Source organism: Micromonospora sp. DSM 43699 (assembly GCF_055517075.1).
On sequence record NZ_JBTMMT010000047.1, the window covers coordinates 1 to 54,944 of the forward strand.

Sequence of the window (54,944 nt, forward strand, 5' to 3'; positions counted from 1 at the left end):
GGGGGAGGGGCCAGTACGGTCGGTCGGCGTCTCGGAGGGCGGCTGTGCGGAGGGCGGCGAGCTGCCTCTCCACCTCGGCGAAGTGGTCCGGGGTGAGCGGGCCGAGGCGCAGCGCGGCGGCGTTCTCCTCGACCTGGGCGACGGTGCGGCAGCCGGGAATCGGCACCGTCCGGTCGCTGCGCGCCCAGATCCAGCCGAGCGCGCCCTGTGCCAGGGTCCGCCCGTCGGCGGTGAGCGCGCCCCGCACCGCGGTGACCCGACGCAGCCACTCCGGTGCCGGCCGACCGCTGCGGAACCACTCCAGCCAGCCCGGGGCCATCCCCCGTACGTCGTCGCGGGGCAGCGTCGAGCCGGTGGTGTACTTGCCGGTGAGCAGCCCCATCCCGAGCGGGCCCCGGTTGACGCTGGCCAGGTCGTGCTTGTCGCAGGTGGCCAGCATCACCGGGGCGTCCCGCAGCACCGACAGGCTGTGCTGGATCGCGGTGGCGTGCGGGGCCACCTGGGCGAACCCGGCGGCCCGGTCGGCCCGGTCGGTGCTCCAGCCGTACGACCGGACCAGGCCGTCGGCGACCAGTTCCTCACAGGTGCCGACCAGGGCCTCCACCCGGGGCAGCGGCAGGTCGCCGAGGTGCAGTTGGTAGAGGTCGATCCGGTCGGTGTCCAGGCGGCGCAGCGAGTCGACCACCGCCCGCCGCAGATGGTCCGGGGAGGCATCCTCGCCGGTGGCCTGCCGGGACCGCTCGTCGAACGTGTATCCCCACTTGGTGGCGATCACCGCCTCGTCCCGACGGCCCGCCAACGCCCGCCCGAGGATCCGCTCACCGTGCCCCGCGCCGTACGTGTCGGCGGTGTCGAAGAGGGTGATCCCGAGGTCGAGCGCCCGCCGTACGGCGCGCACCGATTCCTCGTCGTCGACCGCGCCCCAGCCCAGCGGTTGGTGTCCCTCGGCCCAGGGGCCACCGATCGCCCAGCATCCCATGCCGAGGGCGCTGACCTCGATGCCGCTGCGACCCAACATCCGTGTCGTCACTGCCATCGCCGCATCGTGTCACCTTCGGGGCGCGCGGGGGGACGAAGCTGACGCATCGTGCCCGATCGACCACAAGCGACACCGGCGCGGCCGTTCCCGGACACCGCCGGCGCCCTCGTCACCAACAGCGCCCGCACCGGATCGACCCCACGCGGCACCGGCGGCCGACAGGCCCGGCCGCCGAGGTCAGCGCGGCAGCAGACGCGCCAGCGGCAGCGGTGTCGGCTGCCCCGGCCAGGCCCCGGTCAAGGTGGCGGCGGTCGACCCGTCACCGGGCAGCCCGTCGGGAGTCCCGTCGCCGCCCTGGTCACCGCCGGGCAGCCGGCGCGCGACGACCAGGTCGACGGTGTCGGTGACGATGCGGACCGGATCGCCGTCGACCACCTGGCGTACGCCGCCCACCACCGGGACGGCGACGCTACCGTGGACGGCCACCGCCATGGACGGCTCGCGGACCTCCCGTACGCCGTCGGTCTCGAAGTGTTCCTCGGCCTGCCCGGTGCCGGTCACGATCGCGGCGGCCAGCGCGGCGGCGTACACCGGGTCGCCGCAGGCGTCGTAGACCCAGCGGGGGCCGAGCACCGAGTGCCGGGTGGTGCCGATCAGCAACTCGTCGGCACCGGCCAGCGGCGCGCCCCGGTAGGTCAGCGGGACCTGGTACACCGGCCCGGCACCGACCCGGACCAGCATCGTCTCGATGCCCACCGCGCCGGCGGGGTCGTCGAACCGGTAGGCCGCCACCCGTGCCGGCTCGCTGTCGACCGGTCCCGCGTACCACCGCCGGCCGGGCAGCCAGGCGGTCAGGAGTTCGAGTTTGGTGGGGCGGATCTCCGCCCGGTGCAGCAGCGCCATGATCACATCCTAGGAACCGGCCGGTCCGGACGGCCAGGCGCGGGCGAGCAGCGCACGGGTGTCGGAGAGCAGTTGCGGCAGCACCTTCGTCCGGCCGATCACCGGCATGAAGTTGACGTCCCCACCCCACCGGGGCACCACGTGCTGGTGCAGGTGGGCGGCGATGCCGGCACCGGCCACCCCGCCCTGGTTCATCCCCAGGTTGAACCCGTGCGCGCTGCTGACCTGTCGGACCACCCGCATCGCGGTCTGGGTGAACACCGCCAACTCCGCCGTCTCGGCCGGGTCGAGGTCGGTGTAGTCGGCCACGTGCCGGTAGGGGCAGACCAGCAGGTGCCCGGGATTGTACGGGTAGAGGTTGAGCACCACGAATACGTGCGCGCCCCGGGCGACCACCAGGCTCCGGTCAGCCGGCAGCCCGGGGGCCAGGCAGAACGGACAGCCGGCGGGCTTCTCGTAGCCGCCCTCGGGCCGGTCCTCCCCGGAGATGTAGGTCATCCGGTGTGGGGTCCAGAGCCGGTCCAGCCCGTCCGCCAGACCCTCGTCCGCCGGGCCTTCGTCCGCCGGGCTGTGGTCCGTGTCGCCGTCGAGGTGCCGCTCCGCCCCAGTCACACCGTCGATCCTACGATCCCCCGCGCGAACCGCCACCGGCCCGCCGGTGCGGGCCGGTGGCGACCGGGGTCAACTCCCGGCGGACGGCCCCGAGTTGGTACGCGAGGAGACCACCTCGAGCACGTGGCCGACCGCCTCGGCGACCGGCACCCCGTTGCGCTGGGAACCGTCGCGGTAGCGGAACGACACGGTGCCGGCGGCCACGTCGTCGTCACCGGCGATCACCATGAACGGGATCTTCTGCTGCTGCGCGGTGCGGATCTTCTTCTGCATCCGGTCGTCACCGGCGTCGACCTGGGCCCGGATGCCCTCGGCGCGCAGCGCCGCGACGAACCCGTGCAGGTAGTCGGTGTGGTCCTCGCGGATCGGGATGCCGACCACCTGCACCGGTGCCAGCCAGGCCGGGAAGGCCCCGGCGTAGTGCTCGGTGAGCACCCCGAAGAACCGCTCGATCGAGCCGAAGAGCGCCCGGTGGATCATCACCGGCCGCTGCCGGCTGCCGTCGGCCGCCTGGTATTCCAGGCCGAACCGCTCGGGCAGGTTGAAGTCGACCTGGATGGTGGACATCTGCCAGGTCCGGCCGATGGCGTCCTTGGCCTGTACGGAGATCTTCGGCCCGTAGAACGCCGCGCCACCCGGGTCGGGCACCAGGGTCAGGCCCGACTCCTGCGCGGCCGAGCGCAGCGCCTCGGTGGCCCGCTCCCAGTTCTCGTCGGTGCCGACCGACTTGTCCGGGTTTCGGGTGGACAACTCCAGATAGAAGTCGTCCAGGCCGTAGTCGCGCAGCAGTTCCAGGACGAAGGCGAGCAGCGACTTCAGCTCGCCGGCCATCTGCTCCTCGGTGCAGAAGATGTGCGCGTCGTCCTGGGTCATGCCGCGAACCCTGGTCAGGCCGTGCACCACACCGGACTTCTCGTACCGGTAGACCGTGCCGAACTCGAACATCCGCAGCGGCAGCTCCCGGTAGGAGCGGCCCCGGGACCGGAAGATCAGGTCGTGCATCGGGCAGTTCATCGGCTTGAGGTAGTAGTTCGCCCCCTCCACCTCCATGGGGGGGAACATCCCGTCGGCGTACCAGTCGAGATGCCCGGAGACCTCGTACAGGTGGCCCTTGGTGATGTGCGGGGTGTTGACGAACGCGTAGCCGGCCTGCTCGTGCTTGATCCGGGAGTAGTTCTCCATCTCCCGGCGGATGATGCCGCCCTTGGGGTGGAAGACCGCCAGGCCGGAACCCAGTTCGTCGGGGAAGCTGAACAGGTCGAGGTCGACGCCGAGCTTGCGGTGGTCGCGCCGGGCGGCCTCCTCCAGCAGCTTCAGGTACGCCTTCAGCTCGTCCCGGGTCGGCCAGGCGGTGCCGTAGACCCGCTGGAGCTGGGGGTTCTTCTCCGAGCCCCGCCAGTACGCGGCGGCCGAGCGCATCAGCTTGAACGCGCCGATCAACCTGGTGTTCGGCAGGTGCGGGCCCCGGCACAGGTCCGACCAGCAGACCTTGTCCTCGCCGGCGGCGAGGTTGTCGTAGATGGTCAGCTCGCCGCCGCCGACCTCCATCACCTCGCTGGTGTCCAGCCCCTCGCCCTTGACGTCGATGAGCTCCAGCTTGAACGGCTCGGCGGCCAGCTCGGCCTTCGCCTCGTCCAGGCTGGCGAAGCGGCGGCGGCGGAACCGCTGCCCGGACTTGACGATCTCCTGCATCCGCTTCTCGAGCTTGGCCAGGTCGTCCGGCTGGAACGGCTTGTCGACGGCGAAGTCGTAGTAGAAGCCGTTCTCGATCGGCGGGCCGATGCCCAGCTTGGCCTCGGGGAAGACGTCCTGCACGGCCTGGGCTAGCACGTGGGCGGTGGAGTGCCGCAGCACGTCGAGCCCGTCCGGCGAGTCGAGGCTGACCGGCTCGACGGTGGTCTCCTCGGCCGGGGCCCAGTCCAGGTCACGCAGCTGGCCCTGCGGGTCGCGGACCACCACGACCGCCTTCGGGCCGGCGGCGGGCAGCCCGGCCGCGGCCACCGCGTCGGCCGCCGTCGTCCCGGCGGCGACGACGACGGGGTCGGCCACGACGGGGGTACGGGGTGCGGACACGGTGACTCCTCAACGGCAGACGGCACGGATGGGCCGGGTGTTCCGGCTCCTTCGATGCTATCGGGCGCCCGGTTCCGCCCGGTCGCCGGGAAAGGAAGCCCTCGTCGTGTCGTCGGCGGCCCGCGGGTTGAACCTTTTCGGCCCGCCGTCCGAACTACCAGGTGTGGCCGGAGCCGGTGTCGGCCACGGCGAGACGGATGGGGGCGGAAATGGCGACGACCCGCGATGGTGCCCGGCGGGGCCGGACCGTACTGGTGCTGGCGGCTGCGGTGGCCGCGGTGTTCGGTGCGCCGGTCGCGGCGTCGGCCGACGGGGTGACGTCCAGCCCGGGCCAGGCGGTGCAGGGCGACGCGGTGGAGCTGACGTTCGTGGTGCCCGAGGAGCGGCCCGGCACCCGCACCGAGAAGATCGAGTTCAGGCTCCCGCCGGACGCCCCGATCGGCGAGGTCTACCCGCTGTCGGTGGACGGCTGGGCGCCCCTGATCACCTCCCGCGACCTGGAAGCGCCGGTGGCCGGGATCCACGCCCCCTCGGTCAGCACGGTGACCTCCGCGGTGGTCTGGACCCGGGGGGCCGGGCCGGCGGTGCCGGGGCCGGCCCGGCTCTCGGTGGCCATGGGTCCGCTGCCGCAGCTCGACCGGATGACCTTCGAGGTGGTGCAGACCTACTCGGACGGCACTGTGGTGCGCTGGGCCGACCCGGCCGGGGGCGGGCACCCCGCCCCGACGCTGGCGCTGGTGCCGCCGGCTCCCGGGGCGGCCACCGGGCACGGCCACGGCGGTGCCGCCGACGGGACGGATGCCGGGGCCGACCCGGCCGTCGGGGCCGAACCCACGGAGGACGGCGGGGACGGCGGGCCCAGCGCGGACCTGCTGCTCGGCGGCGGTCTGCTGGTCGGTCTGGGTGGCGGCGCGGCGATCGGCTGGGTGGCGAACCGCTCCCGCCGCCGGTCCGCGGCCGGCGACGCGGACGCGGCCGACGAGAACACCGGCAGGGACGACGACCCGACGCCCGCCACCGATTCCACCCCGGACGACCGGGCCTGGCGCTTCGACGGGCACTCCCCGACCGACCGGAACCCCGCCGCCCCGGGCACCACCGGGCAGACCGGAACCCCGACCGCCGCCGAGGCGGACGTCGACACGGCCCGTACCACCACCGCCGGCACCGAGGCGCGGGCCGACGCGCGCTGAGCCAGGCAGACGTCCGCGCGCTGAGCCAGGCAGGCGTCCGCGCGCTGAGCCAGGCAGACGTCCGGTCAGCCGAGCCAGGCTGGCAGCGCCTCCCGGGCGGCGAGCCAGTCGGTCGGCACCCCGCCGGGCGTGCCGACCCCGGTGTGACAGCCGACGATCCCGCCGACGATCGCGGCGGTGGTGTCGACGTCCCCGCCCGCCTCGACGCAGGCGCGGATGGCGGCCGGGTAGTCGGCCAGGTGGGTGGCGGCCACCCAGAGGGTGAAGGCGACGGTGTCCTGGGCGGTCACCCGGGAGCCGTTGCCCAGCACCGCGACGACCTCGGCGAGGGGGCGGCCGAGCAGGCCGATCGCCCGGCGTGTCCCCCGGTGCACCTGGCCGGCCGGGTCGATCGCGCCGGCGACGGTGGCGAGCAGCCGGGCCGCGTCGGGGCGGTCCCCGTCCAGCCGGGCCCGCGCGGCGAGCGAGGCGGCGACGGCCACCGCGCCCGCGCCCGCGATCCCCTCCGGGTGGGCGTGGGTGATCTCGGCGCTGGCGCGGGCCCGGGTCGCCGCGCGGGTGGTCGAGTCGGCGTACCAGGCCCCGAGCGGGGCGACCCGCATCGCCGCGCCGTTTCCGCAGGAGCCCTGCCCGTCGAAGGCCGAGGCGGCGGCCACCGGCCACGGGGTGCCGGTGCGGATCAACCGCAGGATCGTCACCGCACCCGGCCCGTAGCCCCGGTAGGGCTCGGCCCGGGTGGCGAACGCCAACGCCAGCCGGTCGGGGTCGACGTCGCCGTGGGCGGCCAGCTCGGCCAGCACCGAGCAGGCCATCTCGGTGTCGTCGGTCCACTGCCAGGGCGGCGTGGGTAGCCGCCCGGCCGCGAGGTCCTCGGGCCGCCGGCCCGGGACGAAGAACTGGGAACCGAGGGCGTCGCCGACGGACAGCCCGGCGAGGCTGTCCCGGGCCAATGCCAGCCGGGCGTCGGGGAAGAGGGTGAACGACATCGTCGTACCATTTTGCCCGGTTCGCGGATACGGCGCAACGGACCCGACTTGCCACGGGCAGTACGGTGCTGACGTGGCCACCGTGCTCCTGGTCGAAGACGACCACGTCGTCCGGGGCGCGATGCTGCGCTCGCTCAGTGAACGGGGGCACGCGGTGCACGCGGTCGGCACGGCGCTGGACGCGCTGCGCCGGGTCGCCGCCGAGACCCCCGATCTGGTCGTACTCGACCTGGGCCTGCCCGACCTGGACGGCTCGGACGCGCTGCGGATGCTCCGCGGCATCACCGACGTGCCCATCATCATCGCCACCGCCCGCGACGACGAGCAGTCGGTGGTCCGGCTGCTGCGCGCCGGTGCGGACGACTACATGGTCAAACCGTTCACCGGCGCCCACCTCGACGCCCGGATCACCACCGTGCTGCGCCGGGTCGGCCGGGCCAGCCGTACCGTGTCCCCGGCCGTGCACACGGTCAGCGGGCTGCGGGTGGACGTGGGCGAGCGCAGCGCGGTGCTCGACGGGGAGCCGCTGGCGCTCACCCGCAAGGAATTCGACCTGCTGGCCTACCTGGCCGCGCGACCTGGCCGGGTGGTGTCCCGGCGGGAACTCTTGGAGGAGGTATGGCGCCAGCCGTCGGTCGGCGAGGACCAGACCATCGACGTTCACCTGTACTGGCTGCGTCGAAAGATGGGCGAGTCCGCGGCGAAGCCGCGCTACCTGCGCACCGTGCGGGGGGTGGGGTTCCGGCTGGTGGCCCCCGACTGAGGCCGGCGCTGGCCGCCCTGACGGCCGGGATGTGCGCGCTGGTCGCGCTGGCGTTCCTGGTCCCGCTCGGGCTGAGCCTGCAGGGCGAGGTACGGGACGAGGCGCTGGCCGACGCGGCGCGCCGCGGGGCGATGGTCACCGGCGCGCTCGCGGTCAGCACCGAGCCGACGGCGGTCCGCCGGGCGGTCGAGGCCACCGGGGACGACCCGGCGACCCGACCGGTGGTGCATGGCCTGGCCGGCGAGCAGCCCGCCGGCCGGGCCTCGACCGCCGACCTGGAGCAGGCCCGGGGCGAGGCGCAGTCGCGGGTGGTCGACGTCGACGGCGGGTTGGTGCGGCTCGACCCGGTGGTGCTCGACGGCAGGGTCGCCGTGGTCGAGGTCTTCGTGCCCACCGCCGTCCTCGACGAGGGCGCGGGCGGCACCTGGTTGCTACTCGCCGGGGTGGCGGTGGCACTCGTCGGCGCGGCGGTGATCGTGGTGGACCGGGTCGCCGCACGGGCGGTCGACTCCACCCGGGGCCTGGTCCGGGCCGCGCTCGCCGTCGGCGACGGCGACCTGGGGGTACGCGTCGACCCGACCGGTCCACGCGAGCTGGCCGAGGCCGGGTACGCGTTCAACCGGATGGCCGACCGGCTGGTGGCCGCCCGTACCGACGAGCGGGAACTGGTGGCGGACCTGTCGCACCGGCTGCGTACCCCGCTGACGGTGCTGCGGCTGGACGCCGAGGGGCTGGACTCCGACGACACCAGCGTCGGCTCGTTCAGCCCGGCGGAGTTGGACCGGCGGCGGACGATCCGGCGCATCCGGCAGGCGATCGTCACCCTGGAGGGGGAGATCGACGTCCTCATCAAGACGACCCGCAAGGCGATCGCGCACGAGGCCGGGCCGGCCGAGTGTGACGTCAGCGAGGTGGTCCGGGACCGGATGGTGTTCTGGGCGGCGCTGGCCGGCGACCAGAACCGACCGCACCGGGTCAGCGGCGCCCAGTTGCGGATTCCGGTGCCGGTGCCCAGGGCCGAGCTGGCCGCCGCCCTGGACGCGGTGATCGGCAACGTCTTCCGCTACACCCCGCAGGGCACCGCGTTCGAGGTGGCCGTCTCCCGCCGGGACGGGTACGTGGCGATCCGGATCGACGACGCCGGGCCGGGCATCGCGAACCCGGACCGGGCGTTGCGGCGCGGGAGCAGCGACCAGGGCTCGACCGGGCTGGGGCTGGACATCGCCAGGCGGGTGGCGTTGCAGGCCAACGGTTCGGTGAGCCTGGACCGGGCCCGGCTGGGTGGGGCCAGCGTGGTGATGCTGCTGGCCGACCCGCAGGCGACCCCCCGTCAGGTCAACCGGTTCGGCCTGGTGGGCCGGATGGCGCGGGAGGCGCGGGAGCAGAAGAGCGGGGGCCGCCGCTGGCCCCGGCAACGCCCCACGGACGACTGACCGGTCGCCTCCGACAGTGCCGTGGCGGCGCTGACTGTGCTGCGGTGCAAGGTTTCCTTAGATCCGGATTAACGACGGCGACGCGGGGCGCGCGGGCTGACAGGATCGTGTCCGAACCCATCAGTTCCACCGGCCTGTCGCCCCTGACACCCACCGGCCGGTGGATCGGTACGCGCGGCGGGGGCACGGTCCCCCACACCAGTCCCCGCCGCGCGTACACCACTTCTTCCCGCTGTCACAGCCCGTTCCTGCTGTCACAGCCCCTTCCCGCTGTCACCGGCCGCCGACCCGGCCGACCCGGTCGCGGGTCAGCGGGTGGCCACGAGGGCGTCGATCTCGGCGGTGATCCGGGCCTTACCGGCCGGGTCGAGGAACGAGGCGGAGACCGCCTCCCGGGCCAGCGCGGCGAGCCCGTCGGGGCCGGCGTCGAGCAGCCGGGCGGCGACCGCGTACTCGTCGTTGAGGGTGGTGTTGAACATCGGCGGGTCGTCGGAGTTGATGGTGACCCGGACGCCCGCGTCGACCAGTTGCCGCAGCGGGTGCTCCTCGATCCGGGCGACCGCCCGGGTCCGCACGTTGGAGGTCGGGCAGACCTCCAACGGGATACGGTGCTCGGCCAGGTATCCGAGCAACGCCGGGTCCTGCGCGGCGGAGATGCCGTGGCCGATCCGTTCGGCGCCCAGCTCGCGCAGGGCGTCCCAGACGGTCTGCGGGCCGGTGGTCTCCCCGGCGTGCGGCACGGACCGCAGCCCGGCCGCCCGGGCCCGGTCGAAGTACGGCTTGAACTGCGGTCGGGGCACCCCGATCTCGGGCCCGCCGAGGCCGAAGCCGACCAGCCCGTCGGGGCGCTCGTCGAGGCTGATCCGCAGGGTCTCCTCGGCCGCCGGCAGCCCGGCCTCGCCGGGGATGTCGAAGCACCAGCGCAGCGCGATGCCGAAGTCGGCCTCGGCCCGTCGGCGGGCGTCCTCGATGGCCTCGCAGAACGCCGGCGCGGGGATGCCCCGGCGCACGTGCGAGTACGGGGTTACGGTCAGCTCGGCGTACCGGACCTGCTGCCGGGCCAGTTCCCGGGCCACCTCGTGGGTGAGCAGCCAGACGTCGTCGACGTCCCGGATCAGGTCGACGACGCTGAGGTAGACCTCGATGAAGTGGGCGAAGTCGCGGAACGCGAAGTAGTCCGCGAGCGCGTCCGGGTCCGCCGGCACGGGGCTGCGTCCCTCGTGCCGGGCGGCCAGTTCGGCGACGATCCGGGGGGACGCGGAGCCCACGTGGTGCACGTGCAGCTCCACCTTGGGCAGTTCGGCGATGAAGGTGGACAGGTCGGTCACTGCTTCTCCTCTGCACGGGCGCCGGTGCGGGCGACCACGAAGATCCGACGGAACGGGAAGTACACCTGACCCTGCCGTACCGGGTACACGTCGGCCAGCAGAATTCCCAGCGCGGCGCGGAAGTCGGCCAGGGCGGTGTCGTCCAGCACCGCCCGGACGGGGCGCAGGGCGGTGCCGTCCAGCCAGCTCAGCACGGGGTGCTCGGCGTCGGCGGGGGCGGGCAGCCGGTGCAGGTAGGTGGTTTCCCAGGCGTCGACGGCGCAACCGGCGGCGGTCAGCGCGGCGGCGTACCCGATCGGGTCGTCGACCGGGGTCTCGCGCAGCAGCGGCCGGACGGTGGCCGACCAGCGGCGGTCGGTGGCGACCTCGCGCAGCGCCCGGTGCGAGGGGCCGGTGAAGTTGCCGGGCACCTGGAACGCCAGCCACCCACCGGGCGGCAGTTCGCCGGCCCAGCGGCGCAGCAGGGCCGGGTGGTCGGGCACCCACTGGAGCACCGCGTTGGCGACCAGGACGTCCACGTCGGGGGTGGGGTGCCAGTCTGCGACGTCACCGACCGTGAAGTCGACAGGGGCGTCGAGCATTCGGGCCCGGTCGATCATCTCCGGGGAGGAGTCGAGGCCGGCGATCCGGGCGGCCGGCCAGCGGCGGGCGAGGGTCGCGGTCAGGGTGCCCGGTCCGCAGCCGAGGTCGACCACCGCCCGCGGTCGGTCGGCGTCGACCCGGGCGAGCAGGTCGTGGAAGGGTCGGGACCGTTCGTCGCCGTAGCGCAGGTAGCTGGTCGGATCCCACATCACGGCCTCCAAACCGTACGTACGTTTTGTGGTGACCCTACGACCCGCGCTGCGGCTCGGCAACCTGGTCACTAGGCTCGACCGCATGGAACAGCGCAGCTTCGACCGGCTCGGCCGGCAGGTGGGTGTGGTCGGTCTCGGTGCCTGGCAGCTCGGCGCGGACTGGGGACAGGTCAGCGAGGACGACGCCCTGGCCGTCCTCGCCGCCGCCGTGGACTCCGGGGTCACCTTCCTCGACACCGCCGACGTCTACGGCGACGGCCGCAGCGAGCAGTTGATCGGGCGGTTCCTGCGGGACAATCCCGGGCACGGGCTCACCGTCGCCACCAAGATGGGTCGCCGGGTCGAGCAGACGCCGCAGGCGTACACCCTGGACAACTTCCGGGCCTGGACCGACCGGTCCCGGGCCAACCTCGGCGTGGACACCCTCGACCTGGTGCAGCTGCACTGCCCGCCGAGCGAGGTCTTCGCCGACGACCGGGTCTTCGACGGCCTCGACACCCTGGTCGCCGAGAAGCGGACCGCCGGTTACGGGGTCAGCGTCGAGACCTGCGACCAGGCGCTCACCGCGATCGCCCGGCCGGGCGTGGCAAGCGTGCAGATCATCCTGAACGCGGTCCGGCTCAAGCCCCTCGACGAGGTGCTGCCGGCCGCCGCCGCGGCCGGGGTCGGGATCATCGCCCGGGTGCCGCTGGCCAGCGGCCTGCTCTCCGGCCGGTACGACGAGCACACCACCTTCGCCGCCGACGACCACCGCACCTACAACCGGCACGGGGAGAGCTTCGACGTCGGCGAGACCTTCTCCGGCGTCGACTTCGACCTCGGCCTGACCGTGGTCCGGCGGCTCGCCCCGCTGGTCGGCGACGGGCGCACGATGGCCCAGTTCGCCCTGCGGTGGATCGTCGACCAGCCCGGGGTGACCGTGGTCATCCCCGGTGCCCGCAGCCCGGAGCAGGCCCGGGGCAACGCCGCCGCAGCCGGCTCCCCGGCGCTGACGGCAGCCGAACTAGACACCGTCCGCTCGGTCTACGAAGAGCTGGTCCGGCCCCGGGTGCACGACCGGTGGTGAGCCACGCCGGCCGGGTCGTCGCCTCGGCGCGATCCGGCCCGCATCCTGGTGACCGGGCCGGATCGACCGGTCCACGGAAGGGGGACCGGTGAGAGGTTGGCTCACCCTCACCCTGGGCCTGCTGGCCGTGGTGGTCGGCGCCGTCTGGACGGTCCAGGGCCTCGGGTACGTCGGTGGCAGCGTGATGACCGACGAGCGGTTCTGGGCGTTCGTCGGGCCGCTGCTGGTGCTGGCCGGGCTGGTGCTGCTCTGGCGCGGCCTGCGCTCCCGCCGGCTGCCCTGATACCGCGCCGCGCCACCGGCCGAGGCGGCACAGCCGCGCTCCGGCAGCACAGCGCGCGGGAGACCGATCGCTCCGGCGGCACAGCGCGCGGGAGACCGATGCGGAAAGCCCCGCGTCCCTCGGGGACACGGGGCTTCTCGTCGATCCGGCTGGCCGGATCACCCGGGCCGGCAGCGCCGACCGGCTTGGCTCAGAGGGGGCGGACCTGCTCGGCCTGCGGACCCTTCTGACCCTGGGCGATCTCGAACTCCACCCGCTGGTTCTCCTCCAGCGAGCGGTAGCCGCTGGACTGGATGGCCGAGAAGTGGACGAACACGTCAGCACCCCCGCCGTCGACGGTGATGAAGCCGAAGCCCTTGTCAGCGTTGAACCACTTCACGGTTCCCTGCGCCATGTGTATCTCCTTCTAAAACTGGCGGCCGAGCATGCCGTGCGGCCGATTGGCCGTTTTCGAGCAGCGGAGCCTGAGGCGGCCTCCACAGTGGCAGGCTTCTCTCGACCCACGCCATCTCGCAACAGCGGGGATTAGCAAACCACGTACCCAAAAACTCTGCACAGCCTAATCGACGAAATTCTCCGACATGTGACCTGACGGATGCCCGACGCCCGCTTGCAGGGTCGCCGAAAACATGCGAAAGGCCCCCCGACCGTCGATACGTTCGGGGGGCCGACAGGCCGTCTGAGCCCAGTGTCGCGGCTGGTCGGCGGGCAGGTCGTGGTGACCGACCGGTCAGTCCGGCCAGCGCCCGGTCAACCGCCGCACGCCTACCGCACCGCCCCGGTCCACCGCCGCGCGGACGACCGAGAAGATCGCCCCCTGCAATGCCGCCGCCGCGAGAATCTCGCCCCAGCGACGATCCTCGTCGGTCGGGTCGGGCGCCTCACCGTCGCCGGCGGTCGCCTTCCAGACCTGCCGGAAGATCGCCCCCGCGAGCGTGCCCGCGGCCAGCCCCAGCAGCACCCCGACCGGCTTGTACGCGGTCCTGCCGATCCCCTTGCTCACCTACGCCTCCCCCGAACGATCAACAACACCACCACCACGGCGACCGCACCGGCCGCCACCGTCGCCCACGGCACCGGATTACGCCGGACCGCGACCCCCGTGTCGTACGCCTGCGCCCGCGCGATGTCGGCGCCCTGCGCCGCCTGGCCCCGTACCCGCGCCACGGTCAGCGCGGCCTGCTCACGCACCCGGTCCTTCGCCTGCTCCGCCGAGTCCTTCAACCGTGCCTTCACGTCGGCCTTGGCGGCCAGCATCTCCACGGTCTCGCCCAACTCCACCCGGGTCCGCCGGATCTCCTCGCGGAGCGCCTCGGTGTCACCGGTGCCGTTGCCCGCCCCGTTACTGCCTGTCGTGCCGGTCATGCCCGTCCCCTGTCCTTCACCGCGGCGGCGACGGTGTCCACGTCCGCGCGGACGCTGCGGACCGTCGCCTCCGGCATCGGGGGGACCGCCTGGCTGACCTGCTTCTTCCCGACCAGGGCGAGCACCCCGGCGATGAGGAAGAGCACCACCGCCACGATCAGCGCCGCCGCCCAGGCGGGCAGCACCAGGGCCAGCAGCAGGATCGCGGCGGCGACCAGCGCGCCGAGCCCGTACAGGGCCAGTGCCCCGCCCCCGCCGAAGAGGCCGATCCCGATCCCGGCGTGCTTGCCCTTCTGGGTCAGCTCCGCCCGGGCCAGGGCCAGCTCGTCCCGGACCAGTCGGGAAACCTGCTCCGTGGCCCGCTGCACCAGCTCGGCGGTGGACGGTTCGCTCCCGGTCCGGGACGTGTGGTGGTTCGCGACGTCAGCCATGCTGTCCTCCTTTCGTCATCACCGCGCTGTATGCCCGGAGCCGCCGTCCGTCAATCCTGCGCACGGTTACCAACCACATCTGACCCCAGGTCGGGCCGGAACGTCCGGCAAAACGCGGAAGCGGATCCGACGAAGCCCCACGACCCGGGGTCGCGAGGGCTTCGAGGTGGCTCACGCCGGGCAGCCGGCACCCGATACTCAACGCCGGGCGACAGCCGCCGGTGGCGCAGCGCCGGGCGACAGCTGCCGGTGGATCAGCGCCGGGCGTCCGCGTTCTGGTCGGCACCGACCAGGGCGTCGCCCCGGGCATCGGTGTCGGGGCCGACGAAGGCCTCGCTGCGGGCGTCGCCGTCGTCGCTGCCACCGAAGACCCGGGCGTCGTCGGGCACCTCGCCGTCCTGCCTGCGACGGGCCGGCCGGCGCGGCTGCACCCACTGCCAGGGCAGGCTGCCGGAGGAGTCACCCAACTCGGTACGGGTCCGGGGCAGCGCGGTGGGCCGGTGGTCGCGCACCCAGCCGACCAGGTGTTCGCGTACCAGGCAGCGCAGGTCCCACAGGCTGCCGGCGTCTGCGGCGCTGACCAGGGCCCGGACCTTGACCGCGCCACCGGTGGCGTCGGTGACCTGGAGCACGCAGACCCGGCCGTCCCACAGCTCGGTGCCCTCGACCAGCCGGCGCAGCTCCTCGCGCATCGACTGCACCGGGATCGACCAGTCGAGGTCGAACTCGGCCGTGCCGAGCACCGCCGCCTCGGTCCGGGTCCAGTTCTGGAACGGGGTGCTGGTGAAGTACGAGGTGGGCAGGATCAGCCGCCGGTCGTCCCAGATCTGGACCACCACGTAACTCAGCGTCAACTCCTCGATCCGGCCCCACTCCCCCTCGACCACGACCACGTCGTCGAGGCGGACCGCGTCGCTGAAGGCGAGCTGAAGACCGGCGATGACGTTGCCGAGCAGGCTCTGCGCGGCAAGCGCGGCGACCACACCGACCACCCCGGCACTGGTGAGCACGCCCGCGCCGATGCCGCGTACCGCCGGGAAGGTCATCAGCATCACGCCGACGGCGAGCACCACGATCACCACGATGGTCAGCCGGCGCAGCAGCACCACCTGGGTGCGTACCCGGCGGGCGTGCCGGTTGTCCGGCACGTCCACCCGCAGGAACCGGGCCAGCGCGGTGTCCTCCGCCACCACGAGCAGCGCGGCGACCAGCCAGGCCACCGCAGCGACCACGCCCAGTACCAGGATGTGCAGCATCGCCTGCCGCCACCCGGTGCCGATCGCGTAGCCGGTGGTCCAGCGGACCGCGAACTGCACGGCCACCACCGTGCCGGCGACCTGGAACGGCCGGTGCACGTGCGCGGTCAGCTCGGTCATCAGGTGGGACCGGCGGCCGAGCCGCCGGATCACCCGGTGCACCACCTCGACGAGCAGCAACGCGATCGCCGCCGCAGTGGCCGCGGCGGCGATCGTCTCCAGGTAGTTCCGCACGTGGTTGTCTCCTTCCGGCCGGGCGAGCCCGTTCGGGCAAAAGCCCAATGGTGCCCGGCGTTTCCGGTGTCGGCCAGGCTCAGATCTTCCGGAACCGGGACTGGAAGTAGCAGTAGACCCCGAACGCGGCGATACCGAGGGCCATCAGCGCCAGGATGAACGGGCCGTACGGCTGGTCCTGCAGGGTCCGCAGCGCGGCGTCCAGACCGCGTGCCTTCTCCGGGTCGTAGTTGATCGCGGCGACCACGACCAGCAGACCGGCGACGGCGAAGACCGCACCCCGGGCGATGTAGCCGGCCATGCCGAGCCGGCGGGTCAACTGCCGGGTCTTGGGGCTCATCTCGCCGGTCTTCAGGTTCCGCTCGAACTTCTTCTTGTAGCCGTAGATCATCATGCCGATGCCGACGGCGGCGAGCACCAGCCCGGCGAGCCCGACCAGCCAGCGACCGCCGCTGGAGGCCATCAGCTTCTCGCTGAACTGCTCCTGCTGGTCGGCGCTGTTGGAGCTGGCGTCCTGGACCACCTTGATCGCGGTCCAGGCGAGCCAGAGGAAGATGACGGTACGGACCACCGAGGCGATCCGCTCGAAGAGGCGTTCCCTGCCCTGCCTGGCGCGGTGGCCGACGGCCGCCTCCAGGGCCTGCCAGATGGCCATCGCGATCAGCCCGACGGCGATCGCGATCAGCAGGAACTTGCCCATCGGCTGGGCGCCCAGGGCGCGCAGCGCGCCGTTCTGGTTGCCCTCCTCGCCGGAGTTGGAGAAGGCGATCTGAAGGATGACCCAGGCGAAGAGCAGGTGCACGATCCCGTAGCCGATGAAACCGGCCCGGGCGAGGAGTTCCAGCCAGCGGCTGTCCGCGGTGCGGGCGGCGGTGGCTTCGGCGTTCCGGGTGAGTGGCATGGCGCCACAATCTCCGCTCGCGAAGCTTCTCAAACGTGGTCCGCCGCTGCTCCCGGGGGTTGGTCAGCTGCCGGCGTTGCGCGCCACCCGGATCTGCACCTGCTGGTCGGTGACGCTGTCCAGGGTGACCGCGAACCCCCCCACCTCGGCGGCCTGCTGGCCGATGGTGAGGGAGAGCTGCTCCCCGGCGACCTCGACGGTCACCTGGTCACCCTGCGCACCGATCAGCTTCGCCTCGACGCCGAGGATGGAGGCGCTGGCGTCGACGCCCCGGTCGAAGGTGACCGTGCAGGCGTCCAGCCCGCAGTCGGTGTCCGCGCCGTCCGAGCTGCATCCGGCAAGCACGGCCACGCCGAGCGCCAGGCCGGCCAGCAGGCCGGCGGTCCGACGGAGAGGGGTGGGGGCGGTGGCGCTTCGCTTCGTCACCCCACCAAGGGTACGAGACGCGGCCCACCGCGCCACCCGGGTGGATCTTCGACGGCCGGTGGCGGCGGGCTAGGGTCCGGGGCATGCCGTTCGACATCACCCGGGTCCGGGCCGCGTACCCCGCGCTCGCCGAGGGTTTCGCCCACTTCGACGGTGCCGGCGGCACCCAGACCCCGCAGTCGGTGATCGACGCGGTGGCCGACGCGATGCGGATCGCGGTGGGCAACCGCAGCACCGCCTCCGTGCCCGGCCGGCGCTCGCTGGAGCTGGTGGCGCAGGCCCGGAGCGCGGTGGCCGACCTGCTGGGCACCGCGCCGGACGGGGTGGTGCTGGGGCCGAGCGCGACCGCGCTGACGTACACCCTGGCCCGCACGCTCGGTGCCACCTGGCGTCCGGGCGACGAGGTGGTGGTCTCCCGGCTCGACCACGACGCCAACGTACGGCCCTGGGTGCAGGCGGCCGAGGCGGCGGGGGCCACCGTGCGCTGGGCCGAGTTCGACCCGACCACCGGGGAGTTACCCGCCGACCAGTACGCCGACCTGGTCGGTGACCGGACCCGGCTGGTGGCGGTGACGGCCGGCAGCAACGCGACAGGCACGATGCCGGACGTGGCGACGATCGCCGCGACCGCGCACACGGTCGACGCGTTGGTCTGCGTGGACGGGGTGCACTCGGTGCCGCACGGCCCGACCGACCTGGCCGCCTCGGGCGCGGACTTCCTGGTCACCAGCGCCTACAAGTGGTCCGGCCCGCACCTGGCGGCGATGGTGGCCGCCCCGGCCCGGTGGGCGGCGATGCACCCGGCCAAGCTGGTCCCCTCCTCCGACGCCGTACCCGACCGGTTCGAGGCCGGCACCCCGAGCTTCCCGCTGCTGGCCGGGGTGGCCGCCGCCGTCGACCACCTGGCCGGGCTGGACCCGAGCACCACCGGTGACCGCCGGTCCCGGGTCCGCGCCGGGCTGGCCGCCGCCCAGGCGTACGAGGAGACGGTCTTCGCCCGGCTGTGCGACGGGCTGGCCGCCAGGCCGGCGGTGACCGTCCTGCCGGCCGGCGCGCGTCGCTGCCCGACCGTGTCGTTCCGGCTGGCCGGGTGGACGCCGGCCGGGCTGGCCGCCGCACTCGGTGCCGCCGGGCTCTGCCTGTCCAGTGGTGACTACTACGCCTACGAGTACTTCCAGACGCTCGGGTGGCGCGGCAGTGGTGGTGCGGTCCGGGCGAGCGTCTACCACTACAACACCGTCGACGAGGTGGACCGGCTGCTGGCCGACCTGGACCGGCTGGCCGCCCGGCAGGAACAGCCGGTCGGCTGACCCACCGGTCCGGGCCGCCCCGGTGGGTCAGCGGGCTCCGGCGAGCAGTTCGGCGGCGGCGCGGGCGGCGGCCCGGGTCGCGCCGTGGGTGGCCAGGTGCAGCCGGCCGGTGACCAGCTCGGGCACGCCCAGCTCCACGACGACGGCGTCCGGCCGGGTGGCCAACGCCCGGTCGACGGCGGCCCGCATCCAGTCGTGCCGGTGCAGGTCCCGTACCACAAGCACCAGCGGCCGACCGGCGGCCCCGGTGGTCGGGTCGGCGGGCAGGTCGGCCTCGGTGAACCGCACGGTGCAGGTGCCGGGGAGCAGGTCGGCCAGGGGAGCGCCGAGGCCCCACGGGGTCTCCGCGCCGATGGCGATGTTGTGCGGTGGGGCGAACTCGACCACGTGCGCGGCACCGGTCAGCGGCAGCCGGCCGACCGGGTCGCCGCTGACCCGGACCGCCCGCCGGGCCGCGGTCAGGCCGACCGGTGAGCCGTCGACCGGGCGCAGGGCGCCGGCAGGGCGACCGACGCGGGCGGCGGTGCTCCACTCGGCGAGCTGACCGACCCGTTTCGCGGCCTCGGCGAGCCGCTCCTCGGGCAGCTCGCCAGCGAGCACCGCGGCCACGATGGCGTCGCGCAGGTAGCGGGCGGCGGCCTCGTCGGCGCGTTCCCCGCCGACGCAGATCGCGTCCGCCCCGGCGACGAGCGCCCGGACGGCGGCGCCGGCGAAGCCGTACCGGTCGGCGACGGCCCGCATCTCCACCGCGTCGGTGACCACCACACCGGAGAAGCCCAGCTCGTCGCGGAGCAGGTCGCCGAGGATGCGGCGGCTGAGGGTGGCCGGCAGGTCGGGGTCGAGGGCCGGGACCAGCAGGTGCCCGGTCATCACCGCCTGCACCCCGGCGGCGACGGCGGCCCGGAAGGGGACCAGCTCGCCGGCGTCGAGGCGGGCCCGGCTGGCCTCGATGCGGGGCAGGTCGTGGTGCGAGTCGACCCGGGTGTCGCCGTGGCCGGGGAAGTGCTTGGCGCAGGCGGCCACCCCGGCGGACTGGAGGCCGCGTACCCAGGCTGCGGTGTGCCGGGCGACCAGGTGCGGGTCGGCGCCGAACGAACGCACCCCGATCACCGGGTTGGCCGGGTTGATGTTGACGTCGGCGTCCGGCGCGTAGTTGAGGGTGACGCCGAGGGCGGCGAGTTCACGGCCGAGGTCGCGGGCGACCTCCTCGGTGAGCGCGGGGTCGTCGACCGCGCCGAGGGCGAGGTTGCCGGGGCGGGAGCTGCCCCGGCCGGATTCGATCCGGGTGACGTCGCCGGCCTCCTCGTCGATGGCCACCAGCACGTCGGGACGCTCGGCGCGCAGGGTCGCGGTGAGCGCGGCCACCTGCTCCGGGTCGACGACGTTACGGGCGAACAGCACCACCGCGCCGAGCCCGTCGGCCAGCCACCGGCAGACCCAGTCGGGCGGGGTGGTGCCGACGAAGCCGGGTTGCAGGACGGTGGCGGCCAGGCCCGCCAGGTTGCGCTCGTTCATCCGGCCCCGGTACCCCCGTCGCGTGCCGACGGCCCGGTGCCGTCGCGGTGCTGCCATGGTCACACCGGGCGAGGTAATAGTCAATAAACCTTACTGTTACTGCCTGGCGTCGGTCGGGGCCGCGTGCGACAGTGCGGGGATGGACCTGCCGCCACTCGCCGACGCCACCTCGCCGACCGACATTCCCGGCGTACGCCTGCTCGGCCTGGTGGTCGGCGGGTTGCTGCTGCTGGCCGCCATCCGGGCAATGTTCGGTCGCCGGTGACCCCCAGCTGATCATGACGGCACCCCGGGTGACCGCCGATCGACCTGCCCCGCACCGCCCACACCGGGCGACGCGCGGATCCCGTGGGAGCGGTTTCGGCCTCGATCCACTCGGGTATCTCCGGCCCTCGATGAAGCTGTCCATGCACTCGACGACGTTGCGCCGCGCGGCGCGCAGCCTTTTCGGCTGGACCGCGCTGCGGCCCAACCAGCTCGCCGCCATGCGCGCGGTGATGAAACGACGCGACGCCCTGGTGGTGCTCCCCACCGGAGCCGGCAAGTCGGCGATCTACCAGATCCCGGCGAGCCTGATCCCCGGGCCGACGGTGGTGATCTCACCCCTGCTCGCTCTTCAGCAGGACCAGATCGCCGCGCTCAACGAACGCCAACGCCCCGAGCTGCGCGCGGTACGGATCAGCTCGGACGAGAGCGCGGCCCAGCAGGCCGAGGCGATCACCGAGATCCGGCAGGGGCGGGCCGAGTTCCTCTTCATCACCCCGGAGGCGCTCAGCAACCCCGACCGGATGGCCGAGGTGAAATCGCTGGCACCGGCCCTGGTGGCGATCGACGAGGCGCACTGCATCTCGGCCTGGGGGCACGACTTCCGCCCCGACTACCTGGCGTTGGGCCACCTGATCGACGGTCTCGGCCGTCCGCCGGTGGTGGCGCTGACCGCCACCGCCTCCCCGCCGGTACGCGACGACATCATCGCGCGGCTGCGGCTGCGTGACCCCGAGGTGGTGGTCTCCGGGCTGGACCGGCCGAACCTCTTCATCGAGGTCGCCTACTGCCCGACCGACGACTACCGCTGGCGGCGGCTGACCGCGCTGCTGCGCGACGACGAGCGGCCCGGCATCATCTACGTGCCGACCCGACGGGCCGCCGAGGAGCTGGCCGACCGGCTGACCACCGCCGGTCTTCCCACCCAGTACTACCACGGGGGGATGCCCACCGCCGCCCGGCACGCACTACACGAGGCGTTCCTCGCCGACCAGGTGCCGATCATGGTGGCGACCTCGGCGTTCGGCATGGGTATCGACAAGCCGAACATCGCCTGGGTGGTGCACATGGCGCTGCCCGACTCGCCGGACAGCTACTTCCAGGAGATCGGCCGGGCCGGCCGCGACGGTGCACCGGCCCGGGTGCTGCTGCTGTGGCGGGCCGAGGACGTCGGGCTGCAACGCTACTTCTCCGGCGGGCTGCCGGACGAGACCGAGCTGCGGGACCTGGCCGCGTTGCTGCGTCGTCGGCCGACCACGAAGAAGGCCCTGCGCGAGGCGACCGGCCTCGGGCCCCGCAAGCTCGGCCAGTACCTGGCCCTGCTGGAGCAGATCGGCGCGGCCGAGCCCCGGGCCGGGCAGAAGATCGGCGCCCCGCGCTACTCCCCTACCCCGGCCGAGGCCGGCGCGGCGGCCCTGGCCGAGGCCGAACGGCAGCAGACGGTGACCCGCTCCCGTACCGACATGATGCGCGCGTTCGCCGAGACCACCGGGTGCCGGGGGCAGGTGCTGCTGGCGTACTTCGGTGAGCAGATGTCCCAGATCTGCGGGCACTGCGACAACTGCCACGCCGGCACCAGCGTCGCCGACAGCGGTGCGGTCGGCCCGTTCCCGGTGCACAGCCAGGTCCGGCACCCGGAGTGGGGTCCCGGACTGGTGCTCAACTACGAGGACGACCGGATGACGGTGCTCTTCGACGAGGTGGGCTACAAGACGCTCTCCGTGCGCGTGGTGTCCGAACAGGGTCTACTGACGCTGGACTAGCCTGACCCGGGCGACCGCCGGCGTGCGGTGCCTGCAGTGAAACAACCGAGAGGGGCTCAGTCGTGATCGAACAGCCGGCGTACACCGGGTTCGGGTTCTCCGACGAGGAGTGGGGGCTGTTGGTCGGCCTGCCGCAGTCGGTCCTGACCGCGGCGAGCGCCGCCGAGTCGGACGGTGCCCGGCGGACCCGCGCCGAGAACGCGGCCGGGCTGGAGACCATCGGCACCGGCCGGGAGTCGGCCAGTCCGCTGGTCGCCGCGGTCGCCGGGGAGATCGTGTCCCGGGTGGGCGACCCGGAGGCCGGCGAGGAGTTGCCGGTGATCTCACCGTCCGACCCGCAGGCGCTCATCGACGACGTGCTGGTCCGGGCCGGGCAGGCGTCCGCCCTGCTGACCGCCAAGGTCGACGAGGGTGAGGCCGGGGCGTACCGGCACTGGTTGGTGGAGATCGCCGAGCAGGTGGTCGGGGCGGCGTCCAGCGGAGGGCTGCTCGGCATCGGCGGCGACCAGGTCAGCGACTCGGAGCGGAAGTTCCGCGACCGCCTCTCCCACGTCCTCAACGACTGACGCCGAGCGTGGTGCGGGCCGGGTCGCCAGTGGGCGGCCCGGCCCGCCGCCGTGCCGCAGCGCCCACCCTCGGGTGGTCTCCACCACCTGACCCACCTGGCCGGCGTTTCCACCGGGTTCGAGGCGACGGCACCACCACCTGTGCGGGGTGCAACGGCGGCGGGCCTTGTCCGTCGACTGCAAGGTCATGCTCGAACGTGGTCGTAGTGGCCTCGCCATGCCCGAAGGCCCCTACAACCATGAAGTAGCACGAACCATGAAGAAGCACGATGTTGCGTGGCTGGCGACGGCACCGCAGAGGGGGCGGCCGCACCGTCGAGCCGGAACCGGCAGGCTGCCACAACAGACCGTCCACCTCCCACCTGACGGGTGACCCCCACCCATCCGGAGCCAGCACCGGGAAGCGATGAGCGGCGAGCCCGAATCCGCCGGTCAACTCAAGTTCGCCAATGTCGCCGTATCCCGTCGCGCCGAAGCAGCAGCGCGCCGTCCCGTTCCCGTTCCCGGTGCCGTTTCGATACCGCCATGTCGGTGAGAATTGTGAGTCACTGCCGGTTGGGAGCGGATCGGTGGCCCCTTCGTCCAGAATGGAGGGGTAGTGCCCGCCGACGGGGAGGCCGGACATGGTGCACCGCGCAATGATCGACACCGAACAACTGCCACCTGCGGAACGGTTCGGGATGTGGCTCGACCTGGTCGCCCGGACCGCCGCGCCGTTGCGGATCCGCTCCGCGCACCAGCACGACTTCCGGGCCCGGGCCGAGTTCGTCGAGCTGGGGCCGGTCCAGTTGGTGCGCTACCGCTACCCGTCGCTGGAGGCGGTCCGCACCGCGAAGCTGATCCGGCGTACCGAGGTGGACTTCCATATGCTCGCCCTCACCACCGAGGGCGCCGGCGTCGTCGGGCAGGACGGCCGGCAGAGCCGACTGGGTGCCGGGGAGTTCACCTTCTACGACGGCTCGCGCCCCCACGAGGTCAGCGGCTTCGGTGACGAGGGCGAGCAGCAGCACGCCGCCTCGGTGGTCGCCCTGATCCCTTACGGCGCGATGCCGCTGTCGCCGGAGCGGCTCACTCCGCTGCTGGCGGGCCGGATGTCGGCCACCGAGGGGCTGGGCGCGCTCGTCGCCCAGTACCTGACCCGGATCACCTCGTACCCGGAGCAGTACCGGCAGGCGGACGCCGAGCGACTCGGCGGGGTGGCGCTGGACCTGATCTCCACCATGCTCGGCCGGCATCTGGTCGCCGAGGACGACATGCCCCGCGAGGTACGCCGTCGGGCGCTCCTCGCCCAGGTGCAGAACCACATCCAGCGACACCTGGGTGACGCCGGCCTGACCCCCGGCTCGATCGCCGAGGCGCACCACATCTCGGTCCGGAGCCTGCACCGGCTCTTCGAACAGGAGCAGACCACTGTCGCCTCGTACGTCCGTGAGCTGCGGTTGGAGCGGTGCCGGCGGGACCTGGCCGATCCGGCGCTGGCACACCGGCCGGTCCAGGCCGTAGCCACCCGCTGGGGCTTCCGGGACAAGGCCCACTTCAGCCGGACCTTCCGGGCCGCCCACCGGCTGACACCGCAGGAATACCGGACGGTCCACCTTCAACAGGCACGGATCGTCAACAGCCCGGCGTCCGAAGTCAACTCAGGACGGACATAATGACAGTGGGCCGAGGGTCATCCGACCGTGCGGCCCAACGGTAACGGGGGACCGTGGCGTGGCGTCCGTGACCCAGCGTCATGGACGGCCCGCCCGGTGCCGCACCCACCGGGTCCGGGCCGACGCCACGCGACAAGCTCCCCGACCGGCCAGGCCCCGGCCCCGTCGCATTTCCCCCAGGATTCGCGGCGGGGCCGGTCAGGCCTCCTCCAGTAGCTCCAGCACCGACCGTTCGGCCTGTTCACGGGGGAAACCGGAGGTCACCGGCAGTACCACGCCGTCGTGGTACAGGTCGACCACCCGGGGGTCCACGTACGACGTCCGGGCCACCGTGGGCGTGTTGCCGAGCAGGTCGGCCACCGCCCGCATCACCCCGGCCACCGCCCGGCGACGGGCCGTCACGGAACGTTGCGCCCCGACGGTGGCCAGCTCGGTGGCCGCGCGTACGGTGGCATGCCAGGTACGGAAGTCCTTGGCGGTCATCTCACCGCCGCTGGCGTCCCGCAGGTAGCCGTTCACGTCGTCGCTGCGCACGTCCCGCCAGGCCCGGCCGTCCCAGTAGCCGAAGAGCCGTTCCTCGGCCCGCCGCCGTCGACGCAGGTTGGTCAGCACCCGGCACAGCTCCGGGTCCTCGATCCGGCGGACCTGTGCGATGCCGCCCTTGGCCGGGAACTCGAAGACCACGCAGCCGCCCCGGGACCGGGCGTGCTCCGGGCGCAGGGTGGAGACACCGAAGGTGGCGTCCTCGCCGACGGCGTACTGCTCGTTGCCGACCCGGAAGGTGCCCATGTCGAGCAGCCGGGCGACGGTGGCCAGCACCCGGTCCCGGTTCAGCCCCGGGCCGGCCAGGTCGTCGGTGATGCGCGCGCGCAGGGTCGGCAGCCGACGGGCCACCTCCAGCACGTGGTCGAACTTCGCCTCGTCCCGCCTGCGCCGCCACTCGGGGTGGTAGAGGTACTGCCTGCGGCCGGCCGCGTCGGTCCCGGTGGCCAGGATGTGCCCGTTGGGATACGGCGCGATCCAGACGTCGGACCAGGCGGGCGGGATCACCAGCTCACCCAGCCAGGCCAGCACGTCGGGATCCCGGACCGGCGCACCGTGCCGGTCCAGGAAGCTCCAGCCCTTGCCGCGCCGGCGACGCCCGTACCCCGCCCGACCCGGATCACTGCGCCGCAGTCGCACCTCAGACCCGTACCATTTCCTCGGCCTCGTCCACCGCGGCGAGCACCCGGTCGACCGGGAGCGCCGCCAACCTCGCCGCCGTTGCTACCCCGGAGGAACCGCCGCAATCCTCACCGAAGGCCCAGAGCACCCGGTGCCACGGCCGGTCCGGCGGCGGCCCCCAGCGGGCCGGCGGGACCGGGCCGAAGAGCAGCACCGACGGGGTGCGGTAGGCGGTGGCGAGGTGACCTACCCCGGTGTCCCCGCTGACCACCAGCCGGGCGGCAGCCACCAGCCCAGCCAACTCCCCCAGGTCGGTCCGCCCGGCCAGCACCGCCGACCCCGGCAGCCCCGCGCCCGCCGCCACCCGGGCGGCCAGCTCCCGCTCACCGGTCGAACCGGTCACCACCACCCGGTGCCCCCGGTCGGTCAGCCGTCGGGCCAGCGCGGCGAACCGGTCCGCCGGCCACCTCTTCGCCTCGACCTTGCTGCCCGGATGCACCACTGTCACCCCGGCCGGCAACCGCCCCGGTGATGGTCGACGCAACGCCAGGTCTGTGCGGTCGGCCCGGATGCCGTACCAGTCGAGCAGCCGGCACCAGCGGTCCACCTCGTGTTCGTCGTCGCACCAGTCGGGACCGTCCCGGTGCCCGGCCGACGGGCACCGGAAGGCAAGCAACCGGCCCGCGCCGGCCAGCATCCGATGCGACTCCGGCCCCCGTCCGTGCAGGTTCACCGCCAGCTCCGGCGGTGGGCCGGGCCACGACGCCGGGCCAGCCGACGACGGTGACCGACCGGCCGGTGGGCCGGGCCAGGGTGGCGGGCCGAGGTCGTCGGTGGGCAGCAGCCGGTCGATCCCGCCGACCAGTTCGACAAGCGGTCCCAGCCAGGCGGGCGCGGCCAGCACCAACTCCTCGTCCGGATACCCGGCCCGCACGGCACGCAGGGCGGGGACCGCGGTGGCCAGGTCCCCGACGCCGAGCGCCCGCAGCACCAGGATCACGGGTACGAGGTCTCCTGTTCGGCACAGACCACCAACTCCCGAACGGCACAGCCGGGCGGCTGGGACAGCGCGAACATGACCGCGGCGGCGGTGTCCTCCGGGGCGTTGAGTTTGGCATCCGGCCCGGGTCGGTACTGCGGGTCACGGTCGTCGAAGAAGGCGGTCCGCATCCCGCCCGGGATCAGCAGGGTCACCCCGACGCTGCCGGCCAGCTCGGCGGCGAGCGACCGGGTGAAGCCGACCACCCCGAACTTCGCCGCGCAGTACGCGGTGGCGTCCCCGACCGCCTTGACGCCCAGGGTGGAGGCGACCGTGACGACGTTGCCCCGGGACGCCTCCAGGTAGGGCAGCGCGGCCCGGACCACCGCCACCGTGGCGAGCAGGTCCACCACGACGATCCGTTCCCAGGTCTCGCGGGGGACGTCGGCCAGCCGGCCCGGCACGTCCATCCCGGCGGCGGTCACCACCGCGTCCAGCCCGCCGGCCCGCTCGGCCAGTTCCCGGGTGGCCTCCTCGGCGGCCCGGGTGTCGGCCAGGTCGCACCCGACCCACGGCACCCCGTCGTCGTCGGGGCGGCGCCGGTCCAGCACCAACGGTCGTCCGCCGGCCCGCGCGACGGCGGTGACCACCGCCGCGCCGAGCCCGCTCGATCCGCCGGTGACCAGGACGGTCCGACCGGCCCGGAATGGACTGCTGCTCATCGTGCTCCCTCCGCTGTCGAACCCGCCGGCCCCGCCGCCTCCACCGGGGAACGGGCCGGTTCCGGCTGCGGGGCGTCGGCCGACGCGGCGGTCCGGCGTTCGCCCCGGGCCGCCGCGATCATGTCGGTGGTGGAGCGCCCGTCCAGGTACGGCACCACCACGCTGTCCCCACCCCACCGGCGGAGCAGGTCGGCCTCCGGCAGGATCGGTTCGTCCCCGACGCCGGTGGCGTAGTCCCCGCCCTTGACCCAGATGTCGGGTCGCAACCAGCCCAGTGCCGCGTGCGGGGTCGCCTCGTCGAAGACCACCACCGCGTCGACACAGCTCAACGCGGCGAGCAGCCGGGCGCGGTCGCCCTGCGTGGTCACCGGCCGGTCCGGACCCTTCAGCCCGGTGACGCTGGCATCGGAATTCAGGCAGACCACCAGGCAGTCGCCGAGTTGCCGGGCGGCCTGGAGGGTCGCCACGTGCCCGGCGTGCAGCAGGTCGAAGCAGCCGCCGGTGGCCACCACGGTCCCGCCGGCCGCCCGTACCTCGGCCACCACCGCGCCGGCGGCGGCGGCCCCGATCCGCTCCCCGCCGCCGACGAGCACCGGCGGGCAGTCGCGCACGGGCGTGGGCAGCGCGGCGGCCACCCCTCCGTCCGCCACGTACGCCGATGCCGCACCGACCGCCGCCTGGACCGCTTCGGAGACCAGCGCCCCCCGGGCCAGCGCCAGCCCGGCCGCCGAGGCGAACCGGTCCCCCGCCCCGCAGGTGTCCCCCTCGGCGGAGACCGGCGCGGAGACCATCAGCGGAGTCTTCCCCGCGTGGGAGAGCAGCGCACCGTCACCGCCGAGGGTCACCACCACCGCGCCGGCCCGCCAGCGGTCCCGTAGCCTCTGCGCGGCCTGCGCGGCGGTCGTCAGCCGGGAGCCGCCCGGTGGCACCTTGGCCAGTTCCCGGGCCTCCGACTCGTTCGGGGTCACCAACTGCACCCCGGGTACGGCGACCGGGCCACGCGGATGCGGATCCCAGACCACCGGCGCCCGGGTCGCGGCCAGCGCCGCCCGCAGCGCCGGCTGCCGGGCCACCCCCCGCCCGTAGTCGCTTACCAGCACCGCGGACGCCCCGGCGATCAACCGGAGCACCGCATCGGTGGGGGGCCCCGGTTCACCCACGGCGCCGCCACGGTCGTGCCGCAGCAGCACCCGGCCCCTGGCCCGCAGCCGGATCTTCTCCGGCGTCGTCCCGGCCAGCGACAACCCGTACACCTGCACCCCGGCGGCGGTCAGCAGGGAGCTGAGCCGGGCGGCCCCGGCGTCGTCGGCGAGCGCGGTCACCAGCGCCACCTCGGCGCCCGCGGCGGCGGCGAAGACCGCGGCCAGGCCCGCCCCGCCGGGCCGGTCGGCGTACGCGGTCTCGTCCAGCACCGGCACCGGCGAGTCGGGACAGAGCCGGTTCACCGCGCCTTCGACGTCCCGGTCCAGCAGGGTGTCGCCGATGACCACCAGGGGACCCCTCACGCCGCGCCTCCCCGTTCCCCGTCGGCCGACGCCCCGTCGACGACCACCTCCACCCCGGTCCGCACCGGTCCACCGTCCGCCACCGGCGGGGCGGGCAGGTCGTCCACCGCCGGACCGTCCACCGCCGGACCGTCCACCGCCGGACCAGGCAGGTCGGCCGCCACGGTGGCCGCCTGCCCGGCCAGGGCGGCCAGTGCCGTGGGCAGCGCCCGGTCGACGTACTCGCAGAGCACGTGGGTGGAGACCAGGTGCAGCTCCTGCACCACCTGGCTGTCCGGGGAGGCGACGGCGAGGGCCTCGTGGCAGACCCCGGCGAGCGGGTTCGGCGCCGGTCCGGTGAACGCCCAACAGCGCACCCCCGTCTCCCGGGCGGCGGCGACCGCGGCGAGCAGGTTGCCGCTGGCCCCGCTGGTGGACATCACCAGCAGGACGTCACCCGGGCGGCCGTGGGCCCGGACCTGGCGGGCGAAGACCTCCTCGTAGCCGTAGTCGTTGCCGATCGCGGTCAACGCCGAGGTCTCGGCGTGCAGGGCGATCGCCGACAGCGGCTGCCGGTCGTCGCGCAGCTTGCCGACCAACTCGGCGGTCAGGTGCTGGGCCTCCGCGGCGCTGCCCCCGTTGCCGGCGACGAGCAACCGGCCGCCGCCGACGAGGATCCCGGCCAGCTCGGTACCCCACCGGGCCAGCAACGGCTCCGCCGCGCGGTACGGCAGCAGCGCCTCGGCCAGCAGGTTCAGGTGCGCGTCCAGCAGGCCGGCCCGCGCCGCCCCGGTCGACGTCGTCATCAGGCGCCCACCCGGCTCGGCCGGCGGACCGTGGCGACCTCGGCGTACACCTCGGCCAGCCGGTCGGCGGCGGTCGCCCAGGAGTAGCTGCGGCGGGCCCGCTGCAACGCGGCGGTGGCGTACCCGAAGCGGCGGATCCGGTCGTCGAGCAGGCTGGCCAGCGCGGCGCCCAGGGCCTGCGGGTCGCGGGCCGGGACCAGGTCACCGGTCACCCCGTCGACCACGGTGTCCCGGATGCCGCCGACCGAGGTGCCGACGACGGGTACCCCACAGGCCATCGCCTCCAGCGGGGTGAGCCCGAACGGCTCGTACCAGGGGGCGGCGACCAGCACGTCCGCCGACCGGTACCAGCGGCCCATCTCCTCCCGGGGCACCGCCCCGACCAGCCGGACCCGGTCGGCGACCCCGCAGGTGCCGGCGAGCGCCCGCAACCGCCTGGCGTACGGGTCGGTCTCCAGCAGCCCGCCGGGCGGGCCGCCGACCACCACGCACTCGGCCTCGGGGACCAGCGCCATCGCCCGGATCACCGTCTGGAAGCCCTTACGTTCCACCAGCCGGCCGACGGTGAGCACCCGGGGACGGCCGGGTTCCCGCGCGACGGCCGGACCGAGCGGGGCGAAGGTGTCCAGGTTGACCCCGGACGGCACGACTGTCATCCGGGACCGGGGGACGCCGAGCCGGACCAGCTCCCCCACCTCGTCGCGGCACTGGGCGATCACCCGGTCGACCGCGCGGCCCAGCTCCCGTTCGTAGCCGATCCGGCGGGCCGGGCTGGTGTCCTGCACCCCCTGGTGGCGCTTCTTGACCGCGCCCAGCGCGTGGTACGTCTGCACCACCGGCACCCCGGTCTGCCGGCCGGCGGCCAACGCGGCCAGCCCGCTCATCCAGAAGTGCGCGTGCACCACCTCGGGGGTCCAGTCCCCGCCCCGCCACCGCGCGGTGAGCCAGTGGCTGAACTCCTTCATGTGCGGCAGCAGGGCGTCCTTGGCGACCGGCTCGGCGGGGCCGGCGGGGACGTGCACCACCTCGTACCCGTCCGGGGCCCGGACGGCGACCGGCAGGTCGACGGCATCGCGCCGGGTGTAGACCCGGACATCGTGCCCGGCCGTCACCAGCGCGGCGGAGAGTTCCGCGACGTGGGTGTTCTGCCCGCCGGCGTCCTCACCGCCCAGCACGGCGAGCGGGCTGGCGTGCTCGGAGATCATCGCGATGCGCATACTTCCTCCTCCAGCAGGCGGTCCCAGTCGGCGAGGAAACGGTCCAGGCCGTAACGGCCCAGGGCGGCGGTACGCGCCTCGGCACCCGCCCGGCGGGCCTCGGCGGGGTCGGCGACGAACCGGGCGGCGGCGGCCAGCAGGGTGTCGACCCGGGTGGCGAGCGCCCCCGCGCCGGGTGGCACCGCCTGTACGGCCTCGGTGGTGGCCAGCGCGACCACAGGCATGCCGATCGTCATGGCCTCGATCAGGCTCAGCCCCAGCGAGGTCCACCGGCACAGGTGCAGGTACGCCCGCCGCCGGGCCAACTCGGCGTGCATCAGGTGCTGCGGGACGTCGTCGTGGCTGGTCAACCGGTCGGCCGGCAGGCCGAGATGGTCGGCGAGCCCGGTCACCCCCATGCCGAAGACGTCCAGCGGGGCGATCTCGGCGAACCGGGCCAGCAGGTCGGTGCCGGTGATCCGGCCACGGCGTACCGGCTCGTTGATCACCACGGCGAGCCGGTCGAGTTCGCCGGTCCAGGTCACGGCGGGTGGCACGACGCCGTGTTCGACGACGGCGGTGCGGGTGCTCCCGTTGTCCCAGAACAGCTCGTTGAAGTGGGTGACGTGGGTGAGCAGCAGGTCGTCCCGGTCGGCCACCGGGTGCCGGGTGTTCGGCACGTCGCCCTTCGGGGTGTTGTGCTCGACGTAGATCGCCGGCACCGCCCGACCCACCGGTCGGCCGAGCCACTCGCAGGCCAGGTCGAACTCCTCGGGGCGTTGCAGCAGCACCACGTCGACGTCCTCCCGGCGCAGTTGCTGCGGGGTCACCTCGACGGCGCTGTCCGGCCAGGGGTAGGTGCGGGCCCGGCCCAACCCGTACGGTCCGCGGTCGGGGGTGACCGGCACCAGGTAGCGGTGCCTGCCGTGCACGAAGGACGTGGTCCACGACCCGTGTACGTGCCAGAGCAGGATGTTCATCGGGCACTCCCCCGCCCGACGGTCACCGGCGTCACCCCGCCCGACGGCGGGCCGGACCGGACCGTCGGCGGCGAGCCGGCCGGTCGGGCCGGCGCGTCGGCGACGACGCCCAGCAGGCGTACCGCGTCGAGGACCCGGCCCGGTTCGACGGCCGACAGGCAGGGGTGACCCGCCACCGGGCAGATCGTCGCCCGGGTGTCCCGGCAGGGCGCGCTGGCGTCGCCCAGCCGCACCGCCGGCACCCGGTACGGCCCCCACTGTCCATAACCGACGGTGGGGGCGAACAGGCTGACCACCGGCACGCCCAGCGCGGCCGCCAGATGGGCGGGGCCGGTGTTGCCGACCACCAGCGCACCGGCCCCGGCGAGCACGGCGGCCAGCTCGGCCAGGCCGGTCCGGCCGCCGAGGTCGATGCCGGTGTCGCCGGCCACCCGGGCGGTCAACGCGGTCTCGTCGGGTCCACCGGTGACCGCCACCCGGTGACCGGCGGCGGTGAGCACCCGGACGATCCGGGCGGCCAACTCGGGCGGGACGGCCCGGCTCGGCACCGCCGAGCCGGGATGCAGCACCAGGTATCCGGGACCGCCGAGCCCGGCCGGGGCGGGCGGCACCCGGTCGGTGCGGATGCGCAGCCGCGGGTCGTCACCGTCGGGCAGGGTGAAACCGGCGGCGGCGGCCAGCGACAGGGCCCGTTCCGGCTCGGGCAGCCCGTCGGGGATCCGGTGCCGGACGTCGAGCAGGGAACCGGGGTAGTCGTCGCTGATCGCGCTGACCCTCGGCGTGCCGGCCATCCGCAGCAGCAGCGCCAGCGGCAGCGCCGACTGGTGGAAGGAGGTGAAGACGACGGCCTCGTCGGCCCGGACGGCGCGCAGCCGCTCGACGAGCCGACCGATGTCCCCCGGGTCGACTGGGGCGGGTACGCCGTCGATCCAGGGCAGCGGCCACTCGACGATCTCGTCGACGCCGGGCAGCAGAGCTGCGGCGTCCCGGCCCCGGGGACCGCAGAGCAGCACGACCCGCTCGGCGTGTGCGGCGACGGCGCGGACGGCGGGACCGGTGACCAGGACGTCCCCGGCGGAGTCGCTGCGGACCACCAGCACGGTGCCGGGCCGGCGACCGGGCAGGCCGGCGACCGGTGCGGGGACGGGCCGGTGCGGGGACAGGCCGGCGAGCAGTGCGGCCCGGTCCAGGATCAGCTGCACCGCGGCGGGCAGGTCGACGGCCACGTGCCCGGCGGCGGCCACCTCGGCGGCCCGGGTGGCCGCAGTGGGCACCAGCACCCCGGCAGCGCCGGCCGCGTCGGCGGCGGCCAGGTCGGCGCCGATGTCCCCGACCAGCACGCAGCGGTCCGGGGTGGTGCCGAGGGCCCGCGCGGCGGCGTGCACCATGCCGGGGGCCGGTTTGCGGCAGGCGCAGCCGGCCCGCTCGTCGTGCGGGCAGCACTGCCAGGTGTCGAACGGCCCGAGCAGTTGCTCGACCCGGGCGTTGACGGCCCGCAGTTGGGCGGTGGAGAACAGCCCACGGGCCAGGCCTGACTGGTTGGTCACCACGCCCAGCCGCAGGCCTGCGGCGCGCAGCCGGTCCAGCGCCGCCCGCGCCCCCGGCACCGGCCGGACCTTGTCCGGGTCGCCGTTGTAGGGCACGTCCTCGACCAGGGTGCCGTCACGGTCCAGCAGCACCGCGTCGTACAGCGCGGGGACGCCCTGGCCGGCGACCGGGTCGTCCCGGCCTGGCCTGCGCTGATACGGCTCCGCGTCCCGTCGCACGGGCGGCGGGTTCCCGAGGCCCCGAGGAGTAAACCTGGGCCTACCGGCCGGTACGGCGGGCGGGTCCGCGCGTGACCCGTCGCCGCCGGTCCGCCGCGACCCGTTCGTCGTCAGCCGCGTCCGTCGGTGCAGCGTTACCCGTCGGCCCGGAGAAGCTAACCCGGCGGGTTAGCGTACGCCGGCCCGGGTACTGGTCGACGGTGGCGATTGTGGAGAAAGTGATCGATGCACCCCCGCAGCAGGTCTTCGACGTGCTGGCCGACGGTTGGACGTACAGCGACTGGGTGGTCGGCACGGTGCACGTGCGTGACGTCGACGCGCAGTGGCCCCGGGTGGGCACCCGCCTGCACCACCGGGCCGGCCCGTGGCCGTTCTCGCTGGAGGACGCCTCGACGGTGCTGGTCTGCGACCCGCCGCACCGGCTGGTGCTGCGGGCCGGGTTGTGGCCGGTCGGCGAGGCGGTAGTGGTGTTCACCCTGACCCCGGAGGGCGACGGCGCGACCCGGGTACGGATCGGTGAGGACTTCGCCGCCGGCCCGTTGCACTGGTTCCGCAACAGGCTCAACGACCTGGTGCTGCACCAGCGCAACAGGGAGACCCTGCGCCGGCTCTCCGACATCGCCACCCGGCAGAAGGCCGACGAGCGCGCCGAACGGTGACCGGGCGGTCGCGGGGAGCCTCGGCAGGGCCTCGGTCGGGCTTTGGCTACCCTGTGGGGGAATGCCGTCCGCCGACTGAGGATGTCCGAGATGATCGAACCCGTGGAGCTGCCGTCACCGTGGCGGGACGCACGCCTGACCGTCGTGGTCCCCACCTACAACGAGGCGGGCAACCTCCCGGTGTTGGTCGACCAGTTGCTGGCCCTGCCGCTGCCCGGCCTGAAGGTGCTCGTCGCCGACGACAATTCGCCGGACGGCACCGGTGAGGTGGCCGACAAGCTGGCCCTTGAGCATCCGGACCGGGTGCAGGTCGTGCACCGGGCCGGCAAGGAGGGCCTGGGCCGGGCGTACGTGGACGGCATCGGCCGGGCCCTGGACGGCGGCGCGGAGTACGTGGCGCAGATGGACGCCGACCTGTCGCACCCGCCGGCGGCGCTGCCCGGGATGCTGGGCGCGCTGCTCTCCACCCAGGCCGGCGTGGTGATCGGCTCCCGGTACGTGCCGGGCGGCCAGCTCGACGAGGCGTGGCCGCTCTACCGTCGCGCGCTCAGCGGGTGGGCCAACCTCTACGTGCACACCCTGCTGCGGGTGCGCATCCGCGACCTGACGGCCGGCTTCAAGATCTGGCGGGCGGACGCGCTGCGCGACATCGGCCTGCACCGGGTGCAGTCCAACGGTTACAGCTTCCAGGTGGAGATGCACTACCTGGCCACCAAGCTGGGGCACACCATCCTGGAGGTGCCGATCCGGTTCGAGGAGCGGCGCGACGGCTTGTCCAAGATGACCACCGCCACCAAGGTGGAGAGCGCGCTGATGCCGTTCAAGCTGCGTACCCGGCACCGCAACCTGGACTCCTGACCGACAGTCGCCGGCCCGGTGCGGACGCCGGGCCGACGACTGTGGTGGACGGCGACAGCCGTGGGGTGCCGCACCGGGGACACGGCGTCAGCGGTAGAGCGTCCGGTGCGCGGCGTCGATCATGCCGGCGTACAGACCACCGGTGACGGCGCGGTCGCGGGCCAGGGCCGCCCGGGCGGCGTTCGCGCCGGGTGCGCCGTGCACCCCGCCGCCGGGGTGCGCCGAGGCACTGGCCAGGTAGAGCCGGTCGACCGGGGTGTCGGCCCGGCCCAGGCCGGGGATCGGGCGCAGGAACAGCTGTTGGTACGCCGCGGCGGTGCCACCGCCCAGCGCCCCGCCGACCAGGCTCGGGTCGCCCTGCTCCAGCTCGGCCGGCCCGGCGACGTGCCGGCCGACGATCCGGCTGCGGAACCCCGGGGCGGCCGCCTCCAGCACGTCCTCCATCCGGTCCACCTGCCGGGCGATGTCCTCGGCCCGCCAGTGCCGCCGGAACGGCAGGTGGGTGTACGACCACATCGACTCGGTGCCGGCCGGCGAGTGCGTCGGATCGGCGGTGGTCATCTGCCCGGCGAGCAGGAACGGCTTCGCCGGGATCTCGCCCCGGGCCAGTTCGGCGGAGTAGGTGGTGAGCCCGTCGAGGTCGGCACCCAGGTGCACGGTGCCGGCGCCGGCCAACGCCGGGTCGGTCCACGGCACCGGGGTGGAGAGCGCCCAGTCGACCTTGAGGGTGGAGCCGTCCCAGCGGAAGTGGGCCAGGTCCTCCACCAGTCGGGGTGGCAGCTGGGCGGCGCCGACCAGGTCCAGGTAGAGGGCGGGGGCGGGCACGTCGGCGAGCACCGCCCGGCGGGCCCGCCAGGTGGCCCCGCCGACGGTGCGTACCCCCATCGCCCGGCCCCGGGCGGTGAGCACCCGGTCGACCTCCGCCCGGTAGGAGATCCGGCCGCCCCGCTCGGTGAGCCGGGCGACGAGCGCGTCGGTGATCCGCTGGGCGCCACCGACCGGCACCGGCCAGCCGACCTCCTGGCCCAGCATGGCCAGCAGCCAGCCGTACACGCCGGAGCCGGCCTCCTCGGGGGACAGGTCGGTGTGCAGGGCGCAGCCGGCCAGCAGCGCCGGGCCGCCCTCGCCGGCGAACAGCTCGGCACCGAGCTTGCGGACCGGCAGGACCAGCCGACGGGCCAGCCGTAGCGCACCGCCGACACGCAGTCGACGCAGCAGCCCCAGCCCGCCGCGTACCGGGGGGAACGGGGTGGTGATGGCGTCGAGCATCGGCCCGGACACCTGCGCCCAGTCGGCGTACGCGTGCCGCCAGCGCTCTCCGTCGCCGGGGGCGAACCTCTCCAGCGAGGCGGCGGTGGTGTCGAGGTCCCGGTTGATCACGGCGGCCCGACCGTCGGGCAGCAGGTGCGCCAGCACGTCCGGGGCGTGTGTCCAGTTCAGGCCGTACCGGGGCAGGTCGAGGCCGCCGAGCACCGGAGAGGCGTACCCGAGGGGGTAGAAGGAGCTGTAGAGGTCGCTGAGGTAGCCGGGGGCGGTGACCTCGGCGGAGCGGACCGCCCCACCGGGCGCGGCGGTCGCCTCCAACACCACCACGTCCCAGCCGGCGTCGGCGAGCAGGTTGGCGGCCACCAGGCCGTTGTGTCCGGCGCCGATGACGACGGCGTCCGCGGTGTCCGTGCCGGGCGAGATCATCGGATCCGGCTACCCCGCCGGCAACCGGGCGAAACGTGTTTGCTCCGCCGGGAGCCGGGCATCCCGCCGCATGTACCGGGTGGAGCAGTTGATCGGTGGGGTGTGGGGCGCGGGCGGCGAGGGCGGTGAGCTGACGGTGCACGACCCGGCCGACGGCTCCCCGGTCGGCACCGTGCCGGTGGCGACGGCCGACGAGGTGGCCAAGGCGGTCGGGGCGGCACGGGAGGTGGTCGCCGGGTGGGCGGCGACGCCGGCCGCGCAGCGGGCGCAGTTGCTGCACGAGGCGGCGGACGCGGTCGCGGCGGAGGCCGACGAACTGGCCGCCGCGACGACGGCGGAGATGGGCAAGCCGCTTGCCGACGCCCGGGGCGGGGTGGCGGCCGGCGTCGGCACCCTGCGCCAGTACGCCGAGCTGGGACCGCTGCGGGGCGGCCGGACGCTGCACGGCGGCGGTGACGCGATCGACTTCATGACGCCGCAGCCGCGTGGGGTGGTCGCCGCGATCACCCCGTGGAACGACCCGGTGGCGGTCTCCTGCGGTCTGCTCGGTGCCGCCCTGGTCACCGGCAACGTGGTGCTGTACAAGCCCAGCGAGCGCACCCCGGTCACCGGTTGGCTGCTGGCCCGGCTGTTCGACGGGGTGTTCCCCGCCGGGGTGCTGTCCCTGCTGACCGGGGGCGCCGAGGTGGGCGCGGCGCTGGCCGCCCAGCCGGTGGACGTTGTCGCGCACGTCGGTGCCACCACGACCGGCCGGGCGATCGCGGCGGCCTGCGCCCGCACCGGAGCCAAGGCGCTGCTGGAGAACGGCGGCAGCGACCCGCTCGTGGTGGACGCCGGGGTGGATCCGCGCTGGGCCGCCGACCAGGCGGCCATCGGGGCGTTCGCCAACGCCGGGCAGCTCTGCGTGGCGGTGGAGCGGATCTACGCGCACCGGGACGTCGCCGAGGACTTCGTCGACGCGCTGGTGGAGCGGGCCACCGCCCTGGTGGTCGGCCCGGGGCGCGACCCGGGCACCGAACTCGGGCCGCTGGTCGACCGACGGCACCGCGACCACGTGCACGGCCAGGTGACCGCGGCGGTGGCGCAGGGGGCGACGCTGCGCGCCGGTGGGGTGCTGCCGGACGGGCCGGGGGCGTTCTATCCGGCGACGGTGGTCACCGACTGCCGGCACGAGATGACAGTGGTCCGCGAGGAGACGTTCGGGCCGGTGGCCGCCGTGGTGACGGTGGACTCGTTCAGCGAGGCGCTGCGGTGCGCCGCCGACTCTCCGTACGGGCTGGCCGCGACGGTGCTGACCGGGTCGATGAGTCATGCCCAGCGGGCCTGGCGGGAGCTGCCGGTGGGCACCGTGAAGGTCAACGCGGTGTTCGGGGGCGCGCCGGGCGGTGCCGCGCAGCCACGCCGGGGCAGCGGCCAGGGCTTCGGGTACGGCCCGGAGCTGCTTGACGAGTTCAGCACGGTCAAGGCGGTCCACCTGGAGGCGCCGGGCGGCGGCCACTGGTGAGCCGGGGCCGCCCCGGTCGGGGCGGCCCCGCGTGGCGCGTACCCCGCAGTCAGTCAGTCGCCGCGGGCCCTGCGGGTGGCCCGGTCGTTGGCCTTCTCGATCGCCTTGACCAGTTCCGGCTTGGTCATCCGGCTGCGGCCCGGTACGTCGAGCTTCTTCGCCACCTGCATCAGGTGGTCCTTGGTGGCGTTGGCGTCCACCCCACCGGCGGTGGGAGCCCGCCGGCCGGGGCCGCCACCCTCCGCCTGCCGGTCGCTGGGCCCCTTGCGACCCTTCGGCTCCCAGTGGTCGCCGACCTTCTCGAACTGGTGCTTGACGGCGGCGAAGGCGGCACGGTGCGCCCGCTCCCCCTCGCCGTAGGTCTCCACCGCCGAGTCGTGCGTCTTCTCCCAGGTGCGCTGCGCCTTCTCCGGGGAGCGTCGCAGCGTGCTGGGCAGTACCTCGCGCCCGGGCATCTCGTCCTCCTTCGCGTCGACTGTCTGGCTGCCTGAACGGTTCCCGGCGCCCGCACCGGCAAACGCCGGCGTCGGGTTTGTCGATTTCCACCGTCGGGTACCGCCCGGCCCAGACGCGCGCCGGACGTCGGGTCCGCCGGGTCGTCGGGTGGACGAGGAGCCGAGGATGGCAGCGACGGAGCCGACCGTGGTCACCGGTGAGGGGCCGCAGGTACGCATTCCCCGCCGGATACGTCAGCTGAGCTGGTCGACCTGGCGGGGGGTGCTGGTCCGCAGCGGTCAGGGCTTCGTCAACGACAACTGCGCCGACTGGGCGGCGGCGCTGACCTACTACGGGGTGCTCGCCCTGTTCCCGTCCACCGTCGTGGTGGTGGCCCTGGTCGGTCTGGTCTCGGACGGCGAGCGGACCGTGGACACGGTGCTGGACCTGGCCCGAGACATCGGGGCCGGTTCGGTGGTCGGCAACGAGGGCTTCGTCTCGGTGGTCCGCACGGTGGTCGACCAGCAGAGCGGGACGAAGGTGCTGCTCAGCTTCGGTCTGCTCGGCGCGTTGTGGTCGGCGTCCGGATACATCGGCGCGTTCACCCGGGCCTCCAACGCGATCTACGGGGTCGAGGAGGGTCGCCCGTTCTACCGGCTGCGCCCGTTGCAGATCGGCATGGCCGCGCTGTCGCTGCTGCTGCTGGCGGTGGTGGCGCTGGGCCTGATCGTCAGCGGTCCGGTGGCCGACGCGGTGGGCGACCTGGTCGGCGCGGGTGGTTTGGCCCGGACGATGTGGAGCGTCGCGAAGTGGCCGGTGCTGGCGATGGTCATGATGGCCCTGCTGTCGCTGATGTTCTGGATCGCGCCGAACGTCCGGCAGCCCCGGTTCCGCTGGCTCACCCCGGGCGGGGCGGTGGCGCTGCTGTCCTGGATCGTCGTCTCCTTCGGCTTCGGCCTCTACGTGGCCAACTTCGGCTCGTACGACGTCACCTACGGCAGCCTGGGCGCGGTGATCGCCTTCCTGGTCTGGCTCTACCTGTCGAACTCGGCGCTGATGTTCGGGGTGCAGATCAACGCGGAGTTGCAGCGGGGGCGCCGGTTGCAGGCGGGCCAGGAGGACCCGGGTGAGCCGGCGCTGCCACCGAAGGCCACCGCCGGTTCGTGACCGGTTGCCGGGTTCGACGTCCGGTCCGGCGTTTCCCCGGGACGGCTGCGGGTAGCACACCAGACATGGAACGTGGCAGCAGCAAGCACGCACCGAGGGTCGACGACCAGATGAGCCAGGAGGTCAGCGGCCTCGTCCAGGGGCCGGGCACCGGCGGCTCACGGGTCGAGGAGTTCCGCGAGGCGGAGCCGGCCGGCGAGGACCAGCCGGGTGCCACCACGGCCCCGGCGGGCGACCTGCGCACCGGCACCCCGCAGGGGATGAGTGCGGAGGACGTGGAGGCGCGCAGCCGGTTGGGCCGGTTCATCACGATGACGGCCCTGCCCGGCGACCGGCTGGCGTTGATCGCCAACGCCCGGGAGAACCAGGCGCCCGACGACCTGGTGGCCGCCCTGGAGCGGCTGCCGGAGGAGACGCGTTACCAGACGATCTCCGAGGTGTGGGCCGCACTCGGGCACCGGAACGAGACGACGCGCTGGTGACCGGATCGGCCCACGATCCGGACGACCACCAGCGGGCAGAGGAGGACTTCCAATGAGCGGCGTTATCGAGCATGTGGACGTGTCGGTACCGGTACGGACCGCCTACGACCAGTGGACCCAGTTCGAGGAGTTCCCCCACTTCATGGAGGGGGTGCAGGAGGTCCGGCAGCTGTCGGAGACGATGACCCACTGGACCGTGGAGATCGCCGGGGTCAAGCGCGAGTTCGACGCCGAGATCACCGAGCAGCTGCCCGACGAGCGGGTGGCCTGGAAGTCGACAGGCGGCACCCAGCAGGCCGGCGTGGTGACGTTCCACCGCCTCGACGAGAGCAACACCCGGGTGACCCTCCAGATGGACTTCGAACCGCACGGCGTGGTCGAGCAGGCCGGCGACAAGCTGGGCGTGGTCGACCGTCGGACCAAGGGCGACCTGGAGCGGTTCAAGCAGTTCATCGAGCGTCGCGGTCAGGAGACCGGGGCGTGGCGCGGGTCGGTCGACCGGCCCCAGCCCTGATCCCCACCCCGCACCCCACGAACCATCGACGGCCGCCGGCTCCCCCGGCGGCCGTCAGCGGTTCGCGGCCGGTGGTTCCTCCCGGTGCCTGGCCGTTTGCGACCACCGGGTCGGGGTACCGCGATGGGATGACGGACAACAACGACGGCAGGGTCTGGCGGGACGAGCAGAAGACACCGCTTGAGGAGTTGGACCGGGCGATCGCCCGGTCGACAATCGACGGGCAGGCCGACGACCCGACCGGCAACGACGCGGGCGAGGAGGCCGCCTTCGGGCACGGTCCCGAACCGGTGGACCGGGACGCCGGCCCGGCGGCCGAACGGCGGGAGATGACCGACACCGAGCGCGCCTACCGGCCCTCCACGACCGGACGTACCGGCCCCGACACGATGTGACGTCCCCGCCCCGCCCGGCGGCGGTTCAGGCGGCGGGCGACGGGGCGGTACGGCGGGCGGCGGCGGCGTGCACCACCAGTAGCGCCACCGCCAGCACCGTCAACGCCGGGCCGAGCAGCCGGACGGAGATGTCGCCGAGCAGCACGCCGAGACCGGCCGGGATGAGGGCCGCCCCGATCCCGGCGGCACCGATCTGCACGCCGATCACCCGGTCCGCGTGCTGCCGGCCGACCCGCTCCGCGGTGCTCAGGGTGAGCAGCGGGAACACCGGCGCGGCGGCGAAGCCGAGCACCACCAGACCGGCCACCGTCACCGCGCCCGGGGCCGGCAACGCGATCAGCACCGCACCGGCCGCCATCCCCAGCAGGCTGCCCCGCAGCACCCGGGCGGTGCCGAGCCGCTCGGCCACCAGCCCCTGCACCACCCGGCCGACGAAGAGGCTGCCCCAGTATGTCGACACGCACACCCCGGCGACGGCGGCGGGCAGCCCTCGGCCCTCGGTGAGCAGCAGGAACGCGTAGAGCCCCGCGGACACCTCGATCGCCACGTAGACGGCGAAGGCGAGCGCGCCGAACCAGACCGCGGGCAGCCGGAGCGTCTCGGAGACCCGCACCACCGCCGGCCCGGTCGGCACTGACGCTCCGGTCCGGCCCGGCACCGACCCCGCGTCGACCGGAACAGCACGCTCCGACCGCGACTCGGACCCGGCAGGCAACGGGTCGGACCCAGCGGCGGGCAACGGGTCGCCGGCGGCCGACGCGGGCCGGGCTGCCGTACCTGCCCGGTCCCGCCACGCCCCGACGGTGAGCGCGAACGCGGTGGCCAGGGCGAGCTGGGCGGCGGCGGTGACCGCGTACCCCCAGCGCCAGCCCGCGCCGGTGCTCAACATCGCGGTCATCACCAGTGGGCCGATCGCCACGCCGAGGCCGAAGAAGGCGTGCATCCAGTTCATGTGCCGGGGGCCGAACGCTCCGGCGGCGTAGGCGTTGAGGCCCGAGTCGATGGCACCGGAGCCGAGGCCGAGGACCAGCGCGCAGCAGATCAGCACGGTCAGCGCGGGTGCGGTGGCGTACCCGGTCAGGGCCAGGCTCGCCAGCAGGGTGCTGCCGGCCAGCAGCCGGCCCACGCCGAGCCGGGCGAGGGTGAACCCGGCGAGCACGCTGGAGGTCAGGTACCCGACCGTGCCGGCGGTGAGCACCAGGCCGACCGCTCCGGTCGGTACGCCGAACTCGGCGCTGATCGAGGGCCAGCCGACGCCGAGCAGTCCATCGGGCAGGCCGAGACTGACGAAGGCGAGGTAGGCGAGCAGGAGCAGCGAGGAACGCGGCGGGGCGACGGACACGGAGGCTCATCCTGCCGCATCAGCGAGAACGGGTCGACGTGATTGTCGCCTCCCCCGAACCGGCAGAGTGGAACGCCCGGACGGGCAGGAAACCGGACAGGTCGTCCAGAATCCGCCGTTCGGCTGCCGGCAATCCGAGGCGACCGCGCAAGACTTTCCGGATGCAACAGGGTTCCGGTTTCCTCACCCCTCGTCAGCGCCGCCTGGCTTGGCTCGGCTTCCTGCTCGCCGCCGTCCAGGCCCCGGTCGCCGCCAGGTTCGCCTCCGACGACTCGTGGTTGTTCAGCATCTGCGTCGCGCTCATGGTGGCCACCGTGATCATCGCCGACGACGCCAGCCGTCGCCGTCCGGCCGACGCCACACCCGCCGACTGACCTGCCCGGCACCGCCCGTCACGGGGTCGGGCCGGGGAACTCCCGCTGCGGGCAGCTGAGCGGGCGGGCCGGGTCGACCCGGTGCAGGGCGTACCCGGTGCCCTGGGTCGGGACGTGCGTGCTCGGCGTCCGGTCGCCGATCTGGACCAGAGCGTGCCAGCCGGTGCGCTGCGCGGTATAGCGCGTGCAGCCGTCGAGGACCTGGGTGTGCTGTCGGGCCGCCACGGTGGCCCGGCCCTGCACGAAGGTCGCCGCATCGGCGGGGTCGCTCTCCGCCAGCAGCAGCGACGACGCGGCGGTCGTGGTGTTCGCCCAGAACGACTCTCCCGCCGCCAGCCAGAGGTCGGCGACGGCGACCACGTCGTGGTCGACAAGGCTGGAGAAGGCCAGGTCGGGGTCGGCGGCGCCGGTGGTGCCGGAGTGGGTCACCGGCGGCAGGGTGATCGTCGCGGTGTCGGTGCGCTGCTGCACCCAGTAGGGACCGGCGGTGTACGCGGTGACCACTGCCGTGTACCCGCCGAAGGGTCGATGCCCGGCGGTGGAGTCGACCACCACGAAGTCGGTCAGCCCGATGCCGTACCAGCTCGTGGCCAGGGTGACGCCGGCGGTGTCCCGCAGGGTCAGGTCCCAGTCGGCGGTCGCGGCGGGCTGCACGGCGACCACCGACCAGCGCCGCTGGTAGGTGCGGTAGGTGTAGTCCTGCGCGGTGCGGGCGACCAGCACGTCGCCGTCCCCGAGCGCGGTGCCGGCGACCGCCGCCCCGGGGTGCGGCAGCGGCGCGGCGAGGGCCACCACGAGGAGGCCGGCGAGGTGCAGGCCGCACCACCGGCGGTCGGTTCGGGACGATGCCATCGACGGGATTCCTTCCGGGCGGGATCTGGACTGTAGCGACGGCGAGCGACCCGGGGGCGGTCACGCACTGTCGGATATCGGCCCCGCCGCGCCGACCGCGCCTGTGCGACCTTGTGGTCACGCCGCCACACGCCGAGGAGCGCCGACCGTGACGAGACGACCGACGGTGTGGATGTGGTGTGGTCCACCGGCCCGGTCGCCGCCGGTGCCACCCAGGGCTGGGTGTGGAACAACGCCAACCCGCTCGACGCGGCCTACCAGGTCGGCTTCTCCCCGACCGGGGCCAGCTCCACGACCCTCTGCCAGTTCGAGCTCAGCCGGAGCTGGTACTCCCGGGAGCCGAGCGGCGAGCGGCGCTTCCACTTCGTGGTCCGCAACAGCGGCACGGCCACCTGCGCGGCCACCATCCTGCTGTCCTGGCTGACCCCGACCCACGACTGATCGACCGGGACGTTGGCACCCGGGGCCACCGGCAACTACGGCTGGCCGGACGGCACCAGCCAACGGCAGTACGTCCTGACCGTCGGCAACGTCGGGCAACTGCCCTGCACCGGCACCCTCCTGCTCGGGTCGCTCACCCCCTGAGCCGGGCCACTGCCGTCCCGGGTGACCGCCGGCCGGCACCGATCCCACCGTCCTGCTGCGCGGCGATACCCCGCAGCAGGACGGGTTGCTCTGTCAGGCGGTTCCGGCCCACCCGGGGTCGCCGTCCCCGTTGGGCCGGTCCGTCACGTCGATGCCCACCTCGGTCCGGGAGGCGGCGGGTGCGCGCGGTGCTCCCGCTGGCCGCCGGGGACCGGGTCGGTCCGCGCGGCGGAGTCCGACCGGCCGGAGGGGGTGCCGGTACCGGCCGAGCGGCCGACTCCGCCCCGGTTACCCGGTGGTTAACCTCGGTCCTCATGCGAGTGCCGTACCCCCAGGTCGCGACCGGGACCGCCGTGAGCGCGGCGCGCTCCCGCCTGGCCCTGCTCACCGCCTCGGTCGGCGCTCCCGGCCTCGCCGCCGCCGCGGCCCGGCCGGGCCTGCTCGCGCTGGTCGACCAGCACGCCGCGGCGATCCGGGACAGCCTCGACGGTGACCGTCGACCGCTGACCCCGGCGGCCCTGGCCGGCTATGCCGAGGGCGTCCGCGACACGGCCGGCGCCTACGGCCTGCTTCCCGCCGGCGCGGTCGACTTCGCCGCGCCGGACTGGGTGCTGACCCGACTACTCGCGGTCTGCGTCCTGGCCCGCGCCCTCGACCCCCGGCACCTCGACCCGGCCTGACCCGCCCCGGCCTGGCCCGCCCGGACCGCGCCTGGCGCAGCGCCGACGGGAGGGCGCCCGCGTCGCGCGGACACCCTTCCCGGTGGTACGTGCCGACTCAGCTGCCCGGACGGCCGAACTGCTGGGTCTCGTCGCCGGGGGCTCCCGACTGGTAGGTGCCCCGGCCGCCGGCCATCGTCCGGGCCTCGTCGACGCGCGGCATGGCCTGCGTCCGCTCGCCGCCCCGGTCGGCCATCTGCCGGTTCATGTCGCCCTGTCCGGCCGCACGGGCCCGCCGGTGCTCCTGGACCGCCCGCGACTCCTCGGCCGCCCGGTCCAGCCAGCCGTCCCAGCGGGACTGCATCGGCTTCACCAGACCGCCGCCGACGCCGACGATCAGGATGCCGGCCACGGTGGCGAGCACCGCGATCAGGACCGGCGTGGTGACCGTGGTGGCGATGCCGACCTGGTTCAGTGCGGCGATCACCCCGAGCGCCAGGATGAAGATGGCCGTCACGTCGGCCAGCACCTTGCCGTACGACAGGCCGCCGAGCGCTCCGGAGACCAGGTCCCGGACGGCGTTGGCGATCGCGGCGGCGACGACCACGATGACGATCGCGATGAACGCCCGCGGCAGCCAGGCCACCACCCCTCGGATGAGGTCGCTGATCGCGTTGGGCCCCCACACCCCGAAGGCGAACTGCAGGGTGAACAGCAGCACCGCGTAGTACGCGAGTCGGGCCAGGATGTCACTGGCGTCGTACCTGGTCCGTTCCAACGCGCGTCTGATCCCGCCCCGTTCGACCGCCCGGTCGAAGCCCACCCGTTCCAGCGCCGCGTCCACGATCTTGAGTACCGCGCGGGCGATGAGCCAGCCCACCACGAGGATGACGATGAATGCGATGGCCCGCGGCACGAAGAGCAGCACCGAGCGCCACATGTCGGTCAAGGCGCTACCGATGTCGACCTGCCTGACCGCAAGGGTTTCCGGCATGATGTCCCTCCCTGTCCAATGGACTGCGCCGCCCGGTTACCCGTCCGCCGCGGCAGCACGCCGCAGAACCCGTACGGATTTTCCCGACATGTCTTTAGAAAAGGCCCCTGACCTGCACGAACATCTTCGGCAACGACGCCGGCCCGGCTGCGCGGGACACGATCCGTTCGGCCCGGGGCGGAGCCGGATAGGCTGCGGACATGCCAGGCACGGTCGGGCGGGCCCCGACGTCACCAGCCCCCGTACCGGGACCGGCCGGGGTCTCACCGGTGGTGGCGGCCGTACGGGCCCACCCGTGGGCCGACACCCCGCTCGGCCCACAGCAGGGCTGGGATGTGGCGGTCCGCGTGCTGGTCGACGTGATCCTGTCCTGTCCCGTCCCGATGGCGCTGCACTACGGCGACGACTTCGTCCTGCTCTACAACCAGGCGTACGCCGAGGTGATCGGCGACCGACACCCCGGCGCGATGGGCCGCCCGGCCCCCGAGGTCTACGCCGACCTGTGGCACGCCCCCGGTGTCGGTGAGGTGATCGAACGGGCCTACCGGCACGGCGAGTCGTTCCTCCAGAAGGAGTCGGTGCTCCCGATCCACCAGCACACCGCCGCCACCGGTGAACACGCGGTTTTCACCCGTGGCCACTCCCCGGTCCGCGACAGCACCGGCCGGACCGTCGGCGTGCTCACCGTCGCCGCCCAGACCACTCAACTCACCCAGCAGTTGCAGAGCCTGTCCGATTTCGCCGCAGCCCTGTCGGGCACCCTCACCCTGGACGACGTGGCCCGGGTGACGCTGCGCTACGCGCTGCACTCCTTCGACGCCGACCAGGTGTCCTTCGCGGTCGACGACGGTCCCGCCTGGCGGCTGGTCCGGCGGATCCGGGGTGAACTGCTCGACGAGGCCGACGAGCGGCTGCCCCCGCTGTGGCGGCCGGTCCCGGCGGACACCACCGCTCCGGTGGTGGTCGGTGCCCGCAGCGGGGTGCCCTTCTTCGCGGGGGACGGCCAACCGCTGCGGGACATCGCGGTCGACCGGCACGACCAGAAGATCCGCTCGCTGGCCGCGGTGCCGCTGCGCTCGTCGGTGATCCGGGGTGGCCTGGCCGTGGGCTACCAGGCCCCGCACGGCTGGTCGGCGGCGGAACGGGCGCTGCTGGCCGCCTCGGCCGAACTGGTCGGCCAGGCGGCGGAGCGGGCCCGCCGGTTCGAGACCCAGCACGGCACCGCCCAACTGCTGCAACGCAGCATGCTCCCGGAGCAGTTGCCGGCGCTGCCCCGGCTGCGCATCGCCGCCCGGTACGACCCGGGTGTCGACGGTAACGCCGCCGGTGGTGACTTCTACGACGCCTTCCTACTGCCCTCCGGCGACCTGGGTGTGGTGCTCGGCGACGTCGCCGGACACGACGTGCAGGCCGCAGCCCGGATGGGGCAGGTACGCGCGGCCCTGCGGGCGCTGGCGCTTACCGATCCGCGCCCGGACGCGGTCCTGGCCGGCCTGGACCGGCTGGTGGCGAGCCTGGGCACCGAGACCGGCACCCATGAACTCTTCGTGACGGTGGTCTTCGGGGTGGTCGACGCCGACCGGGGGGAGATCACCATGGCCAGCGCCGGCCACCCCCCGCCGTTGATCCGGCGTAGTGGGCCGGACGGCGTCGCCACCGCCACCTTCGTCGAACTGCCGACCGGGGCACCCCTGGGGCTGGGCTGCCGGCCCCCGACCGCCATCGTGCCCTTCGCCCCCGGCGACACCCTGCTGCTCTACAGCGACGGGGTGGTCGAACGGCGACGGCAGAGCCTCACCACCGGCCTGGCCGGGCTGGCGGCGGCGGTGACCGGGGCCGCCAGCGGTGACCCCCGGGCGCTCTGCGCGGTCGCCACCGGCGCCGTGCCCGGCGCCACCGAGGACGACGTGGCGGTGCTGGCGGTGGAGCACGCGCTCAAGCCGAGCCGGTCCGCCGGGATGGAGATGCCGGCCGAGCCGACCGCGCCGAGCCGGGTACGCCACTGGATGACGGCGCAGCTGGGCGAGTGGCAGGTGCCCGAGGCGGTGATCGGCGCGGCGGTGCTGTGCACAAGCGAGCTGACCACCAACGCGCTGCTGCACGCCGGCACCGCCGCCCGGGTGGAGATCGATCTCAGCCCGGAACGGCTGCTGGTGTCCGTCGCCGACTCCGGCACCCGGGGCACGGTGACCCGGGCCCAGACCGACACGCTGAGCAGCCGCGGCCGTGGCCTCGGGCTGATCGAACAGCTCTCCGACGCCTGGGGCACCGACCCGACCGTACGCGGCTCGACGGTCTGGTTCGAGATCCTGCTGCCCGCCGGCTGACCCCGGATCGGCGCCACCTTCCCACCGACCATGGGACAAGCCGGACACCCACGCTTAGCCCTGCCATCCACGGGGCACAGTCCCACCCCCGCTCACATTCGTGGCGGGGGTGAGAGGTGGTCGGGGTGGAACTGGTCGATGTCGAGTTCGCGCTGGTGGGCGCGGGGGCGCTGCTGGCGGGGGTACTCCCCCGGCTGCTGGAACGTCGCCCGCTGTCCATGCCGATAGCGTTCCTCGGCCTGGGGATGCTGGTCTTCGCCCTGCCCATCGGCCTGCCCGCCCCGGACCCGTTGCGCTACCCGCAGGTCGCCACCCACCTGACCGAGATCGGCGTGATCGTGGCGCTGATGGGTGCCGGGTTGAAGATCGACAGACCGTTGAGCTGGAAACGATGGTCCTCCACCTGGCGGTTGCTGGCCATCGCGATGCCGATCTGCATCGCGGCGGTGGCGCTGCTCGGCTGGTGGTGGGCGGGTCTGGTGCCGGCCGCCGCACTGCTGCTCGGCGCGGCCCTCGCCCCGACCGATCCGGTGCTCGCCTCGGACGTCCAGGTGGGCGAACCCACCGACGCCGAGGACTCCGAGGACGAGGTGCGCTTCGCGCTGACCTCCGAGGCCGGCCTCAACGACGGCCTGGCCTTCCCGTTCGTCTACGCGGCAATCGCGATCGCCACCGCCGGGCTGGCCCCGTCGGGCTGGTTCACCGAGTGGTTCACCGTCGACGTGCTCTACAAGCTGGCCGTCGGCGTCGGCGGTGGCCTGCTGATCGGCTGGCTGCTCGGCAAGCTCTTCTTCCGCGCCCCGAGCGAGCTGCGGCTGGCCCGGCACGCCGAGGGCTTCCTCGCACTGGCCGCCACCTTCCTGGCGTACGGGCTGGTGGAGGTGGTCGGCGGGTACGGTTTCCTGGCCGTGTTCGTCGCCGCGCGGGCGATCCGGGCCGCCGAGCGGACCCACGAGTTCCACGCCGTGCTGCACGACTTCGCCGAGCAGACCGAGCGACTGCTGACCGTCCTGCTGCTGCTGCTCTTCGGCGGCGCGGTGATCACCGGGCTGCTCGCCCCGCTCACCTGGCAGGCGGCGACCGTCGGGCTGGCCCTGGTCTTCGTCATCCGACCGCTGGTCGGCTGGCTGTCGCTGCGTGGCGCGCCGGGTCGACCGGCCGAGCACTGGGTGATCTCGTCGTTCGGCATCCGGGGCGTCGGCTCGTTCTACTACCTGGCGTACGCCACCACCAAGGCGGACTTCGCCCAGGCGGATCTGATCTGGGCGACGGTCGGCCTGGTGGTGGTGGTCTCGGTGGTGGTGCACGGGATGGCCGCGACCCCGGTGATGCAGTTGCTGGACCGGGCCGGTGAACGCACCTCCGACCCGTCGGAGCAGGGTCGACGCGACGAGCCGGCCCTGGACGGCGCCCGGGGCTGAAGGGGATCCCGCACCAGAGCCCCGGCCGGGTGGGACCGGCAGCGTCAGCCACCGGCAGCGTCAGCCACCGGCAGCGTCAGCCACCGACCACGTCGGCCGCCGACCACGTCCGCCCCGCCAGCCACCGACAACGCCGGACATCGGCCACGTCAGCGACAGAGCGCGGCGGCGGGGTCAGCGACCGGCGGTGAGTCGGCGGGCGAGTTCCCGGCCCAGGTCCCGGCCGGAGCGCCAGGCACTCTGGACCCGGGGTTTGCCGAAGGCGTCCCCGGCCAGCCCCACCAGGTCGTCGTCCAGATAGAACGTCCCGTCCGGAGCCGACTCGACCGGGCGGGCGTACGTCCACCGGTGTACGTGGGTCAGCTCGGCCGGGTCCGGCAGGCCGAGCAGGTCACGGACGGCCTCCTCGATCGCCGGGCCGGCAGCGCTGGGCTGGGCCAGGTGGCCGGCGGCGAACTCCGGCGTGGTGTGCGCGACCAGCACCGGGGCGTCGTCGCCACGCCGGTCGCCGTCGTCGCAGACCAGGGCGAGCACCGGATGCGCGTTGACGAAGGCACCCCGGAAGTCGACCCACCGCCGGTCGGGGAAGCGCAGCACCCCGGTGAGCACCGGTGACCACCGCTGTCCTTCGGCGGCCCGGGTGACACCGGTCAGCGCCGGGTCGAGCAGCAGGGCGGCCTGCGGACCCGGCGTGCAGAGCGCCACCGCGGCGGCGGGCGCGCCGTCCACCACCGGGCCCGGCCCGACGCCCGACACCCACCGGTCGACGGTCACCGGTAGCTCCCGGGCCAGCTCCTCGACCAGGGACCGCAGGCCGCGCGGCGCGGCCCAGCGGACCGGTCCGGGCACCTCCCGCCGGCCGTCCGGGCCGTACGCGACGAAGGTGTCGGTCCACTCCCGCACCAGCCCGGCGGCCTGCCAGCGGCGGACCACCTCGACGAAGCCGGGGTCGTCCGCGGTCAGGTACGCCGCACCCAGGTCGACCGGGCGACCGTCGAAGCGTCTGCTCGCCATCCGGCCCCCGGCCACCCGACCCCGTTCCCGGATCCCCACCCGTACGCCCGCCCGCACCAGCTCACCGGCGCAGGCCACCCCGGCGATGCCGGCACCCACCACGATCACACCCGAGTCCACCTGTTGATCGTATGCGCCTCGACCGGCATGACGACCCGACCGGCGGGGTATTGGCACGGCTGTTCGAGGAGAGGTGACCTGATGACCGACCGCAACGACCAGCAGCCCGACCCACGTGGGGCGATCAAGGACCCGGAGCAGTGGGTGACCGGCGACGAGCCGCCGACCGCCGCCCAGGAGTCGTACCTGCACACCCTCGCCCGGGAGGCCGGCGAGGAGGTGCCGGACGACCTGACCAAGGCGGAGGCGTCCCGGCGGATCGACGACTTGCAGGAGGAGACCGGCCGGGGCCGGTGACCTCAGCGGGGCAGCAGGCGGTGCAGCACGACCCGGTCGAGCTGTCCCGCCGCCGCCCCGGCGGTCAGGTACGTGGCATACGGCTGGGCCCGCCGGTCGGTGGGTGAGCCGGGGTTGAGCAGGCGTAGGCCGCCCGGTGCGACGCTGTCCCACGGGATGTGCGAGTGGCGGAAGACGAGCAGTGCGCGACGGGGCAGGTGGGTGTCCGCGATCATGAGCAGCCGCATCGGGCGGGCCTTCCGGGAGCGGGGCCGGGCGCGGCCGGTCGGCTCAGGCGCCCTGGCCCTGATTCTGCATCAGGCCGCCGTCCATGAAGTACGTCGACCCGGTCACGTAGTCGGCGTCGTCGCTGGCCAGGAAGACAGCCAGTTTGGCGATCTCGGCCGGTTCGGCGGCCCGCTTCCACGGGATGCTCTGCACCTGCTCCGCCAGGTAGTTCGGGTCGTCGATGGCCTGCTGGTTGAACGGGGTGAGCACCATCCCGGGCCCGATGTTGTTGACGTTCATCCGCATCGGGGCGACCTCCAGGGCGAGGCTCTTGGCCAGTTCGAGCATGCCGCCCTTGCTCGCGTCGTAGTCCGCGCCACCGGCCCGGGCCACCTCCTGATGGATCGAGGTGATATTGATCATCTTCCCACCGCCGCCCTGGTCACGGCGGTGCCGCACGAACCGCCGGGCGCAGAAGAACATCCCGTACAGGTTGGTACGGATGCACCGGTCCCAGGTCTCGGTGTCCAGGTCGGCCACACCGATGCCGGAGGCGTCGACCCCCGCGTCGTTCATCAGCACGTCCAACACGCCGAACTCCGCCAGCGCCTCGTCGAACATCGCCTCGACCTGGTGCTCGACGCTGATGTCGCCCTGTACCACCACGGCCCGCCGGCCGGCCTTCTCGATCTCGGCCCGGGTGTGGTTCGCGCCCGCGTGGTCGTCCAGGTAGTGCACCACCACGTCGGCACCCTCCCGGCCGAACTCGATCGCGGTGGCCTGCCCGATGCCCGAGTCCGAACCGGTGATCAGGGCGGTCCGGCCGTTCAGTCGTCCGCTCATCAGCGTGCTCCCTCCGTCGGTGCCGTGCCGGTCGGCACGGCTCGCGTCGACGTCGCCACGACATCGGCGCCGGTCGCCACGAGGTGTGGCCGGTCCGCCGAAACCTCGTGCCGTCGCTTGGCGACGTCGGTGAGCAACCCGGCCGCGTTGATCAGGCCGATGTGCGAGAAGGCCTGCGGGAAGTTGCCCAACTGCTCACCGGTGAACTGGTCGATCTGCTCGGCGTAGAGGCCGAGGTCGTTGACCCGCCCGGCGAGCTGCTCGAACAACCGGGCGGCCCGCTCCTGCTCGCCGGCCAGGGCCAGGCAGCTGGCCAACCAGAACGAGCAGATCACGAAGCCGGCCGGGTCACCGTCCCAACGGCGTAGCAGACCGTCGTGGGACAGCCGCCGTTCCACCACCTCGATGGTGGAACGCATCCTCGGGTCGTCTGCCGGCAGGAAGCCGACAAGCGGCATGAGCAGCACCGAGGCGTCCAACCGGTCGGAGTCGAAGGCCCCGGTGTACGCGCCCAGCCGGTCGTTCCAGCCCCGCTCCAGCACCGCCGCGCGGACCTCGTCGCGGGCCCGCGCCCAACGCTCGATGTCGGCCGGGTCGCCGAGCCGGGGACCGAAGCGCACCGCCCGGTCCAACGCCGTCCAGCACTGGACCTTCGACGACACGTAGTGCCGTTCGGCGTCACGGGTCTCCCACATCCCGGAATCCGGCAGGTGCCAGGCCCGCACGGCCTGGTCGGCCAGGGCGCACAGCAGATGCCGCACGTCGGGCGACATCGGGTCCAGGTAGTGCCGCATCAACCAGGCGGCGTCGAGGATCTCGCCGAGCACGTCGTTCTGCCGTTGTCTCCACGCGTCGTTGCCGACGATCACGGGCCGGCTGTCGGCGTACCCGCGCAGGTGGTCGAGGGTGTGTTCGGTGAGGTCCCGCTCCCCCTCGACGCCGTACATGATCGGCACCCGGCCGTCGTCGATCCGGCCCATCGCCCGTGCCACCCAGGAGAACTGCCTGTCGGCCTCGTCGGGGCAGGCCGACCGCCACAGCGCCTGGAGGGTGAGGCTGAAGTCGCGGACCCAGACGAACCGGTAGTCGTAGTTGCGGGGGCCACCGAGTTGTTCCGGTAGCGAGGTGGTCGCCGCCGCGACGACCGCGCCGCTGGGCTGGTAGGTCATGCCCTGCACCACCATCGCGCTGCGCCGTACCTCGTCGCGGTAGTGGCCCCGGTAGTCGTGCAGGTCGGCCCAGGAGCGCCAACCGGCCACCGCGTCGGCCACCGCCCGGTCGGCGTCGGGCAGCGCCGGATCACCGCCGCCGTAGGTCGGGGCGTACCCGAGGGTGAACCGCAGGGTGTCCCCGGCCCGGACCGTCGCCCGGCCGACGGCGTCGCCGTGTCGGCAGGCCAACGGCACGTCGGAGCGCAGGCTGAGCCGGCAGGCGCCGGCCCGCGCGTCGACCACCCCGGCGGCCCGCCTCAGGTACGCGGTGACCCTGCCGTACTCGAACCGGGGTGCGAACTCGACCCGCACCGGCACCTCGCCGGAGAGCCCTTCGACCAATCGGGCGAGCACCCGGGGCGAGCGCAGGCCGATGTCGTGCCCGCGCGCGCCCGGCTCCAGCGCCAGGGCGTCGGTGACCGCCACCGACCCGGTGCCGGTGTGGAAGACGGTACGCAACACCAGCGTGTCGTCCAGATAGGAGCGGGTCACCCGCACGTCGTCGCCCTCGGGCGCGATCGTCCAGTGACCGGCCCGGTCGTCGAGGATCCGCCCGAACACCGAGGGGCCGTCGAACCGGGCGGGGCACCACCAGTTGACCGAGCCCTGCCGGTCCACCAGCGCGGCACTGCGCCCGTCGGCCAGGAAGCCGTGCTCACTGATCCGTCCGCTGTCCACGGGCCGGGTTACCCGGGCACCGCGTGCCGCATTCCTCGGCCGGGCCTGGTTCTCCCGGCCCAGCCCGGCCGAGTCAGGCCTGGTTCTCCCGGCCCGGCCCGGCGCTGCCGGACCGCATTGCCGCACCACCCGGTGTTAGGCCGGCGGACGTGCGGGAACGCCGGTCGTTGACGAAGGAGGATGCCATGACCAGAGCATCGAACCCGACCGCCACCTGGCGACCCGGGATGCCGGGCGGCGACAACCTCCCGTCCGGTCCGGCCGGACGGCCGGCGACGCCCCCGGGGGACGGGTACGGCCCGCAGGCCGGTGCGCCCGCGGTGACGATCGGCGCATACCCGGACTATCCGTCCGCGCAGCGGGTGGTGGACTACCTGGCGGACAACCGGTTCCCGGTGGAGCACACGGCGATCGTCGGGACCAATCTCACCCTGGTGGAGACGGTGCTCGGCCGGCTCACCACGGGACGCGCCGCTCTGCTGGGCGCCGGCACCGGCGCGTGGTTCGGCCTCTTCATCGGCCTGCTGTTCGGCATCTTCACCGTCGGCAACTGGCTCGCGGTGATCCTGGTCGGGCTGGTGATCGGCGCGATCTGGGGTGCCGTGTTCGGCGCGGTGGCGCACGCCATGTCCGGCGGCCAGCGCGACTTCACCTCGGCCAGTTCGCTACGGGCCGGCCAGTACGCGGTCACCGTGGACGCCGCCCGGGCCGACCAGGCCCGGCAGCTGCTCGGCCGGATGCACCTGACCCCGACCGGGGCCACCGCCCGCTGACCGACCCGACTCCGCCGCCGCCCCGACGCGCCCAGCGCCGGGGCGGCGGTCGCGTCGGCGGCCCCTGACCGGGGCGAGCAGCCCGGCCACGACACGCCAGGGAGCACCCGTCACTCGGGCGACGAGATGGCCCCAGCCGACCGGAGGCCTTGAGATTCCTGATTAGCGGGACGTCCTCGCGAAGTCCACGAACCCCCGCCACGCACCCGGCGCGAACGCCAGCGTCCCACCGTCACGGTCCTTCGTGTCCCGTACCAGGACGACGCCGGGCAGATTGTCGGCGACCTCGACGCAATTTCCGCCGTTGTCCCCGCTCTTCGTGCTCTTACGCCACCGCGCGCCGGT

56 protein-coding genes and 3 pseudogenes (2 of these 59 only partly in view) are annotated in these 54,944 nt (G+C 73.9%); 25 read left to right on the forward strand and 34 right to left on the reverse strand.

Features of this window, described 5'->3' with window-relative positions; genetic code table 11:
• The 4 genes from AC0AIB_RS21305 to thrS all read right to left on the reverse strand — a co-directional run.
• Positions 1-1,036 (reverse strand): aldo/keto reductase (locus tag AC0AIB_RS21305; RefSeq protein ID WP_465097336.1); only part of this gene is annotated, 1,036 nt, incomplete at its 3' end.
• A gap of 180 nt (positions 1,037-1,216) precedes the next feature.
• Positions 1,217-1,882, reverse strand: coding sequence for a CG0192-related protein (locus AC0AIB_RS21310; protein ID WP_465097337.1), 666 nt, complete (start codon positions 1,880-1,882; stop codon positions 1,217-1,219).
• Between the two features lie 9 nt (positions 1,883-1,891).
• Positions 1,892-2,494, reverse strand: coding sequence for an HIT family protein (locus AC0AIB_RS21315; protein WP_442930774.1), 603 nt, complete (start codon positions 2,492-2,494; stop codon positions 1,892-1,894).
• A gap of 69 nt (positions 2,495-2,563) precedes the next feature.
• Positions 2,564-4,567 carry a threonine--tRNA ligase gene (gene thrS, locus AC0AIB_RS21320; RefSeq protein WP_328348547.1) on the reverse strand — a complete coding sequence of 668 codons (2,004 nt, stop codon included), beginning with the start codon at positions 4,565-4,567 and terminating at the stop codon, positions 2,564-2,566.
• A gap of 209 nt (positions 4,568-4,776) precedes the next feature.
• On the opposite strand from thrS, the gene AC0AIB_RS21325 reads away from it, so the two are divergent.
• Complete coding sequence (locus AC0AIB_RS21325) at positions 4,777-5,760, forward strand: DUF1775 domain-containing protein (protein ID WP_328348548.1); 984 nt, start codon at positions 4,777-4,779, stop codon at positions 5,758-5,760.
• Between the two features lie 65 nt (positions 5,761-5,825).
• Here AC0AIB_RS21325 and AC0AIB_RS21330 read toward each other — a convergent pair whose 3' ends face one another.
• Positions 5,826-6,746, reverse strand: coding sequence for an ADP-ribosylglycohydrolase family protein (locus tag AC0AIB_RS21330; protein WP_465097338.1), 921 nt, complete (start codon positions 6,744-6,746; stop codon positions 5,826-5,828).
• Between the two features lie 73 nt (positions 6,747-6,819).
• On the opposite strand from AC0AIB_RS21330, the gene AC0AIB_RS21335 reads away from it, so the two are divergent.
• A complete protein-coding gene (locus tag AC0AIB_RS21335; protein ID WP_328348550.1) occupies positions 6,820-7,509 on the forward strand; it encodes a response regulator transcription factor in 690 nt (229 codons plus the stop codon).
• Positions 7,510-7,538: 29 nt separating this feature from the next.
• Positions 7,539-8,942 (forward strand): HAMP domain-containing sensor histidine kinase, encoded by a 1,404-nt coding sequence (locus AC0AIB_RS21340; protein WP_328348551.1) that lies wholly within the window; start codon positions 7,539-7,541, stop codon positions 8,940-8,942.
• A 308-nt stretch (positions 8,943-9,250) separates the two neighbouring features.
• Here AC0AIB_RS21340 and AC0AIB_RS21345 read toward each other — a convergent pair whose 3' ends face one another.
• Both AC0AIB_RS21345 and AC0AIB_RS21350 read right to left on the reverse strand, forming a co-directional pair.
• Positions 9,251-10,270 (reverse strand): adenosine deaminase, encoded by a 1,020-nt coding sequence (locus tag AC0AIB_RS21345; protein ID WP_328348552.1) that lies wholly within the window; start codon positions 10,268-10,270, stop codon positions 9,251-9,253.
• Positions 10,267-11,061, reverse strand: coding sequence for a trans-aconitate 2-methyltransferase (locus AC0AIB_RS21350; RefSeq protein ID WP_328348553.1), 795 nt, complete (start codon positions 11,059-11,061; stop codon positions 10,267-10,269). Before AC0AIB_RS21350 ends, AC0AIB_RS21345 begins: the two co-directional genes overlap by 4 nt.
• Positions 11,062-11,146: 85 nt before the next feature.
• On the opposite strand from AC0AIB_RS21350, the gene AC0AIB_RS21355 reads away from it, so the two are divergent.
• Both AC0AIB_RS21355 and AC0AIB_RS21360 read left to right on the forward strand, forming a co-directional pair.
• A complete protein-coding gene (locus tag AC0AIB_RS21355) occupies positions 11,147-12,130 on the forward strand; it encodes an aldo/keto reductase (RefSeq protein WP_328348554.1) in 984 nt (327 codons plus the stop codon).
• 88 nt (positions 12,131-12,218) lie between these two features.
• Entirely contained in the window at positions 12,219-12,413 is a 195-nt protein-coding gene (locus AC0AIB_RS21360; RefSeq protein WP_328348555.1) for a hypothetical protein, read from the forward strand.
• Positions 12,414-12,603: 190 nt separating this feature from the next.
• Here the strand turns inward: AC0AIB_RS21360 and AC0AIB_RS21365 are convergent, their stop codons facing one another.
• The 7 genes from AC0AIB_RS21365 to AC0AIB_RS21395 form a co-directional block, all read right to left on the reverse strand.
• On the reverse strand, positions 12,604-12,807 hold the full coding sequence (locus AC0AIB_RS21365; RefSeq protein ID WP_067306996.1) for a cold-shock protein: 204 nt from the start codon (positions 12,805-12,807) through the stop codon (positions 12,604-12,606).
• A 336-nt stretch (positions 12,808-13,143) separates the two neighbouring features.
• Positions 13,144-13,416 (reverse strand): DUF4235 domain-containing protein, encoded by a 273-nt coding sequence (locus AC0AIB_RS21370; protein WP_282342645.1) that lies wholly within the window; start codon positions 13,414-13,416, stop codon positions 13,144-13,146.
• Positions 13,413-13,778, reverse strand: a complete 366-nt coding sequence (locus AC0AIB_RS21375) for a DUF3618 domain-containing protein (protein WP_328348556.1) — start codon at positions 13,776-13,778, stop codon at positions 13,413-13,415. Before AC0AIB_RS21375 ends, AC0AIB_RS21370 begins: the two co-directional genes overlap by 4 nt.
• Positions 13,775-14,209 carry a phage holin family protein gene (locus AC0AIB_RS21380; protein WP_328348557.1) on the reverse strand — a complete coding sequence of 145 codons (435 nt, stop codon included), beginning with the start codon at positions 14,207-14,209 and terminating at the stop codon, positions 13,775-13,777. Before AC0AIB_RS21380 ends, AC0AIB_RS21375 begins: the two co-directional genes overlap by 4 nt.
• Positions 14,210-14,463: 254 nt before the next feature.
• The gene (locus AC0AIB_RS21385; protein ID WP_465097339.1) at positions 14,464-15,699 is read right to left on the reverse strand and encodes a mechanosensitive ion channel family protein; all 1,236 of its coding nucleotides are present in this window, start codon (positions 15,697-15,699) and stop codon (positions 14,464-14,466) included.
• Positions 15,700-15,778: 79 nt separating this feature from the next.
• Positions 15,779-16,600, reverse strand: a complete 822-nt coding sequence (locus AC0AIB_RS21390) for a DUF1206 domain-containing protein (RefSeq protein WP_328348559.1) — start codon at positions 16,598-16,600, stop codon at positions 15,779-15,781.
• 63 nt (positions 16,601-16,663) lie between these two features.
• Entirely contained in the window at positions 16,664-17,026 is a 363-nt protein-coding gene (locus AC0AIB_RS21395; protein WP_067306974.1) for a hypothetical protein, read from the reverse strand.
• Positions 17,027-17,109: 83 nt separating this feature from the next.
• Between AC0AIB_RS21395 and AC0AIB_RS21400 the strand changes: the two genes are divergently transcribed.
• Entirely contained in the window at positions 17,110-18,336 is a 1,227-nt protein-coding gene (locus AC0AIB_RS21400; RefSeq protein WP_328348560.1) for a cysteine desulfurase-like protein, read from the forward strand.
• Between the two features lie 27 nt (positions 18,337-18,363).
• On the opposite strand, the gene AC0AIB_RS21405 is transcribed toward AC0AIB_RS21400, so the two are convergent.
• Positions 18,364-19,851 carry a glycoside hydrolase family 3 protein gene (locus tag AC0AIB_RS21405; protein ID WP_328348561.1) on the reverse strand — a complete coding sequence of 496 codons (1,488 nt, stop codon included), beginning with the start codon at positions 19,849-19,851 and terminating at the stop codon, positions 18,364-18,366.
• Positions 19,852-19,990: 139 nt separating this feature from the next.
• On the opposite strand from AC0AIB_RS21405, the gene AC0AIB_RS21410 reads away from it, so the two are divergent.
• The 4 genes from AC0AIB_RS21410 to AC0AIB_RS21425 all read left to right on the forward strand — a co-directional run bounded on the left by AC0AIB_RS21410 (position 19,991) and on the right by AC0AIB_RS21425 (position 24,099).
• On the forward strand, positions 19,991-20,116 hold the full coding sequence (locus AC0AIB_RS21410; protein WP_465097340.1) for a hypothetical protein: 126 nt from the start codon (positions 19,991-19,993) through the stop codon (positions 20,114-20,116).
• A gap of 130 nt (positions 20,117-20,246) precedes the next feature.
• Positions 20,247-21,878, forward strand: a complete 1,632-nt coding sequence (locus AC0AIB_RS21415) for a RecQ family ATP-dependent DNA helicase (protein WP_465097341.1) — start codon at positions 20,247-20,249, stop codon at positions 21,876-21,878.
• A gap of 62 nt (positions 21,879-21,940) precedes the next feature.
• The gene (locus AC0AIB_RS21420; protein ID WP_328348564.1) at positions 21,941-22,444 is read left to right on the forward strand and encodes a hypothetical protein; all 504 of its coding nucleotides are present in this window, start codon (positions 21,941-21,943) and stop codon (positions 22,442-22,444) included.
• Between the two features lie 623 nt (positions 22,445-23,067).
• The gene (locus AC0AIB_RS21425) at positions 23,068-24,099 is read left to right on the forward strand and encodes an AraC-like ligand-binding domain-containing protein (protein WP_328348565.1); all 1,032 of its coding nucleotides are present in this window, start codon (positions 23,068-23,070) and stop codon (positions 24,097-24,099) included.
• Between the two features lie 198 nt (positions 24,100-24,297).
• Here the strand turns inward: AC0AIB_RS21425 and AC0AIB_RS21430 are convergent, their stop codons facing one another.
• From AC0AIB_RS21430 to AC0AIB_RS21465, 8 genes are read right to left on the reverse strand one after another with little or no spacing between them, the layout of a single operon-like run.
• On the reverse strand, positions 24,298-25,281 hold the full coding sequence (locus AC0AIB_RS21430) for a DNA topoisomerase IB (RefSeq protein ID WP_328348566.1): 984 nt from the start codon (positions 25,279-25,281) through the stop codon (positions 24,298-24,300).
• Between the two features lies 1 nt (position 25,282).
• Positions 25,283-26,263 carry a glycosyltransferase family 9 protein gene (locus tag AC0AIB_RS21435; protein ID WP_328348567.1) on the reverse strand — a complete coding sequence of 327 codons (981 nt, stop codon included), beginning with the start codon at positions 26,261-26,263 and terminating at the stop codon, positions 25,283-25,285.
• Positions 26,260-26,964, reverse strand: a complete 705-nt coding sequence (locus AC0AIB_RS21440; protein ID WP_328348568.1) for an SDR family oxidoreductase — start codon at positions 26,962-26,964, stop codon at positions 26,260-26,262. Before AC0AIB_RS21440 ends, AC0AIB_RS21435 begins: the two co-directional genes overlap by 4 nt.
• Positions 26,961-28,469 (reverse strand): PfkB family carbohydrate kinase, encoded by a 1,509-nt coding sequence (locus AC0AIB_RS21445; protein ID WP_465097342.1) that lies wholly within the window; start codon positions 28,467-28,469, stop codon positions 26,961-26,963. Before AC0AIB_RS21445 ends, AC0AIB_RS21440 begins: the two co-directional genes overlap by 4 nt.
• The gene (locus AC0AIB_RS21450) at positions 28,466-29,254 is read right to left on the reverse strand and encodes a D-sedoheptulose-7-phosphate isomerase (protein ID WP_465097343.1); all 789 of its coding nucleotides are present in this window, start codon (positions 29,252-29,254) and stop codon (positions 28,466-28,468) included. Before AC0AIB_RS21450 ends, AC0AIB_RS21445 begins: the two co-directional genes overlap by 4 nt.
• On the reverse strand, positions 29,254-30,471 hold the full coding sequence (locus tag AC0AIB_RS21455) for a glycosyltransferase (RefSeq protein ID WP_465097344.1): 1,218 nt from the start codon (positions 30,469-30,471) through the stop codon (positions 29,254-29,256). The genes AC0AIB_RS21450 and AC0AIB_RS21455 overlap by 1 nt, the downstream gene beginning before the upstream one ends.
• The gene (locus AC0AIB_RS21460; RefSeq protein WP_465097345.1) at positions 30,456-31,430 is read right to left on the reverse strand and encodes a glycosyltransferase; all 975 of its coding nucleotides are present in this window, start codon (positions 31,428-31,430) and stop codon (positions 30,456-30,458) included. Before AC0AIB_RS21460 ends, AC0AIB_RS21455 begins: the two co-directional genes overlap by 16 nt.
• Positions 31,427-33,196: an HAD-IIIA family hydrolase gene (locus AC0AIB_RS21465; RefSeq protein WP_465097346.1), complete on the reverse strand. Its 1,770-nt coding sequence runs from the start codon at positions 33,194-33,196 to the stop codon at positions 31,427-31,429. The genes AC0AIB_RS21460 and AC0AIB_RS21465 overlap by 4 nt, the downstream gene beginning before the upstream one ends.
• A 218-nt stretch (positions 33,197-33,414) precedes the next feature.
• Between AC0AIB_RS21465 and AC0AIB_RS21470 the strand changes: the two genes are divergently transcribed.
• The gene (locus tag AC0AIB_RS21470) at positions 33,415-33,855 is read left to right on the forward strand and encodes an SRPBCC family protein (protein ID WP_328348573.1); all 441 of its coding nucleotides are present in this window, start codon (positions 33,415-33,417) and stop codon (positions 33,853-33,855) included.
• Positions 33,856-33,945: 90 nt separating this feature from the next.
• Positions 33,946-34,713, forward strand: a complete 768-nt coding sequence (locus AC0AIB_RS21475) for a polyprenol monophosphomannose synthase (RefSeq protein ID WP_328348574.1) — start codon at positions 33,946-33,948, stop codon at positions 34,711-34,713.
• A gap of 87 nt (positions 34,714-34,800) precedes the next feature.
• On the opposite strand, the gene AC0AIB_RS21480 is transcribed toward AC0AIB_RS21475, so the two are convergent.
• Positions 34,801-36,405 carry a phytoene desaturase family protein gene (locus tag AC0AIB_RS21480; RefSeq protein WP_328348575.1) on the reverse strand — a complete coding sequence of 535 codons (1,605 nt, stop codon included), beginning with the start codon at positions 36,403-36,405 and terminating at the stop codon, positions 34,801-34,803.
• A gap of 70 nt (positions 36,406-36,475) precedes the next feature.
• Here AC0AIB_RS21480 and AC0AIB_RS21485 point away from each other — a divergent pair, with 70 nt between their 5' ends.
• On the forward strand, positions 36,476-37,909 hold the full coding sequence (locus AC0AIB_RS21485) for an aldehyde dehydrogenase family protein (RefSeq protein ID WP_328348576.1): 1,434 nt from the start codon (positions 36,476-36,478) through the stop codon (positions 37,907-37,909).
• A gap of 53 nt (positions 37,910-37,962) precedes the next feature.
• On the opposite strand, the gene AC0AIB_RS21490 is transcribed toward AC0AIB_RS21485, so the two are convergent.
• A complete protein-coding gene (locus AC0AIB_RS21490; protein ID WP_328348577.1) occupies positions 37,963-38,364 on the reverse strand; it encodes a ChaB family protein in 402 nt (133 codons plus the stop codon).
• Between the two features lie 166 nt (positions 38,365-38,530).
• On the opposite strand from AC0AIB_RS21490, the gene AC0AIB_RS21495 reads away from it, so the two are divergent.
• The 4 genes from AC0AIB_RS21495 to AC0AIB_RS21510 all read left to right on the forward strand — a co-directional run bounded on the left by AC0AIB_RS21495 (position 38,531) and on the right by AC0AIB_RS21510 (position 40,902).
• Positions 38,531-39,511, forward strand: coding sequence for a YihY/virulence factor BrkB family protein (locus AC0AIB_RS21495; protein ID WP_328348578.1), 981 nt, complete (start codon positions 38,531-38,533; stop codon positions 39,509-39,511).
• A gap of 65 nt (positions 39,512-39,576) precedes the next feature.
• On the forward strand, positions 39,577-39,993 hold the full coding sequence (locus tag AC0AIB_RS21500; protein ID WP_328348579.1) for a DUF2795 domain-containing protein: 417 nt from the start codon (positions 39,577-39,579) through the stop codon (positions 39,991-39,993).
• Between the two features lie 52 nt (positions 39,994-40,045).
• The gene (locus AC0AIB_RS21505) at positions 40,046-40,507 is read left to right on the forward strand and encodes an SRPBCC family protein (RefSeq protein WP_328348580.1); all 462 of its coding nucleotides are present in this window, start codon (positions 40,046-40,048) and stop codon (positions 40,505-40,507) included.
• A 128-nt stretch (positions 40,508-40,635) separates the two neighbouring features.
• Positions 40,636-40,902 (forward strand): hypothetical protein, encoded by a 267-nt coding sequence (locus AC0AIB_RS21510; protein WP_328348581.1) that lies wholly within the window; start codon positions 40,636-40,638, stop codon positions 40,900-40,902.
• 25 nt (positions 40,903-40,927) lie between these two features.
• Here the strand turns inward: AC0AIB_RS21510 and AC0AIB_RS21515 are convergent, their stop codons facing one another.
• The gene (locus tag AC0AIB_RS21515; protein ID WP_465097347.1) at positions 40,928-42,244 is read right to left on the reverse strand and encodes an MFS transporter; all 1,317 of its coding nucleotides are present in this window, start codon (positions 42,242-42,244) and stop codon (positions 40,928-40,930) included.
• A gap of 161 nt (positions 42,245-42,405) precedes the next feature.
• Between AC0AIB_RS21515 and AC0AIB_RS21520 the strand changes: the two genes are divergently transcribed.
• Positions 42,406-42,618 (forward strand): hypothetical protein, encoded by a 213-nt coding sequence (locus AC0AIB_RS21520; protein WP_328348583.1) that lies wholly within the window; start codon positions 42,406-42,408, stop codon positions 42,616-42,618.
• A gap of 18 nt (positions 42,619-42,636) precedes the next feature.
• Here the strand turns inward: AC0AIB_RS21520 and AC0AIB_RS21525 are convergent, their stop codons facing one another.
• Positions 42,637-43,470, reverse strand: coding sequence for a hypothetical protein (locus AC0AIB_RS21525; RefSeq protein ID WP_465097348.1), 834 nt, complete (start codon positions 43,468-43,470; stop codon positions 42,637-42,639).
• Between the two features lie 174 nt (positions 43,471-43,644).
• Here AC0AIB_RS21525 and AC0AIB_RS21530 point away from each other — a divergent pair, with 174 nt between their 5' ends.
• The 3 genes from AC0AIB_RS21530 (at position 43,645) to AC0AIB_RS21540 (ending at position 44,735) form a co-directional block, all read left to right on the forward strand.
• Positions 43,645-43,911 (forward strand): hypothetical protein, encoded by a 267-nt coding sequence (locus AC0AIB_RS21530; RefSeq protein ID WP_328348585.1) that lies wholly within the window; start codon positions 43,645-43,647, stop codon positions 43,909-43,911.
• 12 nt (positions 43,912-43,923) lie between these two features.
• Positions 43,924-44,055, forward strand: a complete 132-nt coding sequence (locus AC0AIB_RS21535) for a hypothetical protein (RefSeq protein ID WP_328348586.1) — start codon at positions 43,924-43,926, stop codon at positions 44,053-44,055.
• A gap of 314 nt (positions 44,056-44,369) precedes the next feature.
• Entirely contained in the window at positions 44,370-44,735 is a 366-nt protein-coding gene (locus AC0AIB_RS21540; protein ID WP_328348587.1) for a DUF6401 family natural product biosynthesis protein, read from the forward strand.
• A gap of 97 nt (positions 44,736-44,832) precedes the next feature.
• Here AC0AIB_RS21540 and AC0AIB_RS21545 read toward each other — a convergent pair whose 3' ends face one another.
• Positions 44,833-45,708, reverse strand: a complete 876-nt coding sequence (locus AC0AIB_RS21545; protein ID WP_328348588.1) for a mechanosensitive ion channel family protein — start codon at positions 45,706-45,708, stop codon at positions 44,833-44,835.
• 200 nt (positions 45,709-45,908) lie between these two features.
• Here AC0AIB_RS21545 and AC0AIB_RS21550 point away from each other — a divergent pair, with 200 nt between their 5' ends.
• Both AC0AIB_RS21550 and AC0AIB_RS21555 read left to right on the forward strand, forming a co-directional pair.
• Complete coding sequence (locus AC0AIB_RS21550) at positions 45,909-48,035, forward strand: ATP-binding SpoIIE family protein phosphatase (RefSeq protein ID WP_328348589.1); 2,127 nt, start codon at positions 45,909-45,911, stop codon at positions 48,033-48,035.
• Positions 48,036-48,160: 125 nt separating this feature from the next.
• Positions 48,161-49,456, forward strand: coding sequence for a cation:proton antiporter (locus AC0AIB_RS21555; protein ID WP_328348590.1), 1,296 nt, complete (start codon positions 48,161-48,163; stop codon positions 49,454-49,456).
• Positions 49,457-49,630: 174 nt separating this feature from the next.
• Here AC0AIB_RS21555 and AC0AIB_RS21560 read toward each other — a convergent pair whose 3' ends face one another.
• Entirely contained in the window at positions 49,631-50,578 is a 948-nt protein-coding gene (locus AC0AIB_RS21560; protein ID WP_328348847.1) for an NAD(P)/FAD-dependent oxidoreductase, read from the reverse strand.
• A gap of 93 nt (positions 50,579-50,671) precedes the next feature.
• Between AC0AIB_RS21560 and AC0AIB_RS21565 the strand changes: the two genes are divergently transcribed.
• Positions 50,672-50,887, forward strand: a complete 216-nt coding sequence (locus AC0AIB_RS21565) for a DUF3072 domain-containing protein (RefSeq protein ID WP_328348591.1) — start codon at positions 50,672-50,674, stop codon at positions 50,885-50,887.
• A gap of 2 nt (positions 50,888-50,889) precedes the next feature.
• Here the strand turns inward: AC0AIB_RS21565 and AC0AIB_RS21570 are convergent.
• From AC0AIB_RS21570 to AC0AIB_RS21580, 3 genes and pseudogenes are all read right to left on the reverse strand, one after another.
• Positions 50,890-51,069, reverse strand: a pseudogene (locus AC0AIB_RS21570) (YfcE family phosphodiesterase); the annotation flags it as partial.
• 88 nt (positions 51,070-51,157) lie between these two features.
• On the reverse strand, positions 51,158-51,937 hold the full coding sequence (locus AC0AIB_RS21575; protein ID WP_328348592.1) for an SDR family oxidoreductase: 780 nt from the start codon (positions 51,935-51,937) through the stop codon (positions 51,158-51,160).
• 125 nt (positions 51,938-52,062) lie between these two features.
• Positions 52,063-53,826: pseudogene (locus AC0AIB_RS21580) on the reverse strand (glycoside hydrolase family 15 protein); the annotation flags it as partial.
• A gap of 185 nt (positions 53,827-54,011) precedes the next feature.
• On the opposite strand from AC0AIB_RS21580, the gene AC0AIB_RS21585 reads away from it, so the two are divergent.
• Positions 54,012-54,599 carry a YflT domain-containing protein gene (locus AC0AIB_RS21585; RefSeq protein WP_465097349.1) on the forward strand — a complete coding sequence of 196 codons (588 nt, stop codon included), beginning with the start codon at positions 54,012-54,014 and terminating at the stop codon, positions 54,597-54,599.
• Positions 54,600-54,761: 162 nt separating this feature from the next.
• Here AC0AIB_RS21585 and AC0AIB_RS21590 read toward each other — a convergent pair whose 3' ends face one another.
• Positions 54,762-54,944 carry the 3' portion of a DUF397 domain-containing protein gene (locus AC0AIB_RS21590; protein WP_328348594.1) on the reverse strand. It continues 9 nt past the right edge of the window, so only the last 183 of its 192 coding nucleotides appear in the window; its start codon lies off the right edge, out of view; its stop codon occupies positions 54,762-54,764.
• Position 54,944 (reverse strand): annotated as a pseudogene (locus AC0AIB_RS21595) (DUF5753 domain-containing protein); it runs 768 nt beyond the window's last position. Before AC0AIB_RS21595 ends, AC0AIB_RS21590 begins: the two are co-directional and overlap by 10 nt.

What these genes read in the sequence shown, in the direction of transcription:
- AC0AIB_RS21310 (WP_465097337.1), bottom strand. Translation starts at nt 1,882, where the DNA reads ATGGCGCTGCTGCACCGGGCGGAGATCCGCCCCACCAAACTCGAACTC.
- AC0AIB_RS21325 (WP_328348548.1), top strand. Translation starts at nt 4,777, where the DNA reads ATGGCGACGACCCGCGATGGTGCCCGGCGGGGCCGGACCGTACTGGTG.
- AC0AIB_RS21330 (WP_465097338.1), bottom strand. Translation starts at nt 6,746, where the DNA reads ATGTCGTTCACCCTCTTCCCCGACGCCCGGCTGGCATTGGCCCGGGAC.
- AC0AIB_RS21340 (WP_328348551.1), top strand. Translation starts at nt 7,539, where the DNA reads ATGTGCGCGCTGGTCGCGCTGGCGTTCCTGGTCCCGCTCGGGCTGAGC.
- AC0AIB_RS21350 (WP_328348553.1), bottom strand. Translation starts at nt 11,061, where the DNA reads ATGTGGGATCCGACCAGCTACCTGCGCTACGGCGACGAACGGTCCCGA.
- AC0AIB_RS21355 (WP_328348554.1), top strand. Translation starts at nt 11,147, where the DNA reads ATGGAACAGCGCAGCTTCGACCGGCTCGGCCGGCAGGTGGGTGTGGTC.
- AC0AIB_RS21365 (WP_067306996.1), bottom strand. Translation starts at nt 12,807, where the DNA reads ATGGCGCAGGGAACCGTGAAGTGGTTCAACGCTGACAAGGGCTTCGGC.
- AC0AIB_RS21375 (WP_328348556.1), bottom strand. Translation starts at nt 13,778, where the DNA reads ATGACCGGCACGACAGGCAGTAACGGGGCGGGCAACGGCACCGGTGAC.
- AC0AIB_RS21380 (WP_328348557.1), bottom strand. Translation starts at nt 14,209, where the DNA reads ATGGCTGACGTCGCGAACCACCACACGTCCCGGACCGGGAGCGAACCG.
- AC0AIB_RS21390 (WP_328348559.1), bottom strand. Translation starts at nt 16,600, where the DNA reads ATGCCACTCACCCGGAACGCCGAAGCCACCGCCGCCCGCACCGCGGAC.
- AC0AIB_RS21400 (WP_328348560.1), top strand. Translation starts at nt 17,110, where the DNA reads ATGCCGTTCGACATCACCCGGGTCCGGGCCGCGTACCCCGCGCTCGCC.
- AC0AIB_RS21405 (WP_328348561.1), bottom strand. Translation starts at nt 19,851, where the DNA reads ATGAACGAGCGCAACCTGGCGGGCCTGGCCGCCACCGTCCTGCAACCC.
- AC0AIB_RS21410 (WP_465097340.1), top strand. Translation starts at nt 19,991, where the DNA reads ATGGACCTGCCGCCACTCGCCGACGCCACCTCGCCGACCGACATTCCC.
- AC0AIB_RS21415 (WP_465097341.1), top strand. Translation starts at nt 20,247, where the DNA reads ATGAAGCTGTCCATGCACTCGACGACGTTGCGCCGCGCGGCGCGCAGC.
- AC0AIB_RS21425 (WP_328348565.1), top strand. Translation starts at nt 23,068, where the DNA reads ATGGTGCACCGCGCAATGATCGACACCGAACAACTGCCACCTGCGGAA.
- AC0AIB_RS21440 (WP_328348568.1), bottom strand. Translation starts at nt 26,964, where the DNA reads ATGAGCAGCAGTCCATTCCGGGCCGGTCGGACCGTCCTGGTCACCGGC.
- AC0AIB_RS21450 (WP_465097343.1), bottom strand. Translation starts at nt 29,254, where the DNA reads ATGACGACGTCGACCGGGGCGGCGCGGGCCGGCCTGCTGGACGCGCAC.
- AC0AIB_RS21455 (WP_465097344.1), bottom strand. Translation starts at nt 30,471, where the DNA reads ATGCGCATCGCGATGATCTCCGAGCACGCCAGCCCGCTCGCCGTGCTG.
- AC0AIB_RS21460 (WP_465097345.1), bottom strand. Translation starts at nt 31,430, where the DNA reads ATGAACATCCTGCTCTGGCACGTACACGGGTCGTGGACCACGTCCTTC.
- AC0AIB_RS21475 (WP_328348574.1), top strand. Translation starts at nt 33,946, where the DNA reads ATGATCGAACCCGTGGAGCTGCCGTCACCGTGGCGGGACGCACGCCTG.
- AC0AIB_RS21480 (WP_328348575.1), bottom strand. Translation starts at nt 36,405, where the DNA reads ATGATCTCGCCCGGCACGGACACCGCGGACGCCGTCGTCATCGGCGCC.
- AC0AIB_RS21485 (WP_328348576.1), top strand. Translation starts at nt 36,476, where the DNA reads ATGTACCGGGTGGAGCAGTTGATCGGTGGGGTGTGGGGCGCGGGCGGC.
- AC0AIB_RS21490 (WP_328348577.1), bottom strand. Translation starts at nt 38,364, where the DNA reads ATGCCCGGGCGCGAGGTACTGCCCAGCACGCTGCGACGCTCCCCGGAG.
- AC0AIB_RS21495 (WP_328348578.1), top strand. Translation starts at nt 38,531, where the DNA reads ATGGCAGCGACGGAGCCGACCGTGGTCACCGGTGAGGGGCCGCAGGTA.
- AC0AIB_RS21500 (WP_328348579.1), top strand. Translation starts at nt 39,577, where the DNA reads ATGGAACGTGGCAGCAGCAAGCACGCACCGAGGGTCGACGACCAGATG.
- AC0AIB_RS21505 (WP_328348580.1), top strand. Translation starts at nt 40,046, where the DNA reads ATGAGCGGCGTTATCGAGCATGTGGACGTGTCGGTACCGGTACGGACC.
- AC0AIB_RS21510 (WP_328348581.1), top strand. Translation starts at nt 40,636, where the DNA reads ATGACGGACAACAACGACGGCAGGGTCTGGCGGGACGAGCAGAAGACA.
- AC0AIB_RS21520 (WP_328348583.1), top strand. Translation starts at nt 42,406, where the DNA reads ATGCAACAGGGTTCCGGTTTCCTCACCCCTCGTCAGCGCCGCCTGGCT.
- AC0AIB_RS21525 (WP_465097348.1), bottom strand. Translation starts at nt 43,470, where the DNA reads ATGGCATCGTCCCGAACCGACCGCCGGTGGTGCGGCCTGCACCTCGCC.
- AC0AIB_RS21540 (WP_328348587.1), top strand. Translation starts at nt 44,370, where the DNA reads ATGCGAGTGCCGTACCCCCAGGTCGCGACCGGGACCGCCGTGAGCGCG.
- AC0AIB_RS21545 (WP_328348588.1), bottom strand. Translation starts at nt 45,708, where the DNA reads ATGCCGGAAACCCTTGCGGTCAGGCAGGTCGACATCGGTAGCGCCTTG.
- AC0AIB_RS21550 (WP_328348589.1), top strand. Translation starts at nt 45,909, where the DNA reads ATGCCAGGCACGGTCGGGCGGGCCCCGACGTCACCAGCCCCCGTACCG.
- AC0AIB_RS21565 (WP_328348591.1), top strand. Translation starts at nt 50,672, where the DNA reads ATGACCGACCGCAACGACCAGCAGCCCGACCCACGTGGGGCGATCAAG.
- AC0AIB_RS21575 (WP_328348592.1), bottom strand. Translation starts at nt 51,937, where the DNA reads ATGAGCGGACGACTGAACGGCCGGACCGCCCTGATCACCGGTTCGGAC.
- AC0AIB_RS21585 (WP_465097349.1), top strand. Translation starts at nt 54,012, where the DNA reads ATGACCAGAGCATCGAACCCGACCGCCACCTGGCGACCCGGGATGCCG.